Below are 54949 nucleotides of genomic sequence, written 5' to 3'. Positions count from 1 at the left end.
GTCCGGCCCCAGCGGCGGCAGCTCGCCGACCTTGTCCGGGTTGAGCTGGTTGAACACCCCGGTGACCCGCCCCTCGTGGACGGCGAACGAGGTGACGATCCGCATGGTCCGCCCGTCCCGGTAGGGGACCTCCGACTGCCAGCCCAGCGTGCCGTCCACCACCACCGGCCGGACCCGCATCGCGCCCCACTTGCGGGCCTGGTTGAACAGGCCGAGGAGCAGGCGACCGGCCGCCTCCGCGCCGACCACCGGCTGGCGGGCCGCCGGGAAGTGGCCGCCGGAGTCGCCGATCGCCACCACGCCGGGTGCGAGCACCCGGACCAACTGCTCCAGCTCGCCGGACTCCACGGCGGCGACGAACGCGGTGAGTACCCGTCGCTGCTCGGCGAGGTCGGCGCTGTGCTGCGGCGCGTCCGGCCGGTGCACCGCCCGCCGGGCCCGCGACGCGAGTTGACGCGCCGCCTCCGGCGTGACCGCCAGTACGTCCGCCACGTCGGAGAACGGCACCGCGAACACGTCGTGCAGCACGAACGCCACCCGCTGCTCCGGCGTCAGCCGTTCCAGCACCACCAGCAGCGCGGTGCCGATTTGGTCGGCGCGTACCGCCCGCTCGGCCGGGTCGGGCGCGAACCCGTCCGCCGTCGGCACGGTGGTCACCACCGGCTCGGGGAGCCACTGACCCGGGTACGCCTCCCGGCGCACCCGGGCGGAGCGGAGCACGTCCAGGCAGATCCGCGAGCAGGTGGTGATGAGCCAACCGCGCAGATCGCGTACGCGGGCGCGCTGCTCGGGGTCGCTCAACGCGCCGGAGAAGCGCAGCCAGGTCTCCTGGACGGCGTCCTCGGCCTCGCTGCGGCTGCCGAGCATCCGCCGCGCGACCGCCAGCAGATGCCCCCGCTCCGCTTCGAACTCCCCCGTAAGTTCATCCACCCACCCATTCTCCCGCCCCACCACCCGCCCCGGCACCCCGCCGCCCACCCTCGCCGATCTTGCGCTTGCCGCCCCGGCAAAAGCCGCTTTCCGGATGCACCAGAGGCCGCAACTGCAAGATCAGCGGGGTGGGGCGGGCGGGAAAGGGCTTCGGGGGTGAGGATCGGGGGATGAATGAGGTGGTGGGGCCCGAGGGCGGGTCGATGCGGGAACTGCTGCGGGTGGGGCCGGGGGCGGTGGATCTGGCGGCGATCGACCCCCGGTCGACGCCCGGGCTGCCGGCGGTGGCCGGGCGCGGGCCCGCGCGCAAGGAGTGGGCACGGGCCCAGGTCGAGCTGGTCGGCGCGGAACTGGGGCGGCAGCAGGAGATGCTGTACGCCTCGGCGCAGGGCGCCTCAGGTCCGGGCAGCGCCACGAGCGCGCCGTCCCAGGCGGGCGCGGGGCTCGGTGAGGGCCGGCCGCGCCGGCTGCTGCTGGTGCTCCAGGCGATGGACTGCGGCGGCAAGGACGGCACGGTGAAGCGGGTGGCGGGCGCGATGAACCCGCTCGGGCTGCACATCCGCTCGTTCGGGCCGCCCACCGAGGAGGAGTTGCGGCACGACTTCCTGTGGCGGGTACGCCGGGCGCTGCCGCCGCCCGGGTACGTGGGCGTGTTCAATCGCTCGCACTACGAGGACGTGCTGATCGCCCGGGTCGAAGGGCTTGTCGACGAGGCGACCTGGCAATCCCGGTACGCGATCATCAACGACTTCGAGCGGGAACTGGCCGAGCAGGCGGTGACCGTGATCAAAGTCATGCTGCACATCTCGTACGCCGAGCAGGGCGAGCGGCTGATGCAGCGGCTGACCGACCCGACGAAGTTCTGGAAGTACAACCCCAGTGACCTGGACACCCGGGCACGATGGGACGACTACCAGGCGGCGTACGCCGAGGCGATCGAGCGGTGCGGCGCCGACGACGCGCCCTGGTTCGTGGTCCCGGCGGACCGCAAGTGGTACCGGGACTGGGCGGTAGCCCACCTGCTGCGCGAGACGTTCGACGAGTTGCATCTGGGGTATCCGCCTGCCGATTTCGACGTTGAACGGGAGCGTGACCGGTTACGGAGCCAACTCGGCGGGTGATCAGGTGAACGGAAGGTGAACGAGCGGTGAATCGGGCTTGACCAGGGGTGGGCCGATCGAAAGCCGCCTGGACGCGATCCCTAGCATGCGCAATGCAGACGCCCGGGCGGCGACGGCCACCCTTCCACCGACACGACGAGGTCCGTGCTGTGAAGTTTTCCTTCCGTCCCACCGAGGGCGCCTTCTACGAGCTCTTCACCAGGGCCGCGCAGAACCTGGTCAAGGGGACCGACCTGCTCAACGAGCTGGGTCTGCCCGGCGCCGACGTGCAGTCGATCAGCGAGCGGCTGACCGACATCGAGCACGACAGCGACCAGATCACGCACGAGCTCTACAAGAAGATCAACTCCACGTTCATCACGCCGTTCGACCGGGAAGACATCTACCGGCTGGGCTCGCTGCTCGACGACGTGATGGACCACCTGGAGGCGGTCGGCAACCTGCTCTACCTGTACGGCCTGACCAAGCTCCCGTCCCTTCCGCGTGAGCTGCACGAGCTGGTCAACGTGCTCGACCTGCAGGCCAAGCTCACCGCCGAGGCGATGCCCCGGCTGAAGTCGATGAAGGATCTTGAGGACTACTGGATCGAGTGCAACCGGCTCGAGAACGACGGCGACCAGGCGTACCGGATGCTGCTGGTACGCCTCTTCTCCGGTGAGTACGACGCGCTCACGGTGCTGAAGATGAAGGAGGTGGCCGACGAGCTGGAGGCCGCCTGCGACGCCTTCGAGCACGTCGCCAACACCGTCGAGACCATCGCGGTCAAGGAGTCCTGATCCAGTGAGTCCCGAACTCATCGCCGTGCTGGCGGTGATCGCGGTCGCCATGGCGTTCGACTACACGAACGGCTTCCACGACGCGGCGAACGCGATCGCCACCAGCATCTCGACCCGGGCGCTGACCCCCCGGATCGCCCTGGCGCTGGCCGCCGTCGGCAACTTCGTCGGCGCGCATTTCGGCGCCGGCGTCGCCAAGACGGTCGGCGACGGCCTGGTCACGTTGCCGACCGGGGTGGAGAGCCTCGGCGTGGTCTTCGCCGGCGTGCTGGGCGCGATCATCTGGAACCTGATCACCTGGTACTTCGGCCTGCCGTCCTCTTCCTCGCACGCCCTCTTCGGCGGCCTGGTCGGCGCGACCCTGTTCGCCGCCGACGGCATCGTCCAGTGGGGCACCATCATCGAGAAGGTCCTCATCCCGATGGTGCTCTCGCCGGTGGTCGGCCTGGTGCTCGGCTTCCTGGTGATGCTGGCGATCATGTGGCTGTTCCGGAAGGGGCAGCCGGGCAAGCTCAGCCGCGGCTTCCGCTGGGCGCAGACCGCGTCCGCCGCCGCCATGTCGGTCGGCCACGGCATGCAGGACGCCGCCAAGACCATGGGCATCATCGTGCTGGCGCTCTACACCGGTGGCTTCCAGGAGAGCAAGACCCACATCCCGGGCTGGGTCTTCTGGACCTCCGCGGCGATGCTGGCCGCCGGCACGTACGCGGGTGGTTGGCGGATCATCCGGACGCTCGGCCGGAAGATCATCGACCTCGGCCCGGCGGAGGGCTTCGCGGCCGAGACCGTGGCCAGCGCGGTGCTCTACTTCAACGCGCTCGTGCTCAAGGCGCCGATCTCCACCACGCACACGATCACCTCGGCGATCATGGGTGTGGGCGCGACGAAACGGCTCTCCGCGGTGCGCTGGAACGTGGCCGGCAACATCGTGATCGCCTGGATCATCACGTTCCCGGCCGCCGCCGCGATCGCCTGCCTCGCGTACCTGCTGGTCCGCCCCCTGTTCTGAGCTCCCGCGCAACGACGTCGAGGGGTTCCCCGCCGTGGCGGGGAACCCCTCACGCGTAGGAGACGCCGATCCGGGCCTTGATGTCGTCGATCAGGCCCATCACCTCGAGCGTGGCGGCGTGCGGCACCAGCGGGCTCTCGGTCAGCCCGGCTGCCAGGCAGCGCTGCACCTCGATCGCCTCGTACTGGTAGCCGCCGCCGGTCAGGTCCGCCGGGATCGTCTCCGGCTCGGCGCCGGCCCGGTGCAGCACGGCGTGCGCGGGCCGGAAGAACAGCTCGGGCAGGTCGATCCGGCCGGTCGTGCCGGTGATCGACGCGGTGATCGCTGTCGCGCCGACCATGCCGCAGCTGAGCGTTGCCACCGCGCCGGAGTCCCAGCCGAGCACCATGCCGGTGTTCTCGTCCACCGCCTCCGGGGTCAGCTTCGCCCACGCCTGCACGTGCTGCGGCACGCCGAGCACCAGGTGGGCCAGGCTCAGCGGGTAGACGCCGAGGTCGAGCAGCGCGCCGCCGCCGAGTGTGCGGGCCCGCATCCGGTGCTCCGGCGGGAACGGGCCGGCCACGCCGAAATCCGCCCGTACGTGCGTCACCTCGCCGATCGCGCCGTCCCGGATCAGCTCCAGCACGCGCAGGATCAGCGGGTTGGTCCGCATCCACATGGCCTCCATGAGGAACAGGCCCCGGGCACGGGCCGTCTCCACCAGCTCGGTGGTGGTCGGCAGGTCCAGCGTGCAGGGCTTCTCCACCAGCACGGCCTTGCCGCCGGCCAGGCACGCCAGCGCCGCCTCGTGGTGCGCCGCGTGCGGGGTGGCCACATAGATCGCGTCCACGTCCGGGTCCGCGGCCAGTTCCGCCCACGAGGCGTACGCCCGCGGCACGTCGTGCCGGCGCGCGAACAGTTCGGCGCTCTCCCGGGTACGCGAGCCGACCGCGACCAGTTCGGCGTCCGGCACCAGCCGCAGGTCCTCGGCGAAGCGGGCGGCGATGTTTCCGGTGGCCAGGATTCCCCAACGCGTCATGCCCGGCACGCTATCCCTTCCCGCTGCGGGACCGGCAGGGTGATCCACCGGTCGGGACGGCTCAGCGGGGGATGTCGGCGACGGCCAGGGCGGCCAGTTCGATCGTCGCCCGCCGCGTCGCCAGCGTCGGCCGGTCGGGTTCCAGGTGCGCGTACGCGGCCCATGCCCCGGTCGAGCCGTCTAGCTGTTCCCGCAGGATGTCGGCGTGCCCGGCGTGCCGGTTGGTCTCGGCCAGCACGTGGACCATGACGTTGAACAGCTTGACGTGGGGGCGGGGCCACCACGGCACGTGGCCGGGCGCGTCGATGGGGAGGGCCTCGATGGTCGCGTCCGCGTGCTCCCACGCCCGTCGGTAGCGGCCGATCACCTCCTCGCGGGTCTCGTGCTCGGTCGCCCACATGTCGGCGCCGTCCGGATCCGGATCGTCCCACCGGGGCAGCGGTTCCGGGAACGGCCTGCCGAACACCTCGCCGAAGTACCGGGCCTCTGTGAACGCCAGGTGCTTGACCAGGCCGAGCAGGTTGGTGCCGGACGCGGTCAGGGGGCGGCGCACGTCGTACTCGGACAGCCCGTCGAGCTTCCACAACAGCACCTCGCGGATCTGACGCAGGTCGTTGTGCAGGTAGTCCTTGGCGAAATCGTCGATCACGGGTCACCACCCTGCCAGGCGCGGCCGGCGCACGCTGCCCCGTGCCTGCCGGTGGCTGCGCCGCGGTCCAGCGGCGCACGGCTGAGCGCACGCGCCGATGCTCCGGCTGCGCCCGCTTCCGGGCGGCTGAAGTCGCTCCATGGTGACCACGTAGCGTAAAGATTGCTGAGAGTGATGGCTTTCGTTCGCCTGATCACCGAGTCGGGCACCCAAAAGCGACCAGGCGGACATAAGGCAGCTCTCTTTCGGGCTGACCCAGTCGCCTCTCGCCGACTTTGCTCTGCAGCCGCATGCACACTGCTCACGGAAGGTCGCCGATGCGGATCTGGCTGCAGAGCAAAGTCGGCGGAGGAGTGACCCCTGGTCGGGCGAAAATACTACCCAGTGTGATCGGGTCGCCCGCTGGGGAGCGCGGGTCCCGCGTGCCCCGGCGAGCGCGACCGGACTGCCCACCGTGTCATGCCCGGCACGCCGCCCGTAGGAACGTCAGGCGTCTCCCGTGCCATCGCGCCCGGCCCTGGATGCCCCGGGCTGCGGCGTGGCCACCAACCGCTGGCTCGCCCGGGCCGGACGGCCGTTCATCGTCTCCACTGCGACTTCGCGGCTGGCGACGAGGTGGAAATCGCCAAAGAGATGGTCCAGCCAGTCGGTGGTGTGGTGTCGGCACACCGCCCCGTCGTCGGTCTCGAATATCCCGTAGGTGCCGTACTTGGCTGCGAACCGTTCGTACCGGGAACGGTTACGGTGATCCTCCTGCAGGCACAGGTCACTGACATAGATGAGCCCGCCCGGCCGTAGCACCCGATGCAACTCCGTCACCAGCTCCCGCTGTCCGGCGTCGTCGGGTATGCACGTCAACACCGCGAACAGCAGCACCAGGTCGACGCTGTCCGCCTGGTGGTCGAGCTGCGGAGGATTGGTGAGAACCGTGAATAGTGCTCCGGCCTGCTCGTTCTTCGCGCGGCTGACGAGACGGGGCGCGACATCCACCCCCTCGACATTCTCGAAGCCCTGCTGCACGAGCAGCCCCGCCAGCCGACCGTAACCGCACCCGTAGTCGAGAACGCGTGCCCGCCGATCGATGCCGTTCAGCCACGGAAGTGCGACCGGGTGGCCGAAAGTCTTCGCGGCACCCTTGGAGTTCCAATACCCCACCTGATTGTTGAGATCCGTCATCCGAGGAGTATCGGCGCAATCGGCGGAGGGCGGCGGCATCGGGCGGCGGGGCGGCGTCGCCCGTTACGGCACTAGGCTCGCCGCATGACGATCGACGGCTTCGCCGCACCCCCCGCCCTGGTGGAGCACGCCCGCCGGTTCCGGGCCGAGGGCGCCGTACCGGCCGTGCCCCGGGTCGCCGCCACCGTGCTGCTGCTCCGCCCGGCCGGCGACGGGTTCGAGGTCTACATGATCCGCCGGGTGGCGGCGATGACCTTCGGCGGCATGTACGCCTTCCCCGGCGGCGGCGTGGACCGCTCCGACTCGGAGGCGCACCTCGGCTGGGCCGGCCCGGACCCGGCGGCGTGGGGTGTGCGGCTCGGACTCGACCCGGCGGCCGCGCAGGCGGTGGTGTGCGCCGCCGCCCGCGAGGTCTTCGAGGAGGCGGGCGTGCTGCTCGCCGGGCCGGACCCCGACACGGTGCTCGGCGACGTGAGCGGCGACGACTGGGAGGCGGCCCGGCAGGACCTGGAGGGACGGCGGGTCGGCTTCGCGGACCTGCTGGCCGGGCGCGGCCTCACGCTCCGGTCCGACCTGCTGCTGCCGTGGAGCCGGTGGATCACCCCGGAGTTCGAGCCGCGCCGCTTCGACACGTACTTCTTCGTCGCCCTGCTGCCCGAGGGGCAGCGGACCCGGGACGTGTCCGGCGAGGCCGACCACACGCTGTGGCTGCGCCCGGCGGACGCGCTGGCCCGCGCGGAGGCCGGCGAGCTGACCATGCTGCCGCCGACCATGGTCACGCTCGCCGAGGTCGCCGCCGCGGGCGACCTCGGCGGCGTGGCGCGGGATGCGGCGGAGCGCGACCCGGGTACGCCGATCCTGCCGTACATCGAGGGGCTGGACGGCGCCGAGCCCAGCTTCCGCCTCAGCCGAAGCGGCCGGTGATGTAGTCCTCGGTCTTCTTCTGGCTCGGGTTGCTGAAGATCTTCTGCGTGTTGTCGTACTCGATCAGGCGGCCCGGGTCGCCGGTCTTCTCGATCGAGAAGAATGCGGTCCGGTCCGACACCCGCGCGGCCTGCTGCATGTTGTGCGTGACGATGATGATGGTGAACTTGTCCTTGAGCTGGAACATCAGGTCCTCGATGGCCAGCGTGGAGATCGGGTCCAGCGCCGAGCAGGGCTCGTCCATCAGCACCACCTGCGGCTCGACCGCGATGGTGCGGGCGATGCAGAGCCGCTGCTGCTGACCGCCGGACAGGCCCGCGCCGGGCTTGGCGAGGCGGTCCTTCACCTCGTCCCACAGGTTCGCCGAGCGGAGCGCCCGCTCGGCGGCCTCCTCCAGGATCGACTTGCGCCGTACGCCGTTGAGCCGCAGGCCCGCCACCACGTTCTCGAAGATGCTCATGGTGGGGAACGGGTTCGGCCGTTGGAAGACCATCCCGATCATCCGGCGGACCGCCGTGACGTCCACGTCGCGGTCGTAGATGTCCTGGTCGTCGATGGTGAGGCTGCCCTCGACCCGGGCGCCGGGCAGCACCTCGTGCATCCGGTTGATCGACCGCAGGAAGGTGGACTTGCCGCAGCCGGACGGGCCGATTAGGGCGGTCACCGTCTTCGGCTCGACGGTCAGGTTGATGTTCTCGATCGCCTTGAACCCGCCGTAGTAGGCGGTCACGTTCGTGGCTTCGATGCGCTTGGCCATGGTGGCGGTACCTCCGGGGTTCATCGGCCGAGCCGGTTGCGGCGGGACAGCAGCTTCGCCGCCACGGTGAGGACGAGGACGAGGGCGACCAGGGTCAGCGCGGCGGTCCACGCCCGTGCCGGCGAGTACCTCGACGCCTCACCGGCCTGCTGGTAGACGAAGAGGGCCAGCGACGACTGGTTGTTCTCGAACGGGTTGAAGTTGATCGCCGCGCCGCCGCCGGCGACGAGCAGCACCGGCGCGGTCTCACCGGCGGCCCGCGCGATGGCGAGCATGACGCCGGTGACGATGCCGGGCAGCGCGGTCGGCAGCACGACCCGCAGGATGGTCTTCCACTTCGGTACGCCCAGGGCGTACGCGCCCTCGCGCAGCGGCGCCGGCACCAGGCGGAGCATCTCCTCGGTGGAGCGGACCACTGTGGGCAGCATCAGCACGCTCAGCGCCAGCGCGGCGGCGAAGCCGGAGAAACCGGGCCGCCCGTCGTTGAACCACGGCGAGACGATCAGCACCCAGAAGGCCAGCACGAACAGGCCGGTGACGATCGACGGGATGCCGGTCATCACGTCCACGAAGAAGCGGATGGTGAACGCGAACCGGCCCCGGCCGTACTCGACGATGTAGATCGCGCAGAGCACGCCCAGCGGCACCGTGATCAGCGTGGCGATGCCCACCTGCTGCAGCGTGCCGACGATCGCGTGGTACGCGCCGCCGTTGGCGTCCCGCGACCCGATGTTGTTCATCGAGGTGCCGAAGAAGTTCGCGTCCAGCCGCTCGGAGCCCTTGCTGACCAGCGTCCAGACCACCGAGGCCAGCGGCAGCACGGCCAGCACGAAGGCGGAGTGGATCAGCGCGCTCCAGGTCCGGTTGCGGGCCGACCGGCGGCCCTCCACCGCGTTCGCCGCGACGAACAGACCGGCCAGGTAGAGCAGCGCGCCGACCACCACGACCAGGACCGGGCCGCCGATGCCGGCGCCGTACACGATGCCCGCCGCGAGCAGCAGCGCCGCGACGGCGATGGCCGGAGCGGCGTACGCGGGAAGTCGCCTCGCCCGCAGCGTGGCCGGCTGGGCCGGCGGGCGCGGGCGGCGGGAGGTGAGGGTGGTGGTCATGCGGCCGACTCCGTGAACTCGCGCCGCCGGTAGATGATCGCCCGGGCGGTGATGTTGACGATCAACGTGATCGCGAACAGCACCAGGCCGGAGGCGATGAGCGCGCCCCGGCCGGTGTCGTTCGCCTCGGCGAACCGGTTGGCGATGTTCGCGGCGATCGAGTTGCCGCCGCTGGCCAGGATGTTGAACGAGATGGCGTACGTGGAGCCGAGCGTGAGCGCCAGCGCGATGGTCTCGCCGAGCGCCCGGCCCAGGCCGAGCATCACCGCGGCGATGACGCCCGGGCGCCCGTACGGCAGGACGGCGGTGCGGATCATCTCCCAGCGGGTGGCGCCGAGCGCGAGCGCGGCTTCCTCGTTCGCGGTCGGGGTCTGCCGGAACACCTCGCGGGACAGCGAGGTGATGATCGGCAGCACCATGATCGCCAGCACCACGGAGCCGAGCAGGATCGAGTTCCCGTACGGGCCGTCGCCGAAGATGGGGATCCAGCCGAAGTACCTGTTCAGCCAGGCGGACAGGTCGGCGACCGGCTGGGCGAGGTAGTCCCGGCCCCAGAGGCCGAAGACGACGCTCGGCACGGCGGCCAGCAGGTCGATCAGGAAGCCCAGGGCGTTGCCGAGCCGCCGGGGCGCGTAGTGCGACAGGTACAGGGCGATGCCCAGCGCGACCGGCACCGCCATGAGCAGCGCCAGCAGCGAGCTCAGGACGGTGCCGAAGGCGAGCGCGCCGATGCCGAACTGCGGCGGGTTGTCGTTCGGGAACCAGCCCTCGAACGTCCAGAACGACTCGGTGTTCGCCCGCAACGCCGGGACGGCCTTGGCGACCAGGAAGATCGCGATGGCCGCGATGACCACCAGGACCGTGGTGCCGGCGGCCAGGGTCAGGCCGCGGAACGCCCGTTCCGCGCCGAAGGCGCGGGCCCGGGGGAGGGCGCCGCCGCCGCCGAGGCCACCGTCGGGGCGGCCCGGGTTACCGGGGCGCTCGGCCACACGCGCCGAGGCACCGGCGGGTCCCTCGTGGCTCGTGGCCACGGGAGTCCCGCCGGTGCCGGCGTGGGCCGAGCGCTGAGGGGTGTCACCCATCTGCTCGCTCGCTTCGCGTTGAGGAGGTGTCGGTCGGGAGCGTCAGGAGAGGCTCTTGACCGCGGCCTCGACCTTGGTGCGGACGGTCTCGGGCAGCGGGGCGTAGCCGAGCTCGACCAGCTCCTTCTGCCCCTCGGCGCTGGCGGCGTGGCCGAGCAGGCCCTTGACCAGCGGCAGCTTGTCGGCGGCGAGGCCCTTGCTGCAGACGATCTCGTAGGTCGCCAGGACGATCGGGTACGCCCCGGCCTCCTTGGTGTTGTAGTCGATCGACATCTTCAGGTCGTTGCCCTGACCCTCGAACTTGGCGCCGGCGATGGTCTTGCCGGCCGAGTCACCGGTCAGCTCGACGAACTCGCCGTTACCGTTCTTGACCTTCGCCATCTTCAGGTCGGAGTTCTCGGCGTACGACCACTCGACGTAGCTGATGGTGCCGTCGGTGCTCTTGACCTTGCTGGCCACGCCGTCGGACTTGGCCGCGCCGACGCCGCCCGGGGCCTTCCACGCCTTGGAGTTGCCGAGCGTCCAGTCCGCCTCGGCGGTCTTGGAGAGGTACTTGGTGAAGTTGTCGGTGGTGCCCGACTCGTCGGAGCGGTGCACCGCCTGGATCGCGGTCGACGGGAGCTTGGCGTCCGGGTTGTCGGCCTTGATCGCCGGGTCGTCCCACTTGGTCACCTTGCCGGCGAAGATCTTCGCCAGGGTGGCCGGGCTGAACTGGAGGTTGTCCGCGCCGCTGACGTTGTAGACCACGGCGACCGGGCCGATCACCATCGGCAGGTTGAGCGCCTGGCCGCCGACGCACTTGGCGTCGGCCTGCGGCTGCTCCTCCGGCTTGAGGGGGGAGTCCGAACCGGCGAAGTCTGCGGTACCGGCGATGAAGGCCTGGATGCCGGCGCCCGAGCCGCTCGGCTCGTAGTTGATCGTGGTGCCGGCGCACTTCTGCTGGTACGCCTTGATCCACTCGGCCATGGCGTTCTTCTGGGCCGAGGAGCCCTGCGCGTTCAGCGTGCCCGTCGCGCAGTCCACCGCGGCGGTGGAACCGGAGGCGCCGGCGGGCTCGTTGTTGTCCGAGCCGCAGGCGCTGAGACCGAGAACCGCGGTAAGAGCGAGACAGGCGATGGCGCCGTGCCGCTGGAGCTTCACTTCAGGGGTTTCCCTTCACGTCTTTGGTCAGGTCGCCCGGAGTGCCGGGGGCCGGCGCTGACCGGCTGACACGAAAGGTAGGAGGGCCAGGTGGACGGTTCGCCGGACGCAAGTGAACGCGCGGTGAACACGTTCAGCCGACGAGATGGCCGTACGCTGAGGAAGGGTTGTCCATTTCGTGAACTAGCAGCCTGGTATCGCCTTTATGGCGATTTTCCGGGGCCGCGGAACGCTCAGCCGCGCTGGTAGTTGACGTGCGCGGACCACATGGCGAAGCCCAGCCGCTCGTAGAGCGCGACCGCGGCGGTGTTGCTCTCGTCCACGTAGAGCATCACCCGGTCCAGCCCRCGCTCGTCGCGCAGGTGGGTCAGGCCGGCGGCGGTGAGCACCCGGCCCAGGCCGCCCCGGTGCGCGGACGGGTCGACGCCGAGCACGTAGACCTCGCCGATGCGGGCCGAGCCCGGCCGCTCGTGCACCTTGGTCCAGTGGAAGCCGAGCAGCCGCCCGGTCGTGGAGTCGACGGCGAGCAGGAAGCCGGCCGGATCGAACCACGGCTCGGCGATGCGTACGCGCAGGTCGTCGAGTGTCCACTTGCCCTGCTCGGGGTGCTGGGCGAAGGCCGCGTTGTTCACCGCCAGCCACGCCTCGTCGTCCTCGCCGGGGCGGAACGCGCGCAGCGTCACGCCGTCCGGCACCACCGGCTCGGGCAGTTCGGGGGTCAGCGGACGGCGCATCTGCCAGAGCACCCGCGCCCGGGCGAAGCCCAGGTCGACAGCGAGCGCGGCGGCCGACGGGTGGTCGCCGTGGGCCCAGGCGCGCAGCGGACCGGGCGCGGCGTCCACCACGCCCCGGGCCAGCGCCCGGCCGACGCCGCGCCGCCGGTACGCGGGATGCACGACCAGTTCGGCGCCGACGCCCTCGGCCGGGGCGGTGACGTCGAGATGCGCGTACCCGGTGAGTGTGCCGTCGGCGGTGCGGGCGGTGACGTGCACGGCGGGCGCCTCGGGGTCGCGCAGCCGCAGCAGCACGTGCTCGTCGAGCGGGTCGGCGCCGTCGGCGTCCCCGGCGGCGCGGGCCAGCGCCAGCACCTCCGTGACCTCGTCCGGCGTCAGCCGGTCCGCCCGGTCGATCCGGTCGGTCGCGGGGCCACTGGTCGGCTCGGGGCTCATCTGAGTCACGGTAGCCGCCGTCCGGCGGCGGTTCGCGCCGGACGAGTGCGGCGGTCGGTGGCGCTCGTCACTGCGGGCCGACGGGCAACGACTCCAGCTCGAACCGCGCCAGTATCTCGGGCAGGAGTTGCTGCAACGCCGCGACCGTGCCGGAACGGTCCCCGCCCGCGTCGTGCATGAGCACGATCGCCCCCGGTCCCATCTGTGTGCGGATCCTCGACTCGATGGTGAGCGCGCCCGGCGCCCTCCAGTCCGACGGGTCCACGCTCCAGTGCAGCGGGGTGAGGCCCAGGTCGGCGCAGGCCGAGATCACCGGGCGCGTCCAGGCCCCGCCCGGCTGGCGGTAGTACGCGATCCGCGCCCCCGGCGCGGCGGCCAGGATCGCGTCGTTCGTGCGCAGGATGTCGGCCCGGATCGTCGCCGGGGACCGCTTGCCCAGGTCGACGTCGTGCTCCCAGGAGTGGTTGCACAGGGTGTGCCCCTCGGCGACTATCGACCGGATCAGATCCGGATGGGCCTCGGCGTTCTCGCCGACGACGCAGAACGTCGCCTTCACGCCGTACTGGGCCAGCAGCGCGAGCACCTGCGGGGTCCAGCGCGGATCGGGGCCGTCGTCGAAGGTCAGCGCGACCCGGGACGAGCCGGTGACGACCAGGCTGCCGTACGGGCCGTCGCCGCCCGGTTCGACCGGGGCGGCGTCCGGCGCGGCGTCGGGGCTCGGCCCGGCGGTGGCCCGGCCGCCGGGGAAGTCCGTGCTGGGCGGCTGGTCGGCGTAGCGCGGTCCGTTGAGCGCCGTGGTGGCGCCGGCGTTCGACGGCGGGTGTTCCGGGACCAGGCTGCGGCCCAGCGCGAACGCCGAGCCGAGCAGGCCCGCGAGCACCACGGTCACGAGCCCGGTGGCGCGCAGCGTCGGGCCCCGCATCAGCGGCACCGGCCGTTCGTCGCCCCCGTGTTCACCGCACGCACCGCCGCCCCCTTTGCCCGGTAAATCCGGCAGTCAGGATATGTCTGACTGATCGGGCAAAAAGGGCGTTCTGCGGAAATGCCCCCTACCGGAGTGGGGCGTGGGCGGTCAGACCGGCAGCGGCGCGGGCTCCGACTCCGGCAGCGAACGCGACGGCGGGACGACGAACTTGTAGCCCACCTGGCGGACCGTGCCGATCATCGACTCGTACTCCGAGCCGAGCTTGGCGCGCAGGCGCCGCACGTGCACGTCGACCGTGCGGGTGCCGCCGAAGTAGTCGTAACCCCAGACCTCCCGCAGCAGCTGGTCCCGGGTGAACACCCGCCCCGGGTGCTGGGCCAGGAACTTCAACAGCTCGAACTCCTTGTACGTGAGGTCGAGCGGGCGGCCCTTCAGCTTGGCGGCGTAGGTGTCCGGGTCGATGTTCAGCTCACCGGCCCGGATCGAGCCGCCGGCGCCGGCGGTCGCGTTGCTCAGCCGGCCGACGGCGAGCCGCAGCCGGGCCTCCACCTCGGCCGGCCCGGCGCCGGCCAGGATCACGTCGTCGACACCCCAGTCCGCGTTGAGCGCGATCAGGCCCGCTTCGGTGACCACCGCGACGAGCGGTACGCCGAGCCCGGTGGCGTGCAGCATCCGGCACGTGGCGCGCGCCTCGCTCAGTTCGGAGCGGGCGTCCACCAGGACGGCGTCCGGCGTGGGGCCGGAGACCAGCGTGCGGACGTCGCGGGGTGCGGTGCGGACCGAGTGCGGCAGCAGGTCGAGTGCCGGCAACACCGCCGACGGCTCACCGGCCCGTGCGGTCACGAGCAGCAGGAGCTCCACGATCACCTCCGTCCCGGCGGCCCTTCGGCCGCGCGCGACCAGCGACACGCCCGGGTGAGGGCGGCGCTGTGAACTTGCGTGGGTCCCGGCGTCGCTGACGGGCGGGTAACGGCCTGAGCGTAACCGATGGACCCGCCGTCACCTCCGGGGTGCTTTCCCGTTTGCCCCTTCTGCCCTTGATCGCGGTGCAGGTTTTAACGTCACCGAAACCGGGACCTCCGCCGAGCCGCCCGGGTCTGGCACGATCGGGGCGTGTTTCCCTCCACCTCGCGCGACACCGGTCGTGAACCGTGGGCCGACGACCCGTCCGCCGGGCCCTCCGGCCCCGCCCGTGGCTACCCGCCCGCCCCGCGTACCGGCCCCGCCGACGAGGAGGGCGACCGGCCGGAGCGGAAGGGACCGCGTCGGCTACGGAAGGGCGGACCCGGCCGGCGCGCCGACGACGAGTCCGACGAGGCGCCCGAGGAGGAGATGCCACCGGTCCCGGTCCGCCGGCCGCTGGCGCTCACCGTCGCCGGCTTCGCCGCGCTGCTCGGCGTCGGCCTGGTGCTCGGCGCGCAGACCTCCGGCCCCGGGCACCGGCTGCCGTTCGCGGCCATCATCTTCGGCGTCCAGATGCTCTTCGTGCTCGCCTGGACGATGGCCATGCGACCGCCCGCCCTGCTGGTCGTCGCCCTGGTCAGCGCCGGCACGGCCGTGATCGCCGACGTCGCGGCGGTCCAGTCGGACATCGCCGGCCTGGCCCCGCTCGGCTACGCCGCGGCCGCCGGGCTGCTGCTCGCCGTGCTGGGGCAGCTCGTCCGGCGGGTGGACCGGGTCCGGGTGACCGACTCGCTCGGCGGCACCCTGCTCATCGTGGTGGGCGTGGTCGCCTTCGGCACGCTCGTCGTGCTCAGCCGGATTCCCAAGGGCACCCAGGCGATCACGGTCTGCCTCACCGCCGCCGGGGTGGCGTTGCTGGTGGCGCGGCTCACCGACGCGGTGGCGCCGTGGCCGCGGCTCGCCCCGCAGGTGCCGCGCGGCGCGGCCGGCGTGGTCGCGGGCGCGATGCTCGGCACCCTCACCAGCGCCCTGCTCGGCAGCTACCTGGTCGGTTTCACCCCGACCAGCGCCGCCCTGGTCGGCGTGGTCAGCGCCGCCACCGCCGTCCTGGCCGACCTCGCCGTGGGGTACGCCGAGGCGGGCCGCCTGATGGCCGGTGAACCGCCGACGATGTGGGTGGCCCGGCACATGCAGGGGCCGCTGGGCGGATTCGCGCTGGCCGCGCCGGCCGCGTACGCGATGTGCGTGCTGTTCCTCTGACGCGGTTGGGGAAGATTCGCCTCGGGTAAGTACGGTTGCGCCGCGAGACGCGGTGACGGCGGCGAGGACGGGAGGCGGCGTGGCAGAGGCGTATCCGGCGGAGGGCCGACCGCGGCGACGCGGCCGGAAGGTGCTGATCGGCTTCGTCGTCCTGCTGCTGGTGCTGGTCGGGCTGCTCGTCGTCGCCGACCGGGTCGCCGCCGGGGTCGCCGAGCGGGCGATCGCCGACCAGGTGCGGCAGGAGATCGCCAAGCAGGACGCGCAGTCCGCCGCGCCGCAGGTCGAGGTGGGTGGCTTCCCGTTCCTCACCCAGGTGCTCGACGGCCGGTACGAGCGCATCTCGATCCAGCTCACCGACGTGCGGGGCGCCGTCCAGGGTGACGCCGTGGAGGTGCCGAAGCTGGACGTGGACGCGCGCAACGTGACCGCGTCGCTGGACACGCTGCGCTCCGGCCGGGGCGACGTGGTGGCCGAGAGCGTGGACGGGCGGGGCACCGTCACCTACGAGAGCCTGGCCAAGCTGCTGGACCGTCCCGGGCTGACGCTCGGCGAGCGGAACGGCAAGCTCGCCGTCACCGCCCCGGTGGACATCCTCGGCGTCAAGCTCACCGTAAACGGCACCGCCGACGTCACGGTGGCCGGCGGCAAGGTGGCGCTGCGCTTCAACGACCTCACCGCCGACGGCCTGCCGAACGTGCCGCTGGCCCGGGCCGCGCTCACCCGGTACGCGCAGGGCATCTCGATCGACGTGCCGCTGCCGGAGCTGCCGTTCCAGCTCAACCTGCGCAAGGTGGAGCCGAAGCCGGAGGGCCTGGTGGTCACGGCGGACGCGGCGAACGTGCCGATCAACTCCGCCGGCTGAAAGCCGTACACGGCCGGTCCGGGGAGCGGGCCGGCCGTCCCGGATGCTGGTCGGTCTGGTGGCAGCTGTGGCGTGGGCTGGTAATCTCCCTGCCCATGGGGACCCACCTCACCAAACGGCGCGCGGTCGACCTGTGCCGCGTGGCCACCTGCCTGTGTCGCCCCGTCATCTGACGGCGGGGCTGTCTCCGGCCGCCTGAACGGCGGCCACCCAGGGTCCACGAACCTCTCCCGGTTCCCCTCAACGCCCGGCAGCGGCGCCGTCGCACGTACCCGTGATCCGTTCCTAGCTCTGGGTCCCGCGCGTGGTGCGACAACAATCGACATCGATCTCCGCGCGCAGGCTCACCAACCATCCTCACCAGGGAGTGATCTGATGAGTCGCGACACCGCACTCGTTTCGGCCGAGTGGGCCGAGAAGAACCTCGGCGCCCCGGGCGTCGTCTTCGTCGAGGTCGACGAGGACACCTCGGCCTACGACACCGGGCACATCGCCGGCGCCGTCAAGCTCGACTGGCGCACCGACCTGCAGGACCAGGTCCGCCGGGACTTCGTCAACAAGAGCCAGTTCGAGGCGCTGCTGTCCGACCGGGGCATCGCCAACGACGACACCGTGATCCTGTACGGCGGCAACAACAACTGGTTCGCCGCGTACGCGTACTGGTACTTCAAGCTCTACGGCCACGGCGACGTCAAGCTGCTCGACGGCGGCCGCAAGAAGTGGGAGCTGGACGCCCGTCCGCTCGTCACCGACGTGGTGGAGCGGCCGAAGACGCAGTACGTCGCGCAGGAGCCGGACACCTCGATCCGCGCGTTCCGCGACGAGGTGGTAGCCGCGATCGGCACCAAGAACCTGGTCGAYGTGCGCAGCCCCGACGAGTTCGCCGGCCGCCTGCTCGCCCCCGCCCACCTGCCGCAGGAGCAGGCGCAGCGGGCCGGCCACATCCCGACCGCGATCAGCGTGCCGTGGTCCAAGGCGGCGAACGAGGACGGCACGTTCAAGTCCGACGACGAGCTGCGCAAGATCTACGCCGACGCCGGGCTGGACGACAGCAAGGAGACGATCGCGTACTGCCGGATCGGCGAGCGCTCCTCGCACAGCTGGTTCGTGCTCCAGGAGCTGCTCGGGCACCGCAACGTGAAGAACTACGACGGTTCCTGGACCGAGTACGGCTCGCTCGTCGGCGTGCCGGTGGCGCTCGGTGACGAGCCGGGGGAGGCCTGATGACCGCCACCTCCGCCACCTCCGCCGCCTCGACGGCTGCCGCCGGCTGCGCCGCGCCGGACCAGGCCGCCCCCCTCCCGGCCAGCCTGGACCTGGAGAAGGAAACCGTCATCACCGGCCGTGTGCTGTCCGAGTCCGGCGAGGTCGTGCCGGGCGCGTATGTGCGGCTGCTCGACTCCACCGGTGAGTTCACCGCCGAGGTGGTGACGTCGCCGGCCGGGCAGTTCCGGTTCTTCGCCGCGCCGGGCTCGTGGACGCTGCGGGCGCTGTCCCGCCAGGGCAACGGCGACACCGCCGTCGCCGCGGCTCGCGGGATCAACGAGGTGACCGTCTCGGTCGCCGCCTGACCCACGCTCTGATCGTGGCCCGCCACCCCAGCCGGGTGGCGGGCCACGAGCCGTTCCGGTGACTGTGCGGCTTGCCCGTGGCTGGCAGGCTGGACGGCGGCGCGCCCCGGACGCGCCGGAGGGGGATCAGGTGCCCGACGACGCCGCCGCCCACGCAGTTCGCTATCTGATCGACTTCATCGACGGCAATCGGGGTGAGGAGATCGCCCGCGAACTCCAGCGCACCGCCGGGTCCGGCCGCGCGCGCCCGTTCGACGTCTCGGTCGCCAGCCTCGACACGGACCTGTCGTTCCTCACGAAGCGGGCCACGCTCGTCACCGGCAAGCTGGTCCTCTCCCAGCCCGGCGGCAAGCACTGCTACCTGGCCAACCGGGAGACCTGCAAGAGGTGCGGCAAGGATCCGGATCACTGCGACCCGCGCTGCCGGTACGAGGACATCCGGATCGACCAGCTCTACGCCGAATGCGACGACCTGGACCGCCTCGGCGCGTACCTGCGGGACTGCGCGCCGCTGCTGGAGCTGGGGCAGCTCGTCTACTTCCCGCAGACCTTCCGCCGCACCCACCTGGAGTCGCGCGCGCCGGACTCCCAGTCGACCTCCTCGCCGTTCGACACGATGGGCCGGATCGAGCTGGGCGACAACCCGGACCGCACACTCGACCTGATCGTCAAGGGGCACCGGGTCGTCGACGTGCCGAGCGGGGATCCGGTGAAGGCGCGGCTGGTGACCCCACTGCTCCAGCTCGACCTGCCGATGCTGGAGGGCACCTCGCTCCGGGACTACTGCGCCATCCTGACCCAGGAGAGCGACGCGCTCGCCGCGACCCAGGCGTACCTGCGCGGCCGGATGCTGGACGTCGACACGGATCCGGACAAGGCGCTGGTGCAGCTCGCGAAGCTCGACGCGGAGATCCAGGAGGGGGTGCGGGCGGCTCGCTCCGAGGTCGCCCGGGTGGCCCGGCGCTCGGCGGTGCAGGCCGCGGGCGCCGCGGTGGCGACCGTCGCCGCGACGCTGGTGGCGGTCGAGGGCACCCACCTGGCGCCGGTGCTCGGCATGCTGGGCGCGGGCGGGTTCTTCTCCGCGGTGCTCGCCGCCGACCAGTACGCCGACCGTCTCGGCGAGCTGCGGCAGCGCCCCTTCTACCTGCTGTGGCTGCTGTCCCGCCGGTCCGTCCCGGCCTGACCGGGCGTGCCGAGGCGCGGCCGGGTGCCTCGCCGGCACGTGACACCATTGCCGGGTGACTGCCGTCGAGACGGGCTACGCCCCGCCCAACCCTGGAGATCAGCCGGGCGCCGGCCGGCGTCGGCTGCGCTGGCTGACGGCCGCCACTGTGGCGTGGGCCGTGCTGCTGGCCGGGCTGACCTGGTGGTCGGTGCGGACCGACCCGCCGACGGTCAAGGAGCAGCGCTCACTGGACCAGGCCGGTCCGGTGGTGGACCGGGCGATCGGCGAGCTGACCGGCGCGGTCGGCGCCGACGGCGTACCCGCGCTCGTACCGGACCGCCTGGAACGCGGCTGCCGGATCACGCCGATGGACTCCGGCGCGACGCTCGAGCGCGGCGTCGAGGTGGCGATCGGCGGCGACGACGTACGCGAAGTGCTGCGACGCGTCGCCGACCGGCTGCCGCAGGCGTGGCGGGCGGGCGTGTCGACGTTCGACGGCGAGCCGCTGCTGCGCGCCGACGCGGGCGACTTCGTCGCGGTCGAGGGCCGGGCCGACGGCCCGGGCCGGATCCTTCTGACCGCCGCGACCGGCTGCCGGCCGCTGGGTTCCGGCTACCGCGCGCCGACCGCCGACGCCGCTGCCGAAGCCGCCGCGCTGGCGTCGGCGCTGGGCCGGTGGGGCGGCGCGACCGGCGCGGTCCAGGTCCTGACCGCGCCCTGCCCCGGTGGGGGCGCGGCCCGCACCGCCCGGGGTGAGGCCGCCGCGCCGGCGGATCAGCCGCTCGCCGCCGCGTTCGGCGGCGGCGTCGCGCCGGTGGTGGACTCCGCCGACCGGTACGCGCGCCCCGGCGAGCCGGCCGTGCTGGCCGAGCGGGCCGACGAGCGGGTGCGCGTGGCGGTGACCACGCCCTGCCCGGCCTGACTCACCGGCCGGGCAGTCCGAGCGGCGGCGGCGCCGGTTCCTCGTGCGGTTCCCGGCTGCGGCCCAGCGCGTCCACCCGGCCCCAGCGGCCCGGGATGTCGAGCAGTTCCACCCGGCCCATCCCCGGCGGTACGGCCGGGTCGATGATCAGGTGCTCGCCCTGCGGCTCCAGTCCCAGGATCACCCGTAGCAGCAGCAGAGGCGTACCGGCGGACCACGCCTGCGGGCTGCACGCGGTGGGGTACTCCACCGGGTAGTCGGTGAGGCCACGTTCGTAGCCGGCGAACACCTCGGGCAGCCGCCCGTCGAAGAAGTGCGACGCGCTGAGCAGCGCGTCGCAGATCCGGCCGGCCTCCTGCCGGAAGCCGTACCGCCACAGACCCCAGGCGATGATCGAGTTGTCGAACGGCCACACCGTGCCGACGTGGTATCCGACCGGGTTGTACCGGCCCTGGTCGTCGGCGAGCGTGCGTACCCCCCAGCCGGAGAACAGGCGCGGGCCGAGCAGATGGGCGGCGACCGCGGGGGCCCGGGACTCGTCCACGATGCCGCTCCACAGCAGGTGGCCGATGTTCGAGGAGAGCGCGTCCACCTGCCGCCCGCGCGGATCGAGCGCCAGCGCGTAGTACTCCCGGTCGGCGATCCAGAAGTCGCGGTTGAACCGTTCCTTCAGCGCCGCCGCCTCCTGCTCCAGCCGGTCCGCGTACGCCGGGTCCTGCCAGTAGGTGCGGGCCAGGCGGGCGGCGCGCATCTTCGCGTCGTACGCGTACCCCTGCAGCTCGCAGGTGGCCCGGGGGAACTCCGGCATCCGCCCGTCGGCGTAGGAGATGGCTTCCGGTGAGTCCTTCCAGCACTGGTTCGGCAGCCCCGTCTCCGGGTTGCGGGACATGTACCAGACGTAGCCGGTGCCGAGCAGGTCCCCGTACGTGTCGAGCCAGGTCAGCGCCGCCCGGGTCTCGTACTCCAGCTTGCGTACCAGATCGGCGTCCCCGGTCCACCGCTCGTACTCGTCGAGCAGGATCACGAACAGCGCCGTCGTGTCGGCCGCGCCGTAGTACGGCGAGTGCGGCTGTTCCTCGAATCCGGCGCTCTCGCCGTAGCGCAGCTCGTGCAGGATCTTGCCCGGCTCCTCGTCGCGGAAGTCGTCGACCCGGCTGCCCTGAAGACCGGCCAGCATGATGATCGTCGGTTTGACCAGGTCGGGGAGGAACGGCAGCACCTGGAGCGAGGTGAAGATGCTGTCGCGGCCGAACAGCGTCATGAACCAGGGCAGGCCGGCCGCGAGCAGCCGGACGCCGAGCGTGATCGACTCGTACCGGAGCGCGGCCAGGTCGTTGAGGCTGCGCCGGTACGCGCTGGCCAGCGGCTCGCAGTCGCAGCCCAGCTTCGGCGCACGGCTGATCAGGGCGCTCTGCTCGGCCTCGATCTCGGCCGCGGTGCGCTGGCCGCCCAGCGGCAGGATGGCCCGGATGTCCTCACCACGCGCGCCGTAGATGATGGTGCTGACGTGCAGCCGGGTGGTCCACTCGCCGTGCGGGCTGATCCGGACCCGGAAGGTCATCCCGTCCGCGTCGACCTCGACCGGCGCGCTGCTGGTCACCAGCGTCTCGCGGCGGAACGCCTCCCGGCGGTAGGTGAGCCGCAGGCCGTTCGGTTCCACCGTCGGCGTGGTGAGTCCCTTCTTGTCGCGCCGGTTCTTGATCTCCAGGAGGTCGGCGAAGTCGGAGCCGATGTCCAGCCGGAGGTGGAACTCCTGTTCCTGTTCGGAGTGGTTGAGCACGGTCAGTTCCTCGTCGAGGCTGCCGCCGATGGCGCGGCTGCGGATCACCGAGACGTTGGCGTCCAGGTAGTGCGTCGGCTCGCCGGGGACCAGGAAGAACCGCGTCTTGTACGACAGCGAGTCGTCGATCGAGAGCGCGTGCAGACGTTGCCCGTCGATGGTGAGGAACCAGGTGGACAGGAACCGGGTGTCGAAGGAGAACAGCCCGGTGGGGAAGTCGTACGACGGTTCGATGTTGCCGCGATCGTCGCTGACCAGGAACGTGTTGCCGTCGAGGATGCTGACCCGGTCCTTCACACCAGCCGCCGGACGTGCTCGCGGGCGGCGTCCCGGGGGTCCCGCACGTCGGGCCGTTGCGGCAGGAATCGGCGGAACGCCAGGAACAGCACGACGTGGCCGCTGAACGTGGCCTCGTTGCGCAGCACCGCCGCCATGCCGGCCGCCCGCCCGGTGACGAGCTTCTCGAACAGCTCGGTGGACAGCGTCAGCACGCCGTCCGCCGGCCGTAGCTCCTCCCGGCTCACCTGTGCCGTGCCGGGCGCCAGCGTCACGTACCAGTGCTCGGTGCGGTTGCCGTCGGCCAGGTCGATCTGGAGTGTCCCGCCGATCGGGCTGTTCAGAACGGCTGCGGCACGCGCCGGCAGCGACGCGAAGAACTCCTGGATGGCCTGACTCACATTCGCATGGTAGGCAGCATCCGGACATGCCGGGTCAGGATCGGCGCACTGGGCAGAATGGACAACCCGGGCCGGTTGTCAGTAGACCAGCGCCTGTGCGCCCTCGGTCATCGCTTCCTCGACGAACACGGCTGCGCCCGCGATGCGTACGCCGGGGATGACGTCGCCGGTGCCGATGTCCCGCCGGGCCGCGCACTGGGTGCAGGCGGTCACCCGGCCGGTGGCCAGGACGACGTGCAGCAGCTCGCCCAGTGGCGCGGAATGCGGCAGCTCGAACGACTCGGCCCGGCCGGGGAGCGCGAACCAGGTCGATTCGCCGGTGAGCCAGAGCGAGACGTCCACCCCGGCCGCGGCGGCGGTGGCGGCGACTGTGAACGCCTGGGCGCAGCGTTCCGGGGAGTCCGCACCGGCGGTGGCCTTGACGACGAGAGAGCGCGCCATGCCACCCAGCATAGGATGGTCCGGATGGTTACCGAGATCGGGTTCGTCAGCCTGCTGGTCGCCGGCCTGGGCGCGCTCGCCGGTGGCCTGGCCTATCTCGCGGTCCGCATAGCTAGAGGTAAGTGGTGAATCTGTGAGTGAGAATCCGCTTCAGCCGCCGTGGTTGAACGCGCCGCCGGTCGAGGAGTACCCGTACGAGGAGAGCCACGACCTGCGCGTCGGCCCGAAGCTGCACCCGAGCCTGGACGGCCTGCTGCCGTACATCGGGGTGTGGCGCGGCCGGGGCCGGGGTGGGTTCCCGACGATCGAGGACTTCGACTACGCGCAGGAGATCCGGATCAGCCACGACGGCCGGCCGTTCCTGTTCTACGAGTCGCGGGCCTGGATCCTGGACGAGCAGAGCCGCCCGGTCCGGCCGGCCGGCCGCGAGGTGGGCTGGTGGCGTCCGGTGCTCGACGGTGAGCGGGTCACCGACGAGCTGGAGGCGTTGATGACCACGCCGACCGGCGTGATGGAGCTGCACATCGGCAAGCGCAAGGGCACCCAGATCGAGTTCGCCACCGACGCGGTCGTGCGTACCGCGACGGCGAAGGAGGTCACCGCCGGCGCCCGGCTGTTCGGCATCGTCGAGGGCGCTCTGCTGTACGCGCAGGAGATGGCCGCCGTGGGTCAGCCTTTGAGCCCGCACCTCTCCGCCCGCCTCACCCGGGTGGCCGGCTGACCCGTCCCGCTTCCCCGGTCGATCATGAAGTTGACGGCGTCGGCTGCCCGATTTGTCACCGCCAACTTCATGATCAACGGGGGGAGGGCCGGGGGAAGTTCAGGAGGGCCTGGATGCGGGGGGTCAGGGGGGAACTCGGGCGGGGGGTTCCGTTCAGGGTCGTGACCTCCGTGGGGCCGCGTAGGGAGCTGGTCAGCCAGATCGCCTCGGCGGCGTGCAGGTCGGGCACCGTGGGCAGGTGCTCGGCCGCCGCGAGGCCCAGCTCTGCGGCGCGTTCCAGCAGGTGGTGGGCGGTCACGCCGGGCAGGATGCCGGTCTGCGCCGCCGGCACCGTGCAGAGCGTCCCGCCACGCAGCCACACCACGTTCGCGGTGGGTCCCTCCAGCACGTAGCCGTCGGTCGAGACCCAGAGCACGTCGTCCACGCCCGTCCGCTGCGCCCAGCGCCGGGCGGCGGTGCTGAGCGCGTACGAGGTGGACTTCACGCCGTTCGGCAGCCACCCCAGCTCGGGGCGGGACCGGGCGGCCACCCCGAGCGGCAGCGTGGCCACCGTCACCCCGGTACGCCGAGCCAGCCGGGCCGACGCCGGCACCTCGCCCAGCGTCGCGTACACCGTGGCCGGCCCGCCGCCCTCCGGCCCCCGGGTGCAGACCAGCCGCAACGCGCCCTCGGTCTCCGGCGGCCAGCCGGCGCGGACCGCGTCCAGCAGCTCGACAAGCGCGTCGTCCGGGGGCAGCGGCAGGTCGATCGCCGCCGCGCCCGCGCGCAGCCGGGCCAGGTGCGGCTCCAGCAGCCAGGGAAGCCCGTCGCGCAGGTGCAGCGTCTCGAACAGGCCGTCGCCGTGCAGCACACCCCGGTCGTCGCCGCGCACCACCGGCTCACCGGCCGGTACGAGCCCCCGGCCGAGCACCGCCACCCGCGTCGCCTCCACGGGCGCAGCGTAGTGGCGTACCCCGGCGGCGGACGGACCGGCGCGGCGGCCGAACTATGATCGAAGGGTGTCCGAATCCTCCCTCGCGGAAATGCTCCGCGCGCGCGGGCTGCGGCTGACGGCGCAGCGGCAGCTGGTGCTCCAGGCCGTCCTCGACCTCGGGCACGCCACCCCGGAGCAGGTACACACGGCGGTCCGCGAGGTGGCGGCCGGCGTCAACATCACCACCATCTACCGCACCCTGGAACTGCTGGAGCGGCTCGGTCTGGTCACGCACACGCACCTCTCGCACGGCGCGCCCACCTACCACGCGGCCGGCGAGCACCAGCACGTGCACCTGGTGTGCCGGGAGTGCGGGGCGATCGACGAGATCTCACCCGAGATGCTCCGCCCGCTCGCCGACCAGCTGGCCGAGCAGCGCGGATTCCAGGTCGACATCGGGCACGTCGCGCTCTTCGGAGTCTGCGGCCGCTGCACACTGAACGGGGAACACGCATGATCGACATCGCCGGAGCGGTGACCACCGAGAGCATCGACGAGCAGACCAGGGACCAGCCCGAGCCGGCCCACCGGGCGGCCGGTGTCGCGCCGGTGGCCGCGCACTACGGCGACCCGATGCGCGAGCAGCGGCTCCTGGCCACCGGCGTGGGCCTGGTCGACCGGTCGCACCGGGGCGTGGTCGCGGTTCCCGGCGAGGAACGGATCAGCTGGCTGCACACGCTCACCAGCCAGCACCTGGCCGCGCTGGCCCCCTGGCAGGGCACCGAACTGCTGGTGCTCTCCCCGCACGGGCACGTCGAGCAGCACGCGATGGTCGCCGACGACGGCGAGACCACCTGGCTGGACACCGAGCCGGGCATGACCGGCGGCCTGCTGTCGTACCTGGAGAAGATGCGGTTCTTTAGCAAGGTCGACCCGCGCGACGCCACCGCCGAGTTCGCGCTGCTGTCGCTGGTCGGGCCGGAGGCGCCCGGCGCGCTCGGCGTGACCGGGCTGGCGGCTCCCGACGTAGCGGCGGTGCCGGGTCCGAAGTTCCGTTCCGGCGAGCTGCCCGCGCGGCCCTCCGTGGTGTACGACGTCAAGCCGCTGCCGGTCGGCGGCTGGGCCCGCCGGGTGGCGCTCGGCGTCGACCTGCTCGTGCCCCGCGCCGCCATGGACGGGGTGGTCGCCGAACTGCGCGGCGCCGGGGTGCCGGTCGCCGGGCTGTGGGCGTACGAGGCGGTCCGGGTCGCCGCCAAGCAGGWACGGGCCGGGGTGGACACCGACCACCGGACGATCCCGGCCGAGGTGGACCTGATCGCCCCGGCCGTGCACCTGGACAAGGGTTGCTACCGGGGGCAGGAGACGGTGGCCCGGGTGCACAACCTGGGCAAGCCGCCCCGCCGGCTGGTCCTGCTGCATCTGGACGGCGTGGCGAGCGACCAGCCGCCGGTGGCCGGTACGCCGGTGACGCTCGACGGCCGGACGGTCGGCTTCGTGGGCACCGCCGTGCAGCACTTCGAGCTGGGTCAGGTGGCGCTCGCCGTGCTGAAGCGCAACACGCCCGACGATGCCCGCCTGCTCGTGGGCGAGAGCGCCGCCGCCATCGACGTGTAAGGAAGGGCCCCCTATTAACGCCTCCGGTAGAGGAAGGGTCCCTTCTTAACGCCGCCCGCACCGGAAATCCTCCGGTCGACCCGACGTCGGGCACCGGTCTAGGATCCGGGGCATGACGACAGGGACGTTGATCACGGTTGCCCCCACCGGCGCGGAGTCGGCGAAGGCTGAGGTGCCGGCGCTGCCGGTGACGCTCGACGAGCTGCTGCTGACCGCCAAGGAGTGCGAGGCGCTCGGCGCCGCCGTGATCCACGTCCACATCCGCGACGACGAGGCGCGGCCCACGCTCGACCAGGGGCGGCTGCGCGACACCGTGGCGGCGCTGCGGGAGAGCACCGACCTGATCGTGCAGCTCTCCTCCGGGGGTGCGGTGACCGACCCGGAGTCCGCCCGGCTCGCGGTGCTCGACGCCGCGCCGGACATGGCCTCCTGCACCATGGGCACCGTCAACTTCGGCGACGACGTGTTCCTCAACCGGTGGGAGTTCATCGTCGACCTGCACACCCGGATGCAGGAACGCGGCGTCGTCCCCGAGTACGAGATCTTCGACCTGGGCCACCTCACCGCCCTGCAGCGGCTGCTCGGCAAGTACGGCCTGCCGCACGGCGGGCACGTGCACGTCGACTTCGTGATGGGCGTACCGGGTGGCATGCCGGGCACCACGGCGACCCTGGTGGCGGCCCAGCAGATGCTGCGTGACCTGCCCGAGGGCACCACGTTCGCGGCCACCGGCATCGGGCGCAGCACCATCCCGGTGATGCTGGCCTCGCTGTCGGCCGGCGGTCACCTGCGGGTCGGCATGGAGGACACGGTCACGTACGCCAAGGGGCGCCCGGTGGAGTCCAACATGCAGCTCGTCGCGCGGGCGGTCGGCTTCGCCCAGCTCGCCCAGCGGCCTCCGCTGACCACCGCCGAGGCCCGTACGCTGCTCGGTCTTCCGGCCACCGGCCGGTAAGCGGCGTACCGGCCGCCGGCCCTGTACGGCCCCGGGCGACGCCGCAGGTCACCCCGCCGTCGGCCGGGCCCGCCCCATCGGTACGGTCCATTACGTGGGAAAGACGTACGAGGGCGGCGCGCCGCTCGCCGAGGTGGTCCGGTCCGGTTTCGTGGAGGGCTTCCACCGGGGTTCCGTGGTGGTGCTCGACGCCGCCGGAGCGCCTGTCGCCGGGGCCGGAGACGTGACCTCGCCGATCTTCCCCCGCTCGTCCAACAAGCCGATGCAGGCGATCGGGATGCTGCGGGCCGGGCTGCCGCTCACCGACCCGGCCGACCTGGCGCTCGTCTCGGCCAGCCACGCCGGTGAGGAGTTCCACATCGAGCGGGTCACCGCGTTGCTGCGCGGCGGCGGCCTCACCGGGGACGCGCTGCACTGCCCGCCGGACCTGCCGGTCGGCGAAGCCGCCCGGGAGGCGGTGCTGCGGGCCGGCGGCGGTCCCGCCCGGGTGCTGATGAACTGCTCCGGCAAGCACGCCGGCATGCTGCGCACCTGCCTGGCCGCCGGCTGGCCGCTGGACGGCTACTGGCGGCCCGAGCACCCGCTCCAGCAGCGCCTGACCGCCACGATCGAGGAGTTCACCGGGGAGCGGGCGGCGGCGGTCGGGGTGGACGGCTGCGGCGCGCCGGTGCTCGCCGTCTCGCTCACCGGGCTGGCGCGGGCGTTCCTGCGGCTGGTCGACGCCGAGCCGGGCACCGTCGAGCGGACCGTGGCGGACGCGATGCGCACGTACCCGGAGCTGGTCGGCGGCACCCAGGCCGAGGACACGCGGCTGATGCGCGGCGTACCCGGTCTGCTCGCCAAGATCGGCGCGGAGGGTGTGATCGCGGCGGCGGTCCCGGGGGTCGGCGCGGTCGCGCTGAAGATCGACGACGGCGCGGCCAGGGCCCGCATGCCGGTCCTCGTCTCGGCGCTGTCGCGGCTGGGCGTCGACGCGCCGATCCTCACCGAGTACGCCGAGACTCCCGTGCTCGGCGGCGGCCTCCCCGTAGGCGCAACCCGCCCCATCTGGTAACCCCACCCCGCCCTCCATCCCCGTCGATCTTGCACTTGCTGCCCCAGGCGAAACGCGCATTCCAGGCGCACCGAGGGCCACAAGTGCAAGATCAACACGGCGAAGGGAGGGAGGGGGCGGTCAGGGGAGGAACGGCAGGAGGGCGGTGTTGGTTTCGGTGGGGCGCTCCAGGGGGAGCAGGTGGGCCGCGTCGGGGACGTCCGGCATGCGTATGCCCCGGGGGGCCTCGTCGGCGATGCGGTCGGCCAGGCGGCGGATGTCGGCCAGGTCGTCGGCGCCGGTGCCGACAAGCACCGGTACGCGCAGCTCGCCCAGCCGGTCGATCGCCGGCGGGTCCAGCTCGTCGACGTCGACCGCGCTCAGCGCCTGCTCGGCGGCGAGCGCCCGGCGGTCCATCTCCTCGGCGAACCGGATCAGCTCCGGGTCGACGTCCTCCGGGCGGCGGGTCGGGCCGACCACCCAGAACCGCACCTCCCCGGCGGCGGTGGCGGCGAAGTCCTCCGGGTCCACGTCGCCGACCAGGTCCTCCCAGAGCTGCTCGGTCTCCTCGGACCACTCGTTGCCGGAGACGGGCGCGCCGAAGAGCGCCAGCGCCGAGACCCGCTGCGGGTGGGCGAGCGCGGTGTCCACCGCGACCCGGCCGCCGAACGAGCAGCCGACGAGCGCGGCCTGCTCGATGCCCAGCGCGTCGAGCAGCCCGATCACGTCGTCGTGGTGGGCGAACGGCGCGGGCGGCAATTCCGACTCTCCGTAGCCGCGCAGGTCCAGCGCGATCACCCGATGCCGCTGGGCGAGTGCCGGGATCTGCCCGCGCCACATCCGCCGGTCGGCGATGCCGGCGTGCAGCAGCACCACGGCGGTGCCGGTGCCGCTCTCGTCGTACGCGAGCTGGGCACCGTTGATATCGATCTTGGTCACGGGGGAGAACCGTACGGAACGGACATGGGCTCCGCAACCCGCCATCGGTGACCCTGCTAACTCTGGCTAGCGTTTTGCTTGCAGCAGTTAGCGGACCGAGCTAGCGTTGAGTCATGGCCACCAGCAAGGACCTTCCCGATGTCGGCGGGTTCATTCGCGACCTGCGGCGCAACGCGAAGATCTCACTGCGCCAGCTCGCCGAGCAGGCGGGTGTCAGCAATCCCTACCTGAGCCAGATCGAGCGAGGGCTGCGCAAGCCGAGCGCCGAGGTGCTCCAGCAGCTCGCGAGCGCGCTGCGCGTCTCCACCCCGGCGATGTACCTGCGGGCCGGGCTGCTGGACGACAAGGAGGGGCAGGGCGTGCTCGCGGCGATCGCCGTCGACCCCGAGCTGACCATGGCCCAGAAGCAGTCGCTCACCCAGATCTACGAGACGTTCCGGCGCGAGAACGCCCGCCTGGCCGAGGCGACCGAGGCCGCCGGGACGGCGGAGACGGCCGAGAAGGCCGCCGCGACCGAGCCGGCCACCGCGCCGGAGGCCCCGGCGACAGTGGCGGCGGCCGCTACCGGTCCGGTCACGCCGGAGGGCACGCCGACCGAGGCGGTCCTCGAATCGGTAGCCGTCACCGAAGCGGGTGCCGCGCCCGCCCCAACCACCGCGCCCGCCCCGACCACCGCCGCCCCTGAGCAAGCGGCCGCCCGCCGGGCGGCCCGGAAGGCCGCCGGTGCGGCCGAAGAGGAGCAGTCATGACCACCCAGCCGAAGACCAACCGCATCCCCGCACCCCTCTACGCCGCYGCCGGCGCCGGTGAGCTGGCCCTGGAGCAGCTGCGCAAGCTGCCCACCGTGGTCAGCGGCCTCGGCACCCGGGTCGTGACCGACCTCGGCGGCAAGGCCGTCGTCACCGGTTTCGAGCTGCGCCAGAAGGCCACCGAGACGCTGAAGACCGCCAACCAGACCGCGACCGGGCTGCGCGAGCGCGCCGTCGCCACCGACCTCGACCAGCTCCGCGAGGCCGCCAACCTGGAGAAGCTGCGCGAGGCGGCGAACCTGGAGAAGCTGCGCGAGGCCGCCAACCTGGACAAGCTCCGCGAGGCCGCCACCCGCAACGCCGCCGTCGTGGTGGCCGGCGCGCACGCCGCGCAGGAGCGCGCGCTGGCCGCGTACGCCGAACTGGTCGCCCGTGGTGAGCGTGTCGTCGGCGCCGGCGTGCTGGAGGCCGCCGACACGGTGAACGCCGACATCCAGGCCACCGAGGCCACCGGCACCGACGTGGCCCCGAAGGCCGATGTCACCCCGAAGGTCGCGGTCGCGACGAAGACCGAGGTGGCCGCGAAGCCGGACACCGCCGCCGCGACGACCGATGTGCCCAGCCCGGCCGAGGTGGCCGAGGCGGTGGCCGCCAAGCCGGCCGCGGTGAAGCGCACCCGCGCCACCAAGGCGACCGCCACCAAGGCCGTCGCCAAGACGACCGCCACCAAGGCCACCAAGCCGGCCACCCCGTCGGCGAAGCTGCCGAAGGCCACGAAGCGGACCCGCCCGGCCGCCGAGTGACCTGATGCTCCACCGGACCCCGGACAACGTCTTGTCGGACGTTTCCGGGGTCTCGGCATAAGCTTGCCCCCATGGCCATCGCCGCGCCGATCTTCGCGTTCGCAGTCCAAGACGTGATCCAGCTGATCCTGCTCGTCTTCGCCCTGGTCGTACAGGGAGTGGCGCTGGTGCACGCGGTCACCCAGCGCGGCGACGGTTTCGCCGCGCTCGGCACGCTGCCCAAGGGCGGCTGGGTCGCCATCCTGGCGGTCTGCCTGCTGCTGACCCTGCTCGGCTTCGGCCCGATCAGCCTGTTCGGACTGATCGGCATCGCCGCCGGTCTGATCTACCTGCTCGACGTGCGGCCCGGCCTGCGGGACCTGCACGACGGCCGAGGGTCCTGGTGAGAGGTTTCCGCTGGCCTCCGCCGCCGGACGGCGGTCCCCGCACCTGGGGGCCCGGCCCCGGCGCGCCCCGAACCGGGCGTCCCGCGCTGCCCGAGCCGGAGACGGAGCTGGTCGCCACCCCGCACGGGGTGAGCCTGGAACGGCTGGTCACCGGCACCGGTGACCCAGTCACCGTGTTCGCGCACGGGCTGGGCAGTGGCATCGCCACCACCCGCCCGTTCGGCAGCGGCGTCGCCGGGCGGCGCGTCTTCTTCCAGTTCCGCGGGCACGGTCGCTCCGACTCCCCGCCCGGCCCGTGGACCTACCTGGACCTGGCCCGTGACCTGCGCGCGATGGCGGACCTGAGCGGCGCGACCCGGGCGTTCGGCGCGAGCCTCGGCGCGGGCGCGCTCTGCCGGCTGCTCGCGGAGAGCCCGGAACGCTTCGAGAGACTCGTCTTCTTCCTGCCCGCCGTGCTGGACACACCGCGCGGCGAGGTGGCCCGCGCCCGGCTCACCGGCCTGCTCGACGCGGTGGCCGAGGGCGACGCCTCGGCGCTGGCCGACGTGGTGTCGCTGGAGTTGCCGCCGTCGGTGCGCAACACCCCGGCCGGCTGGGCCTACCTGCGGCAGCGGCTCGACCAGTTGTTGCGCGACGGGCTCGCGCCGGGGCTGGCCGACCTGCCAGCCCAGGCCCCGCTCGACGACGCCGGGTCGCTCGCCGCGGTCACCGCGCCGGCGCTGGTCATCGCCGCCGCCGACGACGACCTGCACCCGGTCGCCGTCGCCGAACGGCTCGCCGCCGCGCTCCCGAACGCCACACTGCACGTGTACGACAGGCCCGGCGTGCTCTGGACCGAACGCGCCGACCTGCGGGGGCGCGTCTCGGAGTTCCTGAACGGGTAACGTCGCCGTCCATGGGCGTCACACACCACGGCCGTACGCACCGGCTCGACCTCGCCGACCCGACCCTGCGCGAGTGGACCTGCCGGGTGCTGGCGGCCGATCCCGAGCAGGGCATCGTGCTGGACCGGTCCGCGTTCTACCCGGGTGGTGGCGGGCAGCCGCCGGATCACGGGGTGCTGCTGTGGCAGGGCGTACAGACCCGGATCGTCGGCACCCGCAAGGGCGACGACCTGTGGCTGATCCCGGCCGAGGGCGACCCGGTGCCGCCGGTCGGCAGCGAGGTGGTCGGCGCGGTGGAGGACGCCCGCCGGACCATGCTGATGCGTACCCACTCCGGGCTGCACGTGCTCTGCGGCGTGGTGTTCCGTGACTTCGGCGCGCTCGTCACCGGCGGCAACATGGAGCCGGGCGAGGCGAGGATGGACTTCAACCTGCCCGAGGTGCCGCCGGACTTCAAGGCCCGCATCGAGGAGCTGGTGAACGCCGAGGTGGCCGCCGACCGGTCGGTGGCGGTGCGGGTGCTGCCGCGCGCCGAGGCGCTCGCGCTGCCGGACATCATCCGTACCCAGTCGAACCTGATCCCGCCGGAGGAGCAGGAGGTGCGGATCGTCGACATCGTCGGGCTGGACGTGCAGGCCGACGGCGGCACGCACGTCGCCTCCACCGCCCAGATCGGCAAGGTCCAGGTGGTCAAGGTGGAGAGCAAGGGGCGGGCCAACCGCCGGGTACGCGTACGCCTGGCGGACTGACCCGCTCAGCGCGGCAGGTACGCCGCCCGGACGGCGAGCAGCCAGCGTTCCACCGTCTCCTCGTCCGGGCGCTCCGGCAGCGGTGAGCGGATCCGGTCGAACTCCGCCTCGGCGTCCGCCACCAGCGCCTGCGCCTCCTCCAGCGCGCCGCCGGAAACCCGTTCGCCGAACGCGCGGAACCACTCCGGGTCGGCGAGGCGGATCTCCAGTACGCCTGTCGCGTACAGCACCCGGCCCTGGTGCAGCAGCCGGGCCAGGTGCCGGGCGTGCTTCGCCGAGCGCAGCCGCCCACCGGCGTCGGCGGGCCGGCCGGCGAGTTTGCGGAACTGCTGCGCGGCGTACCCGAGGTAGGCGTCACGGACGCGCGGCGCGCTGAGGAACGCCGACCGGATCGCGATCAGCTCCTCACCGAACCCGGTACGGGTCTCGTAGCAGTCGTCGGGCAGCCACATCAGCTCGGTGGCGGTGGGGTTGCCGCTCAGCGCCAGCAGCGCGTACTTGCGGGCCTCGTGCAGCGTGACGTCCGGGTCGGTGGTGACCACCGACTCGCGGGGCGGGCGCAGGCCGTGGAACGCGACTATGGGCGCGGCGAACACGCCGAGCCGGTCGGTGTCCGAGCCGGGTCCGGCCAGCCCGTACGCGACCGAGCCGACGATCCCGGACAGCAGCAGGTGCATACCGGTGATGATCGCCCATCCGGTTCGTTCGGGAAACCGGACTTCCGTTGTCAGGTATCGCTGACACGGTGATCCCATGAACTCACCACTGACCGGAACTGTCGCGCTCGTCGCAGGCGCTACCCGGGGCGCCGGCCGGCAGATCGCCGTGCAGCTCGGCGCCGCCGGGGCCACCGTCTACGCCACCGGCCGCACCACCCGCGAGCGCCGCTCCGAGATGGACCGGCCGGAGACCATCGAGGAGACCGCCGAGCTGGTCACCGCCGCCGGGGGCACCGGAATCGCCGTCGCTGTCGACCACCTCGACCCCGAGCAGGTACGCGCCCTGGTCGAGCGGATCGACGCCGAGCAGGGCCGCCTCGACGTGCTGGTGAACGACGTCTGGGGCGCCGACCCGCTGATCACCTGGGAGAAGCCGGTCTGGGAGCAGCCGCTCGACGCCGGTTTCCGTACGCTGCGGCTGGCTGTCGACACGCACATCATCACCAGCCACTTCGCGCTGCCGCTGCTGATCCGCAACCCGGGCGGCCTGGTCGTCGAGGTCGGCGACGGCACCAAGGAGCACAACGACAGCGAGTACCGCCTGTCGGTCTTCTACGACCTGGCGAAGGTGTCGGTGAACCGGCTCGGCTTCAGCCAGGCGCACGAGCTGGCCCCGCACGGCTGCACCGCCGTCGCGCTCACGCCGGGCTGGCTGCGCTCGGAGGCGATGCTCGAACACTACGGCGTCACCGAGGCGAACTGGCGTGACGGCGCGAAGACCGAGCCCCACTTCGTCATGTCGGAGACGCCGGCGTTCGTCGGGCGCGCGGTGGCGGCCCTGGCCGCCGACCCGGACCGGGCCCGCTGGAACGGCAAGTCGCTGGACAGCGGCGGTCTGGCCCAGGTGTACGGCTTCACCGACGTCGACGGCAGCCGCCCGCACTGGGCCCGCTACTACGAGGAGGTGGTCAAGCCGGGTAAGCCGGCCGACCCGGACGGCTACCGCTGACCGTCGGCCGGCGGATCGGTGTAGAGCGCCGCCGCGCGGCGGGCCGCCTCGGCGAAGCGCGCCCGCAGCCGCGGCGGCGCCAGCACCTCCACCTCCGGGCCGAGCGCCAGCAACTGGGTGTACGCGACGTCCACCGACTCGACGGGCAGCCGCAGCACCAGCCGGCCCTGCTCGTCCGGCGGCCCGGCCGCGTCGACCGCCTCGGTGTAGACGAACGGCGCGTCCACCAGGTGCCGCAGCGCCCGCAACCCGGCCGGGCCGAGCCGCACGGTGACCCGCTCGCGTAACAGCTCGCGCAGGAACGCGCCGGCCTGTTCCCGCCAGTACGCCCCGAGGTCGAAGTCCTCGTCCCGGTCGAAGCCGTCGGCGCTCACCTCGGCCGAGACAACCCGGTCCACCCGGTACGTCCGCCAGCCGTCACCGACCCGGCCGACCAGGTACCAGACCCCGTTCTTCAGCACCAGCCCGTACGGCGCCAGCGTGCGGGTCACCTCGCGGTCCCCGCGCCGGTAGCGCAGCTCCACCATCAGGTCCCGCCAGACGGCCCGGGCCAGCTCGGCGAGGGCGGGCGGGGGCGCGGTCTCCCGGAACCAGCCGGGGACGTCCAGGTGGAACCGCTGCCCGGTACGGGCGGGCGCGTCCCGCAGGCTCGGCGGCAGCGCGGCGAGCACCTTCAGCTCGGCGGCGGCCACCGAGTCGGCCAGTCCCATGTCCCCTGCCGGTCCGGGCAGCCCGGCCAGGAACAGCGCCTCGGCCTCGTCCCGGCTCAACCCGGTCAGCCGGGTCCGGTAGCCGCCCAGCAGCCGGTAGCCGCCGGCCCGGCCCCGGTCCGCGTACACCGGGACACCGGCGGCGGAGAGCGCCAGCACGTCCCGGTAGACGGTCCGCTCGGACACCTCCAGCTCGCGGGCCAGCTCGGCAGCGGTCATCGTCTCCCGCGACTGGAGCAGCAGCACAAGCGAGATCAGCCGGGACGCACGCACCGGCCCATTGTGGTGCACCGGCAGATTAGGCTGTGCCGTCGTGAACGCCTCCCGTACGATCGCGCCGGTCACCGGCGCGGCCACCCGCTTCCTCGGCGGCGCCGGGCTGCTGCTGCGCGGCTTCGGCATGTACGTCCGCAGCCCGAAGCTGATGCTGCTCGGCGTGATCCCGGCGCTGATCACCGGCGCGCTCTACGTGGCGTTGTTCGCCACGCTGCTCTACTTCGTCGGCGACCTGGCGGGCTGGCTCACCCCGTTCGCCGACGACTGGTCGTCGCCCTGGCGCAATCTGCTGCGGGTCGCCGCCGGGCTGGCGGTGGTCGGCGTCGCCGGGCTGGTCGGGGTGCTCACGTTCACCGCCGTCACGCTCGTCATCGGCGACCCGTTCTACGAGGCGATCTCGGAGCGGGTCGAGGACCGGCTCGGCGGCACCCCCGGCGCCGTGGACGTGCCGTTCTGGTCCTCGCTGCGACGCAGCCTCGCCGACTCGTTGCGCCTGGTGGCGCTGTCCGCGCTGATCGGCGTACCCCTGTTCGCGGCCGGTTTCATCCCGGTGGTGGGACAGACGGTGGTCCCGGTGGTCGGCGCCCTGGTGGGTGGCTGGTTCCTGGCGCTGGAGCTGGTCGGCGCGCCGTTCTACCGGCGCGGGATGCGGCTGCCGGACCGGCGGGCGCGGCTGCGGGCCGACCGGCCGACGGCGCTCGGCTTCGGGGTGGCGGTCTTCCTGTGCTTCCTGATCCCGCTCGGCGCGGTGCTGGTCATGCCGGCCGCCGTGGCCGGGGCCGCGCTGCTGGCCCGCCGGTCGCTGGGCCAGCCGATCGAGGAGAGCTGAGATGGACACCGTCCTGATCGAGGGGGACATCACCGCGCAGCAGGTCGACGCGATAGTCAACGCCGCCAACTCGTCGCTGCTCGGCGGCGGGGGCGTGGACGGCGCGATCCACCGGCGCGGCGGCCCGGCGATCCTGGAGGAGTGCCGGGCGCTGCGCGCCTCCCGCTACGGGCGCGGGCTGCCCACCGGCCAGGCCGTCGCCACCACCGCCGGCAACCTGCCCGCCCGCTGGGTGGTGCACACGGTCGGGCCGGTCTTCTCGCCGGGCGAGGACCGCTCGGCGCTGCTGCGCGACTGCTACGCCAACAGCCTGCGGGTCGCCGACGGGCTGGGCGCCACCCGGATCGCGTTCCCGCTGATCTCCGCCGGGATCTACGGCTGGCCGGTCGAGGACGCGGTGGCGCAGGCGCTCACCGTGCTGCACGCGGCCACCCCGGAGCACGTCACCGAGGCGCGGCTGGTGCTGTTCGGCGCCGATACGTACGCCACTGCGGTGCGGGTGGCCGCCGGGCTCAGCTGAGCGTGCGCCGGCACGACCACTGGCTGTCCACCGGCCGGTAGCCGAGCCGCTCGTTGACCGCCAGCATCGGCGCGTTCACCTCGTGGTTCGAGGTGTACGCGGTGCGAGCCCCGCGCGCCGCCGCACGGTGAAGCGCGGCCTGCTTGGCCAGCCGGGCCAGCCCCCGCCCCCGGTACGCGGGCAGCGTGCCGGTGAAGTCCGACCACATCCGCTCGCCGTCCCGCTGGACCAGGGTCAGCGCGACCAGTTCCCCGTCCACCTCGGCGAGCGTGCTCGCCTCCCGGTCCAGCCCCGGGTTGTCCCAGCACTCGTACCGCCACAGGTCGAAGCCGAGCGAGTCCGTCGGCACGTCCCCCGGCTCGTCCCGGGACGCCTCGGCGTCGACCCGGTGCACCAGACGCGGGTCGAGCCCGGCGGCGGACACCAGCCGTACGCCCGGCGGCGGCTGCGGCATCGGCGGGGGCGTGCTCAGGTCCAGCGCCGAGTAGCGCACCTCCCGGCTGGGCGTGAAGCCGTGCCGCTGCGCGAACGGCAGCGACTCGGTATGCGCGTAGGTGAGCACCTCGGTGGACCCGAGCGTCAGCAGGTGCCCGAGCGCGGTGTCGAACAGCGCCGCGCCGGTGCCGTGGCGGCGATGCGCCGGGTGTACGTGCAGCAGGGAGATCATCCCCACGCCGGGCGTCGAGGTCTGCGTGTTGCGGTACGCCGACGCCCAGCCGACGACCTCGCCGTCCGTCTCGGCGACCCAGGCCGCCCAGTCCTCGCCGGGCGGCGGTTCGGCGATCATGCGGCGGGTCGACTCGACGCCGCGCACCAGATAGGGGAAGACGAGCGCGCGCAACGCCACCACGGCGGGCGCGTCGTCGGGGCGGGCGGGACGGATCTCGGCTGCGTTCATCCGGCGGACCCTAGACCCGCCGCCACCCGCGCCGCGACCGGTTAACGCGGGGCGGGCTGTTAAGAAGGGCCCCCTCCTCTACCGGAGGCGTTAAGAGGGGGCCCTTCCTTACGCGGACTCGCGCAGCACCAGCTCGGTGGGCAGCACCAGCGCCTGCTCGACCGTCTCGCCCGCCGCGATGCGCAGCAACTGCCGGGTCATCGACCGGCCCAGCTCCACTATCGGCTGCCGCACGGTGCTCAGCGGCGGCTCGGTGTACGCGGCGGTCTCGATGTCGTCGAACCCGATCACCGCCACGTCCTCGGGCACCCGCCGCCCGGCCTCCCGCAGCGTCCGCAGGGCGGCGTGCGCCATCAGGTCGGAGGCGGCGAACACGGCGTCCAGTTCCGGGTCGGCGGCGAGCAGCTCGCGCATCGCGGCGGTGCCCGACTCCCGGGTGAAGTCGCCGTACGCGACCAGCTCCGGCAGCCCGGCCTCGGTGATCGCGCTGCGGTAGCCGATCAGCCGCTCGATTCCGGCGACCATGTCCTGCGGCCCGGCGATGGTGGCGATCCGACGGCGTCCGCTCGCGATCAGGTGCTGGACCGCCGTGCTCACGCCGCCTTCGTGGTCGACGTCCACGTACGGCACGTCGGCGCCGTCGAGCGGCCGTCCGCTGCACACCACCGGGATGCCGAGGCGGGCCAGCCGGCCGGGCAGCGGGTCCTCGCCGTGCAGCGAGGCGAACAGCACCCCGTCGACGTGCCGCCCGGTGGTGTACCGCTCGACCCGTTCGTGTCCGGCCGGTGAGCCGGCGAGCATCAGCACGAGCTGCTTGTCCGCCGCCTCCAGCTCCTGCGCCGCGCCCCTGATGATGCCCGGGAACACCTGGTCGTCGGAGAAGACCCGGGTGGCCGCCTCGGGCAGCACCAGCGCCACCGAGTCGGTCCGCTGGGTGACCAGGCTGCGGGCGGCGAGGTTCGGGACGTACCCGAGTTCCTCGACCGCCCGGCGTACCGCCTGCCGGATCGGCTCGGCCACAGTGGTCGAGCCGTTCACCACCCGGGAGACGGTGGCCCGGGACACGCCGGCCAGCCGGGCCACCGCCTCCAGGGTCGGTCGCTGTGCCGTCGTCATCCCCGTAACCACCACCTCGTCACAGCCCGTTCCGGGCGATCACCTCCTGGTACCAGCGGGCGCTGTGCTTTGGTGTGCGCCGCTGGGTCAGGTAGTCGACGTGGACGATCCCGAATCGCTTCCGGTAACCCTCGGCCCATTCGAAGTTGTCCAGCACCGACCATACGAGATAACCGCGCAGGTCCACGCCGCGGGCGATGGCTTCGTGCGCGGCGCGCAGGTGCCCGTCGAGGTAGGCGACCCGGTCGGTGTCCGCCACCCCGCCCTGCTCGTCGAGGTCGGTGTCCGGAAACGCCCCGCCGTTCTCGGTGATCATCAGGGGCAGCCCGGGGTGGTCGGCGGCCACCCGTTCCAGCAGCCGGGTCAGCCCGGCCGGCTCGATCGACCAGCCCATGTCGGTGAGCGGCCCGGCCGGCGGCAGGAACTCGACGGTCCCGGCCGTGCCCGGGTACGCGTCCCCGCCCGCGCCGCCCGCCCGCCCGGCCACGTAGGTGGGCGCGTAGTAGTTCAGGCCGAGCAGGTCCAGCGGCGCGGCGATCAGCTTCTCGTCCCCGTCCCTGATGAAGTCCGGCGCGACGATCCGGCTGACGTGGGCCAGCACGTCCGCCGGGTAGCCACCGCCGGTGAGCGGGTCCAGGAAGATCCGGTTGTGCAGGCCGTCGACCAGCCGTACCGCCTCGGCGTCAGCGGCGCTCGCGGCGTCCGCCGGCTGCACGTCGGCCAGGTTGAGCGTGATCCCCAGCGTCTCCACGCCGGCCGCGCGCAGCGCCCGCGCCGCCAGGCCGTGGCCGACCAGCAGATGGTGTACGGCCCGGAACGCGTCACCGGCGTTCCGCCGCCCCGGCGCGTGCACCCCGGAGCCGTACCCGAGGTAGGCCGAGCACCACGGCTCGTTGAGCGTGGTCCAGGTGCGGACCCGGTCGCCGAGGCGGCCGTGCACGGCGAGCGCGTACTCGGCGAAGTGCTCGGCGGTCTCCCGGACGGTCCAGCCGCCCCGGTCCTCCAGCGCCTGCGGCAGGTCCCAGTGGTAGAGCGTGACGATCGGGTCGAGGCCGGCGTCGAGCAGCGCGTCGGTCAGCCGGTCGTAGAAGTCGAGCCCGCGCGGCTCGACCGGGCCGGTGCCGTCCGGCCGCACTCGGGGCCAGGACACCGAGAACCGGTACGCCCGCAGCCCCAGCTCGGCCATCAGCGCGACGTCCTCGGCGTACCGGTGGTAGTGGTCGCAGGCCACGTCGCCGGTGTGGCCGGCGAACACCGCGCCCGGCGTACGGCTGAAGGTGTCCCAGATCGACGGACCGCGACCGTCCTCGCGGGCGGCGCCCTCGATCTGGTACGCGGCGGTGGCTCCGCCCCAGACGAAGCCCTCCGGGAATCGGACGTTGCTCATGCCTTGACCGCACCTTCCATGATGCCGCCGATGATCTGGCGGCCGAAGACGATGAACACCAGCAGCAGCGGCAGCGTGGCGATGGCCGTGCCGGTGAACACCTGCGACATGTCCTGGTAGTACCCGTCGGAGAGGGCCCGCAGCGACAGCTGCACCGTCGGGTTCTCCGGGTCGTTCAGCACCGCGTACGGCCACAGGAAGTCGTTCCAGGTGGTCATGAACGTGAGCAGGCCGAGCACGGCGGCGGCCGGGCGCAGCGCGGGCAGCACCACGTTCCAGTAGATCCGGGCGGTGTTGCAGCCGTCCATCCGGGCCGCCTCGATCAGTTCGGTGCTGACCGCCTGGCCCGCGTACTGGCGCATCATGAACACGCCGAAGCCGGTGACCAGCGCCGGCACGATCACGGCGGGCAGCCGGTCGTTCCAGTTCAGCTTCGTCATGAGCAGGTAGAGCGGGATCACGCCGAGCTGCGTCGGGACCATCATGGTGGCGACGATGACCAGCAGCAGCGCGTTGCGCCCCCGGAAGCGCAGCTTGGCGAACGCGAACCCGGCCAGCGTGGAGAAGAACACCACCGAGATCGTGACGGTGGTGGCCACGATCGCCGAGTTGATCAGGCCGGTCAGGAAGTACGCGTCGGTGTTGTCGAACAGCCGGGCGATGTTGGCGCCGAGGTTGCCGCCGGGGGTGAGCGGCGGCGGCACCTGGCCCATCGTGTCGCTGGTGCGGCTGGCCACCACGAACATCCAGTAGATCGGGAAGATCGACAGGACGGCCGAGAGCGTCAGCGCCAGGTAGGTGAGCCGGCTTGCCGACCAGAGGCGGGTCATCGGGAGACCTCCTTGCGGGAGCCGCCGCCGAGCCGGCGCAGGAGCAGGACGTTTATCGCCGCGACCACGGCGATGAGCGCGAACAGCAGCCAGGCGACCGCCGACCCGTAGCCGAAGTTGTAGTGCGGCGCGAAGGCGTTCTCGAACATGTACATGGTCACCGTCTGCGACTCCCGCAGCGGTCCGCCGCGGATCGCGTTGGTGCCGGAGTTGAACATCCGCGGCTCGGTGAAGAGCTGGAGGCCGCCGATGGTGGAGATGATGACCGCGAAGATGATCGTGGGCTTGAGCAGCGGCACCGTGATTGACCAGAACTGGCGGGCCCGGCCGGCCCCGTCGATCGCTGCCGACTCGTACAGGTCGCGGGGGATGGCCTGCATGGCGGCCAGGAAGATCAGCGCGTTGTAGCCGGTCCAGCGCCAGTCGACCATCGTGGAGATGGCGACCCAGGCGGCGAACCGGTTCGCCTTCCAGTCGATCGCGCTGATCCCGACGTGGTCGAGCACCCAGTTGATCATGCCGAACTCGCGGCCGAACAGGACTGCGAACACGATCGCCACGGCGGCGGTCGAGGTGACGTTCGGGATCAGCACCGCCATCCGCCAGGTGGTACGGGCGCGCAACTGCCGGTTGAGCAGGTTGGCCAGCCAGAGCGCGGCGAGCAGCTGCGGGACCGTGGAGATCACGAAGATGCCCAGCGTGTTGACCACCGAGTGCCAGAAGTCCGAGTCGGCGAGCAGCTGGGTGTAGTTGTCGAAGCCGATGTACGGGTGTTCGGCGCCGAGCAGGTCCCAGTCGTGCAGCGAGACCCAGAACGTGTACGCCAGCGGGTACGCCCCGAAGACGCCGAACAGCAGGAAGAACGGGGCGATGAACAGGTACGGCGAGTACTTCGTGTCGAGTCGGCTGAGCCGGTTGCCCAGGCCGGGACGGGTGGGGCGGGGTGCCGGTGCGACCGGCGGGCGGGCGTCGAGCTGGACGGCCATGACCCGGGACTCCTTTCCGCCGTGCGGGCGGCCCCCGTGGCCGGGTGGCCGCCCGCACGCGCTGCTCGGGTTACTTGGCGGCGGCCTTCTCGGCGTTGGCGACCGCGTCGGTCCAGCCCTGTTCCGGGGAGCGTTTGCCCAGCTCGACGCTGCGGACGGCGTTCTCGACCTCGGTGCGTACGGCCTGGTTCTTCGGTCCCATGTAGACCGGCTTCAGGCTCTTGGCGCCCTCGGCGAAGATCTTCCCGACCGGCGCCTCGGAGAAGTAGGCGTTCTTCGAGTCGATGATCGCCGGGTCCTCCAGCGCCTGCGGCGAAGAGGGCAGGGGACCCTTCGCCTTGAACGCGCCGATCTGACCCTTGGCGCTGGTCAGGAACTTGGCCAGCTCGATCGCCTCGGCCTGGTGCTTGCTCTGCTTCGGCACCGCGAGGAACGAGCCGCCCCAGTTGCCGCCGTTGCCGGGGATCTGGGCGATGTCCCACTTGCCCTTGGCGGCCGCGCCCGCGTTGCCCTCGATCACGCCGGTCATCCAGGCCGGGCAGGCGATGGTGGCGAACTTCGACTGCTTGAACGCCGACACCCACTCCTCGGACCACGAGCCGTACTTGCCGGACAGCCCCGAGTCGATGATGTCCATCGTGGTGTCGTACGCCTGCTTCACCGCCGGGTTGCTGCCCACGACCAGGTTGTTGCTGGTGTCGTAGTAGCTGTAGCCGCTGCTGTTGCCGGCGGTCTGGAGCAGGATCGTGTTGAAGGTGTTGGTCGCGGCGTCCAGGAACGACGCGCCCGTCTTCTTCGCGGTGAACTGCTCGCCGACCTTGATGTAGTCCTGCCAGGTGGGCCAGAGCTTGGACACGGCCTCCCGGTCGGTGGGCAGGCCGGCCTTGGCGAACAGGTCGGTGCGGTAGCACATCGCCATGCCGCCGACGTCAGTGCCGAGGCCGATGAGCTGCTTGCCGTCGGCGGTGAGGCCCTGGTTCCACTTCCAGTCGAGGAAGTTGCCCTTCAGGTCGGCCGCGCCGTGGTCGAGCAGGTTGACGAAGTTCTGCGGGTTGGCCTTGTACTCGACGAGCAGGCCCTCCTCGATGGCGACCACGTCACCGGCGCCCTTGCCCGCGGCGAGCCACTGGGTGAGCTTCGGGGAGTACTCGTCGAGGTTGCCGCCGGTGCCGCGCTCGACGATCTTCACGCCGGGGTGGCTGGCCATGTACTCCTGGTAGAGATCGGCGTAACCGAACTGGCCGAAGACGTCGACGGTGAGCGTTATCGGCCCGTCGGCGGCGGCATCGTCGCCGCCGCCGCAGGCGGTGGTGCCGAGCAGCGCGGTGGCGGCGACCACTGCAACCGCCGCCAGGCGGCGGCGCGTGAAGGTGAGCATGCTGTCCTGACCTCTCGGGTCGTCGAAACGGGTGGTGGAAGGCGGTTCCGGAACTTAGAGAGCGCTCTCACGACAGCGTGGTGGAGGGTCACGGACCTTGTCAAGAGAGCGCTCTCAGAGCTGTCCGAAAAGAAACGGAGAGGGGCGCCCGCCGCCCCTCTCCGTCCGGTGCCCGTCGTCAGCCGACCCGCAGGCCCCCCAGCAGGGCCGGGTCGCCCGCCACGTCCAGCGCGTCGAAGCTGATCCGGCCCATCAGCGCCAGCAGCAGATCGCTCGCCGTGCCGGCCACCTGTGCCCGGGCCCGGTGGTCGTCGTGGTCCAGGATCGTCGCGGTGTCCAGCAGCGCGACCCCCTCACCCCGCAACCGCAGGTACCACTCCTGGGCCGCGTCGGTCGCGGTCAGCTGCACCACGCCGCGCCACTGCCCGGGCTGCACCCGCCGGCCCGCCGGCAGCCAGGTGTCCAGCACCTCGCTCACCCCGTCGGCCGCGAGCTTCGCCTCGATGGGATCACCCGCACCGATCGCGAGCTGGGCGTCCCAGCGGTGCACGGCCGTCTCGTGCGCCATCCGGCGCGGCCAGAAGGCCGCCTTCTTCGGCTGCGGCGCGAAGTTCCAGGCCGGCGCCTCCGGATCCGCCGCCTCCAGCAGCGCGGTGATCCGCTCGTACTCCCGCACGTACCACTGGGCCGGCGTCAGGTCCGCCGGCGGCTCCGGGTCGTGCCGCTCCGGGCGGGTGGTGCCACCGGCGGTCAGCACGGTGCCCGCCCAGATGTACACGCGAGTCAGGTGATGGGCGAGATCGGTGACCGTCCAGCCGGGACAGGACAGCACGGGTGTCTCGGGCGGCGCCTCCGAAACCGCCGCGGCGAAGGCGGGACCCTCCGTGCGCAGCGCGCCGATCCAGAAGTCCTTCGTGTGGTGCAGTCTGCTCATCGCCATCCTCCCGGGGGTGACCGGGCCACCAGTGGGTGCGCCGGCTACCCCTCAGCCTAGGGTGAAAGGCGTGTCAGACGTCTACGCCGAACCGGCTACTGCCGGTGAACCGACCGATCCGGCCACCCTGGCGCGCTACACCACGCTCCGGCTCGGCGGACCCGCCGGGCGGCTGGAGATCGCTGAGGACGCCGCCCAGATCGTGCGAAAAGTGCAGGAAGCGGAGGCCCGCGAGCAGGCCGTGCTGGTGCTGGCGGGCGGCAGCAACGTCGTGATCGGCGATCAGGGCTTCCCCGGCACCGTCGTGCTCGTCCGCTCGCGCGGGTTCCAGGCCGTGGCCGAGGAGGGCGACACCGTCACGGTACGTGTCGAAGCCGGCGAGCCGTGGGACGACTTCGTCGCCGCCACCGTCGACCGCGGCTGGTCCGGGCTGGAGTGCCTCTCCGGCATCCCCGGCTCGGCCGGCGCGACACCGATCCAGAACGTCGGCGCGTACGGCCAGGAGGTCGCCGAGACCATCGTCGCCGTCGAGGCGTACGACCGGACCGAACGCCGGGTGGCGCGGATCGCGGCGGCCGACTGCGGGTTCGTCTACCGGGGCAGCATCTTCAAGTACAGCGACCGCTGGGTGGTGCTCTCGGTCGACTTCCGGCTCACCCGGTCCCCGCGCTCCGGCCCGGTCCGCTACGCCGAACTGGCCCGGGCGCTCGGCGTCGAGGTCGGCGACCGGGTGCCGCTGGCCGAAGCCCGGGCCACCGTGCGGAAGCTGCGCGCCGGCAAGGGTATGGTGCTGGACGCGGCCGACCCGGACACCTGGTCGGTCGGCTCGTTCTTCACCAACCCGGTGCTGCCGGGCGAGGTGTTCGAGCAGGTACGGGAACGCGCCGCCGAGGTGSGTGAGCCGCCGCACTGGCCGGGCGCCGACGGCACGGTGAAGGTCAGCGCCGCCTGGCTGATCGACAAGGCGGGCTTCGGCAAGGGGTACGCGGGCCCGGAGGGCGTCGCCATCTCCAGCAAGCACACGCTCGCGCTCACCAACCACTCCGGCAGCGCCAGCACGGCCGCGCTGGTGGCGCTGGCCCGCGAGATCCGAGACGGCGTCCAGTCCCGCTTCGGCGTAACCCTCCACCCCGAACCAGTCCTCGTCAACTGCACCATCTGACCCCCGCCCCCGGCGATCTTGCGCTTCCGGCCCTCGGTCCGAGCGGTTTGACCCGTATTGCCGGGGCAGCAAGTGCAAGATCAACACTTGCCTCGAAGGGTTCCGCCGAGGGTTCCAGGGGAGGGGCGACGTCTCCCTTGATCTTGGAGTTGTGGTGGCTCGTGAACTGGGCCAAACGAGGCAAGGTGGGCGCCACAAGTCCAAGATCGGCGGGGCGGTGGGCGGTGGGCGGTGGGCGGGGGCGGGGGTCAGCGGGGGGAGATGGCGGGCCAGGGGAGCGTGAGGTTGCCGTGGCGCCACGTACGAGGGCTGTCCTGGATCGGCCAGCCGGACTCCTTCACCGCCTCTACCGTCCGCAGCCAGCGCTGCCGGGGGCCGAACGGGGCGTAGCCGGCGGCCGCGCGCCACGCCTGCTCCAGCGCCTCGATCAGGTCGTGGATGCGTTCACCCGGCACGTTGCGGTGGATCAGCGCCTTCGGCAGCCGCTCGGCGAGCGTGGCCGGGCTCTCCAGCGTGGTCAGCTTCGCCGACAACGTGAGCGTGAGAGGGCCGGTGGCGTCCAGCAGCACCCAGGAGCCGAGCCGCCCCAGCTCGTCGCAGGTGCCCTCGACCAGCAGCCCGCCCGGCGCGAGCCGCCCGGTGACTGTGTGCCAGGCGTCGGCCACCTCGCTCTCGTCGTACTGGCGGAGCACGTTGAACGCCCGCACCAGCGCGGGACGCAGTCCGGCCAGCTCGAAGCCGCCCCTGGCGAACGTCAGCCCGGGCGGGTCGGCGGCGGGCAGGGCGGCGGCGACGCGTACCGGATCGATCTCCAGGCCGACCACCCGCACGTCGGCGCGGACCCCGGCCGCGAGACGGGCCCGCAGCTCGACCGGGGTGACCGGGGTGGCGCCGTAGCCGAGGTCGACCACGAGCGGGTCGGCGGCGGCACGCAGCGCGTCGCCGCAGGTCTCGACGATCCAGTTGTCCACCCGCCGGAGCCGGTTGGGGTTGGTGGTGCCCCGGGTGGCCACGCCGAGCGGACGCTCCATCAGGACTCCCGGTGCACCTTGTGCTGTGCGGCCTGGGCCAGCGGGCGGACCACGAGCCGGTCGATGTTGACGTGGTGCGGGCGGGTCGCGCACCAGGCCACGCAGTCGGCCACGTCGTCGGCCACCAGCGGTTCGGCGACACCGGCGTATACCGCCTCGGCCCGGTCGGCGTCACCGCCGAAGCGGACCAGGCCGAACTCCTCGGTCTTCACCATGCCGGGGTCGATCTCGATCACCCGGACCGGGCGGCCGCACAGTTCGAGCCGCAGCGTGCCGGCGACCGCGGTCTGCGCGTGCTTCGCGGCCGTGTAGCCGCCGCCGCCCTCGTAGACGACGTGCCCGGCGGTGGAGCTGACGATCACGATCGTGCCGGCGCCGGAGCGCTCCAGCGCCGGGAGCAGCGCCTTGGTGACGCGCAGCGTGCCGAGCACGTTGACGTCGTACATCCATTGCCAGTCGCCCACGTCGGCCGTCTCGACCGGGTCCAGGCCGCGCGCGCCGCCGGCGTTGTTCACCAGCAGCGTGACCGGCCCGGGGGCGGCCTCGGCCGCGGCGGCCAGCCCGGCGACCGACTCGTCCGAGGTCACGTCGCAGGCCACCGCGCTCGCCGCGCCGCCGGCCGCCTCGATCTCGGCGACCAGCGCGGCGAGCCGGTCGGTACGCCGGGCGGCGGCGAGCACGTGGAATCCCTCGGCGGCGAGCCGGCGGGCGGTGGCCGCGCCGATCCCGCTGGACGCCCCGGTGACGATGGCGACTGAAGTCATCCGGACATTGTCCACCGCCGCCCGGCCGCGCGCGGTGATGAGGTCCGTCACGCCGGGGACCCGGCGAAGGGCATTTCCGAACCCCGATGGGGAAGATGAGATCCGGCACACGGGTTGACCGAGAAGCGCCGGTCGTGCGGGACGGCATCAACCGTGACAGAGGGAGCGGACGTGGCGGATTTGCACACCGGTGTCGGTCGTCAGCGAGGTGCCCTGCCGTGGCCGCGGCCGCGCCGTATCGCCACGCTCTCGGTGCACACGTCGCCGCTGCACCAGCCCGGCACCGGTGACGCGGGCGGCATGAACGTCTACATCCTGGAGGTGGCCCGGCGGCTGGCCGAGGCCGACGTCGAGGTGGAGATCTTCACCCGGGCCACCGCCGGTGACCTGCCCCCGGTGGTCGAGGTGGCGCCCGGCGTGTCCGTCCGGCACGTCACCGCCGGGCCGCTGGAGGGGCTGACCAAGGAGGAGCTGCCGGGCCAGCTCTGCGCCTTCACGGCCGGGGTGCTGCGCGCCGAGGCGGCCCGCCCGCCGGGCCACTACGACCTGATCCACTCGCACTACTGGCTCTCCGGTCAGGTCGGCTGGCTGGCCAAGGAGCGCTGGGGCGTACCGCTGGTGCACACCGCGCACACGCTGGCGAAGGTCAAGAACGCCCGCCTCGCCGCCGGGGACCGCCCCGAGCCGAAGGCCCGCGTGATCGGCGAGGAGCAGGTGGTCACCGAGGCGGACCGGCTGGTCGCCAACACCCGGGTCGAGGCCCGTGACCTGCTCGACCGGTACGCGGCCGACCCGGACCGGGTGGCGATCGTGGAACCCGGCGTCGACCTGGAGCGGTTCCGTCCCGCCGTCGGTGACCGGGACGCCGCGACCCGGGCCGCACGCCGCCGGCTCGGCCTGCCGGCCGACGGGTACGTGGTCGCGTTCGTCGGCCGCATCCAGCCGCTCAAGGCGCCGGACGTGCTGGTCCGTGCCGCCGCCGCGCTGCGTGAACGGGATCCGGCGCTGGCCGACGAGCTGACCGTGGTGATCTGCGGCGGGCCCAGCGGCAGTGGCCTGGACCGGCCCACCGCCCTGATCGAGCTGGCGCACGCGCTCGGCATCGCCGACCGGGTGCGTTTCCTGCCGCCGCAGACCGGCGCGGACCTGCCCGCTCTCTACCGCGCCGCCGACCTGGTCGCGGTGCCGTCGCACAACGAGTCGTTCGGCCTCGTGGCGCTGGAGGCCCAGGCGTGCGGCACGCCGGTGCTGGCCGCCGCCGTGGGCGGCCTGGTCACCGCGGTACGCGACGGCGTCAGCGGCATGCTCATCGACGGCCACGACCCGGTCGACTGGGCCCGGGCGCTGGCGCGCCTGCTGCCCGATCCGGTACGCCGTGCCGCGCTGGGCCGGGGCGCCGAGCGGCACGCCCGGGACTTCTCCTGGCACCGCACCGCCTCAGGCCTGCTCGCCGTCTACGGGGAGGCGATCACCGAGCACCGGGCCCGGCTGGCGCGGCGGCTCGGCGACCCGGCGATGCTGTGCTCCTGGTGATCACCCGTCCGGCGGCCCCGGTCGACCGGTCGTAGAGTGGGTGCGATGAGCCGCAGGAGTGAGGTCGCCGCGCTGATCGAGTCCGTCTGCGCCGAGCGCGAGCTGGAGTGGGAGTCGACCGGCGAGGCGTCGTACGCGGTGACCCTGCCGGGCACGCACAAGCTCAAGACGATCTGCAACCTGATCGTGGGCGAGCACGCGCTGCGGGTCGAGGCGTTCGTGATGCGCCAGCCCGACGAGCGCCGCGAGGAGTTGTGGGCCTGGCTGCTGCAGCGCAACGCCCGCATGTACGGCGTCTCGTTCTCCATCGACGCGGTCGGCGACGTCTACCTGACCGGTCGGGTCAACCTGGCCGGGGTCGACGCCGACGAGCTGGACCGGCTGCTGGGCTCCGTGCTGACGTACGCCGACGAGTCGTTCGACAGCATGCTGGAGATCGGCTTCGGCACGGCCATCCGCCGGGAGTGGGAGTGGCGGGTCAAGCGCGGCGAGTCGACTGCCAACCTGGCCGCGTTCGCGCACCTCTTCGAGCCGTCCGCCACTGCCGGATCGCCCGCCGGAGGTTCGGAGCCCTCCTGACGGGTATGCCGCCCCGCGCGGTGCGGAGCATTGGGACCCACCGCGGGCCGAGGACGGACTGTCGAGGAGCGTGTCCCATGGCTCAGCGCAACAGCTCAGGTCGCGGCACGACTGCGACCCGGACCAAGCGGCAACCCGGCAACCAGACGCCGAACACCCCGAGGGTGTCGGAGTCGGCGATATCCCGGATGAAGGTGGACGACATCCGCAGCCAGCTCAAGCGGCGCGGGGTCTCCGGGATCTCCGCGCTGCGGAAGCCGGAACTCGTGAAGACCCTGGCGCGGACGATGCGCGGGGAGGGCGGCGCCGCGCGGCGCAGCTCCGGACCGGCCGGGCGGCCGGCCGCGACCCGCAAGAGCACCGCCGCGAAGAAGACCACTGCCCGCCGGGCCACGTCGCCGGCCAAGTCCGCGCCGGCCGCGCGGGCCACCGGTGCCAGGGCCAAGGCGACGGGTACGCGCAAGGCGGCCCCGCCCCGCGCCAAGGCCACCTCGTCGCGGGCGACCGCGACGCGCGCGAAGGCGGCTCCGTCCCGCGCGAAGGCCGCGCCCGCCCGGGCGAAGAAGGCGGCTCCGTCGAGGGCGAAGACCGCTCCTTCGCGCGCCAAGGCGGCACCGGCCCGGAAGGCGACGTCGGCTCGGGCGCAGAGCGCGCCGACCCGTGGGCCGGCGTCCAGCCGGTCGATCGGATCGTCGCAGCTCATCACGTCGCTCGCGGACCGGCCGGAGCGTCCGGGCCGCAGCCTGGTCACCCGTAACCACGAGGTGATCCAGCGCTGGGCGCGGGCGCGGGGCGCGAAGCCGGCCACCATCGCCGGCACCGAGCGTGCGGGCCGGCCCGGGGTGCTGACGTTCAACATCCCCGGCTACCGGGAGAGCAGCCGGATCCGGGAGATCACCTGGGACGACTGGTTCCGGACGTTCGACCTGCGGCGGCTGAACCTGATCTACCAGGAGCAGATGCGGGACGGGCGGCAGAGCAACTTCTTCCGGACCGAGAACCCGAATCGCGAGGACGGCTGAGGTTTACGGGAATGGACCCCGGGAATCCGGTGTTTGCCATCCCAGGGACCGCAGCACGGACAGCCGGATTCCCGACACGGACGCTGTGACGGGCAAGACAGCGATCTGGGTTGAATCCGGAATCTGGGCGAACTAACTTTATTGCACCGCGTCACGCTTGTTTCCGTTCGGGGGAGCGGTGGATCGATCAGATCCGCGCAGGCGAGATGCGAAGATCGGGTGGAGCACGCCGTTGGGGGACGGTGCCACCCGTGGAACCGGCGGCGCGAGCGGGCGACGCTTACGGGGGTGAGTGTCGCCCGCCGCCGCCGGGCGTACGGTCAGAGCGCCCATCTCGACGGGGGTCGGGATGGGCGCTCTGCCGTTGTCGGCGTTCAGCGGGCAGACGAGACCGGTTCCACGGCTGCCGCCCGCAGCGCGGCGACCCGGCGCTCCCGGGGCGGCCCGGCGAGCAGGTGCCCGGCGGCGGCCAGCAGCCCGAGCGCGCCGACCACCAGCCAGTGCCGCTCGCCCAGATGTTCCAGGCTGAGCCCGCCCAGCGCTGGCGCGACGAACGACGCGGCCGGGAACGTCAGGTAGAACACCGACTGGTAGCGGGCCCGCAGTTCGGGTGGGGCGAGGTCGGCGTTGATCTGCGCGTTCGGCGGTGCGGCGAGCATCTGCCCGGCCGTCCAGACCACCGCCGCGCCGAGGTAGAGCGGCAGCCCGTCGGCGACTGTCAGCGTGCCGAACCCGAGCGCCATCAGAGCGGTGGAGGCGGCCAGCACCGTCGACTTGCGGTACGGCTCGATGAGCCGGGGCACGAACAGCTGCCCGACCACGATGAGCGCCCCGCCGAGCGCCACCACCAGCCCGTACGCCGACGGGCGCAGGCCGTCCGCGCGCATCGCCAGCGGCATGATCGTCGAGGTCTGCATGGTCAGCACGGCCAGCAGGAACGTCAGCCCGACGAACACCAGGAACGTGCGGTCGGTGAGCGCGGTGTGCAGCCCTGGACGGCGTCCCATCACCGCCCGTGGCGTGAGCGCCGGCCGCCGGGTGAGCGTCTCCGGCACCTTCAGCACGATCACCACCGCCGCCGCCAGCGTGGCTGCGGCGTCGACCAGGAACAGCGCGGTGAAGCTGGCCTCGGCGAGGATTCCGGCCAGCAGCGAGGCCACCGCCATGCCCAGGTTGAACGCCCAGAACTGCAGGTTGAACGCGCGGGAGCGGCGCGCCTCGGGTACCACGTCCACGATGGCCGCCACGAACGCCGGGCTGGGCATCGAGTGCGCCACCCCGACCAGCGTGGCGAGTACGGCGATCACCGCCAGGTGCGTGGTGAACGCCAGCGCCGCCATCAGCCCGGCGGCGACCAGGTGGGCGGCGAGCAGCGTGGCCCGCCGTCCCCAGCGGTCCGCCAGCACACCGCCGAGCAGCGTGCCGGCCGCGCCGCCGATCCCGTACGCGCCGACCACCAGCCCGGCCAGCGACGGCGGGGCGCCCCGCGCGACGGTCAGGTACAGCGACAGGAACAGCAGCGCGAACGCGCCGGCCCGGTTGATCAGCAGGCCGGACCAGAGGTACCAGAACGTGGCGGGGAGCCCGCCGGCCGTGTCGTCCCACCAGCGCCGCAGGCCGTGCACCAGTCCTCCAGGAAGGTTTCCTTACCGATTCCGTCCCGTACGGTATCCACCCGCCTCGGGGCGGTCGCGTCGGGGCGTACTCAGGAACCGGCCCGGACCGGCGCGGCGGGTGCGGTGGCCGCGGCCTCGGCCGCCTCGGGCGCCGGGGAGGCGGTGGCGGTGACCGGCGCGACCGGCGTGCCCACTGCGCGCAGCGCGAGCGCGCGGCGCTCCCGGGCCGGGCCGGAGATCAGGTGGGCGACGGCCGCCACGACGCCGATGCCCGCGCAGCCGAGCCAGAGCGTGCTGTTGCCGGCTTGCTCGCGGACCAGGCCGCCGAGGATCGGCGCGGCGGCGCCGGCGAGCTGCCAGGACAGCGAGAAGACGCCCTGGTAGCGGCCGCGCAGCGCGGCCGGCGACAGCTCCGCGATCAGGGTGGCGTTGGACGGCGAGTTGAGCATCTCGCCGACGGTCCAGATCAGCACGGTCAGGCCGTAGAGCCAGACCGTGTCGGCGAACGCGGTGAGCCCGAACCCGGCGCCCATCACCAGCGACGCGAGCGCCAGCACGTGGGAGCGGCTGCGGCCCTTGATGAGCCGGGGTACGAAGAGCTGGCCGACCACGATGAGCACGCCGTTGAGCGCGATCACCGAGCCGTACGTGGCGGGGCTGAGCCCGGAGTCGCCCATGGCGATCGGCAGCATCGAGATGTGCTGGAGGAACACCAGCGCGGCGAGCAGGTTGAGCGCGACGAAGCCGAGGAACACCCGGTCGGCGAGGATGGTGCGCAGCGCGCCGGCCTGCGCCGGCATCCCCTTCGCCGGCAGTACGGTGACCGGGCCGCGGGTCTCGCCGACCTTGGCGAAGATGATCAGCGCGGTCACGAGTGTGGTGGTCGCGTTCACCAGGAACAGCAGCAGGTAGCTGCCCTGGGCGGCGAAGCCGGCGAGCACGGCGGCGCAGGCGAAACCGAGGTTGATGGCCCAGTAGTTCAGCGAGAAGGCGCGCAGCCGGTCCTTGTCCGGCACCACGTCGACCATCATCGCGCCGAAGGCCGGGCGGGCCGCCTCGGCGAACGCGCCGAGCAGCAGCGCGCCCACGGCGACCGCCCAGAGCGGCCGGGCGAGGCCCAGCGCGATCATCATGCCCGCCGCGCCGACGTGCGCGACGAGCAGCGTGGGCCGCCGTCCCCAGCGGTCGGTCAGGGTGCCGCCGATGGTGGTGCCGACCGCGCCGCCGGCGCCCCAGAGACCGATCACCAGACCGGCCTGGGCGGCGGAGAAGCCGCGTTCCTGGGTCAGGTAGATGGCCAGGAAGATCAGGACGAACGAGCCGAGCCGGTTGATCAGCGTGCCGGCCCAGAGGTACCAGAACGTCCGTGGCAGGCCACCCGCCGTGTCCTGGAACCAGCCTCGTACCGTCCGCATCCCGACGCCCCCGTGTGGTAATGACCGATCTGTTTAGAACGCCTTACAACCTAGTGCCGGGCCGGAGCCGTGGTCATCAGGTTTTCCACGTGGTGGTCGTCACGACCGGTCGGCGCGTGTCCGGTCGCGCCGGTACGGCAGGATGATCGGCATGACTGCGAGCGAGGGGCCCACCGTCGGGACGCTGGTCCTGCTGCGGCACGGCGAGAGCGACTGGAACGCCAAGAACCTCTTCACCGGCTGGGTCGACGTCGACCTGACCGCCAAGGGAGAGACCGAGGCGCGGCGCGGCGGCGAGCTGCTCCGCGAGCACGACCTGCTGCCGGACGTGGTGCACACGAGCCTGCTGCGCCGGGCCATCCGCACCGCCGAGCTGGCGCTGAACGCCGCCGACCGGCACTGGATCGCGGTGCGCCGGTCGTGGCGGCTCAACGAGCGCCACTACGGCGCCCTGCAGGGCAAGAACAAGAAGCAGACCCTCGACGAGTACGGCGAGGAGCAGTTCATGCTCTGGCGCCGGTCGTACGACACGCCGCCGCCGCCGATCGACGACGCGGACGAGTGGTCGCAGGTCGGCGACCCCCGGTACGCGCTGCTGCCGACCGAGCTGATGCCGCGCACCGAGTGCCTGAAGGACGTCGTCGACCGGATGCTGCCCTACTGGTACGACTCGATCGTGCCGGACATCCTGGCCGGCCGGACGGTGCTGGTGGCCGCGCACGGCAACTCGCTGCGCGCCCTGGTCAAGCACCTCGACCAGATCTCCGACGAGGCGATCGCCAAGCTGAACATCCCCACCGGCATCCCGCTGCGCTACGACCTGGACGCCGACCTGCGTCCCCAGGTGCTCGGCGGCACGTACCTGGACCCGGACGCGGCTAAGGACGCCGCCGCCGCGGTAGCCAACCAGGGCCGCTGAGCTTGGTGTAAGGAAGGGCCCCTTTTTAACGTCTGCGGTAGAGGAAGGGCCCCTTATTAACGCTCGCTGTTAATAAGGGGCCCTTCCTTGCGCGCGGGCCGGGGTCAGGCGGACGTCGAACCGGTGATCAGGTAGACCACGTGCTCGCCCGCGTTCACCGCGTGGTCGGCGAAACGCTCGTAGAAGCGGCCCAGCAGCGTCGCGTCGATCGCCGTCTCCACCCCGTACGGCCAGTCGTCGCCGAGCAGCACACCGAACAGGCTC

60 protein-coding genes (2 of these 60 cut by a window edge) are annotated in these 54949 nt (G+C 72.5%); 30 read left to right on the top strand and 30 right to left on the bottom strand.

All coding sequences use genetic code 11. The features are described 5' to 3' along the window. Positions 1 to 930 carry the 5' portion of an RNA polymerase sigma factor SigJ gene (gene sigJ, locus A8711_RS07495; protein WP_069087811.1) on the bottom strand. The gene continues 24 nt to the left of window position 1, outside the view, so 930 of the gene's 954 nt are visible here — the first part of the coding sequence; it begins with the start codon at positions 928 to 930; the stop codon falls past the left edge of the window. Positions 931 to 1100: 170 nt separating this feature from the next. Between sigJ and A8711_RS07490 the strand changes: the two genes are divergently transcribed. The 3 genes from A8711_RS07490 (at position 1101) to A8711_RS07480 (ending at position 3836) form a co-directional block, all read left to right on the top strand. After that, positions 1101 to 2051: a PPK2 family polyphosphate kinase gene (locus tag A8711_RS07490; protein WP_069087810.1), complete on the top strand. Its 951-nt coding sequence runs from the start codon at positions 1101 to 1103 to the stop codon at positions 2049 to 2051. 149 nt (positions 2052 to 2200) lie between these two features. Then, the gene (locus A8711_RS07485; protein ID WP_030504473.1) at positions 2201 to 2827 is read left to right on the top strand and encodes a DUF47 domain-containing protein; all 627 of its coding nucleotides are present in this window, start codon (positions 2201 to 2203) and stop codon (positions 2825 to 2827) included. A gap of 4 nt (positions 2828 to 2831) precedes the next feature. After that, the gene (locus A8711_RS07480) at positions 2832 to 3836 is read left to right on the top strand and encodes an inorganic phosphate transporter (protein ID WP_030504472.1); all 1005 of its coding nucleotides are present in this window, start codon (positions 2832 to 2834) and stop codon (positions 3834 to 3836) included. 49 nt (positions 3837 to 3885) lie between these two features. Here A8711_RS07480 and A8711_RS07475 read toward each other — a convergent pair whose 3' ends face one another. The 3 genes from A8711_RS07475 to A8711_RS07465 all read right to left on the bottom strand — a co-directional run bounded on the left by A8711_RS07475 (position 3886) and on the right by A8711_RS07465 (position 6679). Continuing rightward, complete coding sequence (locus A8711_RS07475; protein WP_043330895.1) at positions 3886 to 4854, bottom strand: Gfo/Idh/MocA family protein; 969 nt, start codon at positions 4852 to 4854, stop codon at positions 3886 to 3888. Positions 4855 to 4915: 61 nt separating this feature from the next. Then, on the bottom strand, positions 4916 to 5503 hold the full coding sequence (locus A8711_RS07470; RefSeq protein WP_069087809.1) for a DinB family protein: 588 nt from the start codon (positions 5501 to 5503) through the stop codon (positions 4916 to 4918). Positions 5504 to 5989: 486 nt separating this feature from the next. Next, a complete protein-coding gene (locus A8711_RS07465) occupies positions 5990 to 6679 on the bottom strand; it encodes a bifunctional 2-polyprenyl-6-hydroxyphenol methylase/3-demethylubiquinol 3-O-methyltransferase UbiG (RefSeq protein WP_069087808.1) in 690 nt (229 codons plus the stop codon). Positions 6680 to 6763: 84 nt separating this feature from the next. Here A8711_RS07465 and A8711_RS07460 point away from each other — a divergent pair, with 84 nt between their 5' ends. Then, the gene (locus A8711_RS07460) at positions 6764 to 7603 is read left to right on the top strand and encodes an NUDIX domain-containing protein (protein WP_069087807.1); all 840 of its coding nucleotides are present in this window, start codon (positions 6764 to 6766) and stop codon (positions 7601 to 7603) included. On the opposite strand, the gene pstB is transcribed toward A8711_RS07460, so the two are convergent. The 7 genes from pstB to A8711_RS07425 form a co-directional block, all read right to left on the bottom strand. Continuing rightward, positions 7584 to 8360: a phosphate ABC transporter ATP-binding protein PstB gene (gene pstB / locus A8711_RS07455; RefSeq protein WP_013288829.1), complete on the bottom strand. Its 777-nt coding sequence runs from the start codon at positions 8358 to 8360 to the stop codon at positions 7584 to 7586. The two genes, A8711_RS07460 and pstB, sit on opposite strands and share 20 nt — an antisense overlap. Before the next feature lie 20 nt (positions 8361 to 8380). Further along, positions 8381 to 9469: a phosphate ABC transporter permease PstA gene (gene pstA, locus A8711_RS07450; protein WP_043328005.1), complete on the bottom strand. Its 1089-nt coding sequence runs from the start codon at positions 9467 to 9469 to the stop codon at positions 8381 to 8383. After that, positions 9466 to 10551: a phosphate ABC transporter permease subunit PstC gene (gene pstC, locus A8711_RS07445; RefSeq protein WP_069087806.1), complete on the bottom strand. Its 1086-nt coding sequence runs from the start codon at positions 10549 to 10551 to the stop codon at positions 9466 to 9468. Before pstC ends, pstA begins: the two co-directional genes overlap by 4 nt. A gap of 42 nt (positions 10552 to 10593) precedes the next feature. Further along, on the bottom strand, positions 10594 to 11691 hold the full coding sequence (pstS, locus tag A8711_RS07440) for a phosphate ABC transporter substrate-binding protein PstS (RefSeq protein WP_043328009.1): 1098 nt from the start codon (positions 11689 to 11691) through the stop codon (positions 10594 to 10596). 233 nt (positions 11692 to 11924) lie between these two features. Next, positions 11925 to 12860: a mycothiol synthase gene (mshD, locus tag A8711_RS07435; protein WP_069087805.1), complete on the bottom strand. Its 936-nt coding sequence runs from the start codon at positions 12858 to 12860 to the stop codon at positions 11925 to 11927. Positions 12861 to 12927: 67 nt separating this feature from the next. Then, the gene (locus A8711_RS07430) at positions 12928 to 13782 is read right to left on the bottom strand and encodes a polysaccharide deacetylase family protein (protein WP_043330897.1); all 855 of its coding nucleotides are present in this window, start codon (positions 13780 to 13782) and stop codon (positions 12928 to 12930) included. A 150-nt stretch (positions 13783 to 13932) separates the two neighbouring features. Beyond that, positions 13933 to 14652: a response regulator transcription factor gene (locus A8711_RS07425; protein ID WP_176722767.1), complete on the bottom strand. Its 720-nt coding sequence runs from the start codon at positions 14650 to 14652 to the stop codon at positions 13933 to 13935. Between the two features lie 246 nt (positions 14653 to 14898). On the opposite strand from A8711_RS07425, the gene A8711_RS07420 reads away from it, so the two are divergent. From A8711_RS07420 to A8711_RS07395, 7 genes are all read left to right on the top strand, one after another. After that, positions 14899 to 15948: a hypothetical protein gene (locus A8711_RS07420; RefSeq protein WP_064446713.1), complete on the top strand. Its 1050-nt coding sequence runs from the start codon at positions 14899 to 14901 to the stop codon at positions 15946 to 15948. A gap of 79 nt (positions 15949 to 16027) precedes the next feature. After that, on the top strand, positions 16028 to 16810 hold the full coding sequence (locus A8711_RS07415) for a DUF2993 domain-containing protein (protein WP_030504460.1): 783 nt from the start codon (positions 16028 to 16030) through the stop codon (positions 16808 to 16810). A 95-nt stretch (positions 16811 to 16905) separates the two neighbouring features. Next, a complete protein-coding gene (locus A8711_RS33120; protein ID WP_310503780.1) occupies positions 16906 to 16983 on the top strand; it encodes an Ms5788A family Cys-rich leader peptide in 78 nt (25 codons plus the stop codon). Between the two features lie 202 nt (positions 16984 to 17185). Next, complete coding sequence (locus A8711_RS07410) at positions 17186 to 18034, top strand: sulfurtransferase (RefSeq protein WP_030504459.1); 849 nt, start codon at positions 17186 to 17188, stop codon at positions 18032 to 18034. After that, a complete protein-coding gene (locus A8711_RS07405) occupies positions 18034 to 18381 on the top strand; it encodes a DUF1416 domain-containing protein (protein ID WP_043328014.1) in 348 nt (115 codons plus the stop codon). The genes A8711_RS07410 and A8711_RS07405 overlap by 1 nt, the downstream gene beginning before the upstream one ends. 130 nt (positions 18382 to 18511) lie before the next feature. Beyond that, on the top strand, positions 18512 to 19564 hold the full coding sequence (locus tag A8711_RS07400) for a hypothetical protein (RefSeq protein WP_069087804.1): 1053 nt from the start codon (positions 18512 to 18514) through the stop codon (positions 19562 to 19564). A gap of 55 nt (positions 19565 to 19619) precedes the next feature. Beyond that, on the top strand, positions 19620 to 20468 hold the full coding sequence (locus tag A8711_RS07395; protein ID WP_069087803.1) for a hypothetical protein: 849 nt from the start codon (positions 19620 to 19622) through the stop codon (positions 20466 to 20468). Position 20469: 1 nt separating this feature from the next. On the opposite strand, the gene A8711_RS07390 is transcribed toward A8711_RS07395, so the two are convergent. The 3 genes from A8711_RS07390 to A8711_RS07380 form a co-directional block, all read right to left on the bottom strand. Further along, a complete protein-coding gene (locus A8711_RS07390) occupies positions 20470 to 22545 on the bottom strand; it encodes a glycogen debranching N-terminal domain-containing protein (RefSeq protein ID WP_064446709.1) in 2076 nt (691 codons plus the stop codon). Further along, on the bottom strand, positions 22542 to 22925 hold the full coding sequence (locus A8711_RS07385) for an SCP2 sterol-binding domain-containing protein (protein ID WP_043328019.1): 384 nt from the start codon (positions 22923 to 22925) through the stop codon (positions 22542 to 22544). The genes A8711_RS07390 and A8711_RS07385 overlap by 4 nt, the downstream gene beginning before the upstream one ends. A gap of 78 nt (positions 22926 to 23003) precedes the next feature. Continuing rightward, positions 23004 to 23378 carry a DsrE family protein gene (locus tag A8711_RS07380; RefSeq protein WP_043328020.1) on the bottom strand — a complete coding sequence of 125 codons (375 nt, stop codon included), beginning with the start codon at positions 23376 to 23378 and terminating at the stop codon, positions 23004 to 23006. 12 nt (positions 23379 to 23390) lie between these two features. Here A8711_RS07380 and mtfM point away from each other — a divergent pair, with 12 nt between their 5' ends. After that, a complete protein-coding gene (gene mtfM / locus A8711_RS33055; RefSeq protein WP_043330899.1) occupies positions 23391 to 23495 on the top strand; it encodes a small membrane protein MtfM in 105 nt (34 codons plus the stop codon). A 4-nt stretch (positions 23496 to 23499) separates the two neighbouring features. Continuing rightward, positions 23500 to 24087, top strand: coding sequence for an FABP family protein (locus tag A8711_RS07375; RefSeq protein WP_030504451.1), 588 nt, complete (start codon positions 23500 to 23502; stop codon positions 24085 to 24087). A 73-nt stretch (positions 24088 to 24160) separates the two neighbouring features. Here A8711_RS07375 and A8711_RS07370 read toward each other — a convergent pair whose 3' ends face one another. Further along, entirely contained in the window at positions 24161 to 25018 is an 858-nt protein-coding gene (locus A8711_RS07370) for an aminotransferase class IV (protein WP_069087802.1), read from the bottom strand. Between the two features lie 91 nt (positions 25019 to 25109). Here A8711_RS07370 and A8711_RS07365 point away from each other — a divergent pair, with 91 nt between their 5' ends. The 4 genes from A8711_RS07365 (at position 25110) to A8711_RS07350 (ending at position 28623) form a co-directional block, all read left to right on the top strand. Then, on the top strand, positions 25110 to 25517 hold the full coding sequence (locus A8711_RS07365) for a Fur family transcriptional regulator (protein WP_083296943.1): 408 nt from the start codon (positions 25110 to 25112) through the stop codon (positions 25515 to 25517). Next, the gene (locus A8711_RS07360) at positions 25514 to 26614 is read left to right on the top strand and encodes a folate-binding protein YgfZ (protein WP_069087800.1); all 1101 of its coding nucleotides are present in this window, start codon (positions 25514 to 25516) and stop codon (positions 26612 to 26614) included. The genes A8711_RS07365 and A8711_RS07360 overlap by 4 nt, the downstream gene beginning before the upstream one ends. Positions 26615 to 26726: 112 nt before the next feature. Further along, positions 26727 to 27569, top strand: coding sequence for a 3-keto-5-aminohexanoate cleavage protein (locus A8711_RS07355; RefSeq protein WP_069087799.1), 843 nt, complete (start codon positions 26727 to 26729; stop codon positions 27567 to 27569). Positions 27570 to 27663: 94 nt separating this feature from the next. Beyond that, positions 27664 to 28623, top strand: a complete 960-nt coding sequence (locus A8711_RS07350) for an asparaginase (RefSeq protein ID WP_064446704.1) — start codon at positions 27664 to 27666, stop codon at positions 28621 to 28623. A 120-nt stretch (positions 28624 to 28743) separates the two neighbouring features. Here A8711_RS07350 and A8711_RS07345 read toward each other — a convergent pair whose 3' ends face one another. After that, entirely contained in the window at positions 28744 to 29541 is a 798-nt protein-coding gene (locus A8711_RS07345) for an alpha/beta fold hydrolase (protein ID WP_233607832.1), read from the bottom strand. A gap of 113 nt (positions 29542 to 29654) precedes the next feature. Here A8711_RS07345 and A8711_RS07340 point away from each other — a divergent pair, with 113 nt between their 5' ends. From A8711_RS07340 to A8711_RS07320, 5 genes are all read left to right on the top strand, one after another. Beyond that, positions 29655 to 30290, top strand: coding sequence for a helix-turn-helix domain-containing protein (locus tag A8711_RS07340; protein WP_069087797.1), 636 nt, complete (start codon positions 29655 to 29657; stop codon positions 30288 to 30290). After that, positions 30287 to 31093 carry a hypothetical protein gene (locus tag A8711_RS07335; protein WP_069087796.1) on the top strand — a complete coding sequence of 269 codons (807 nt, stop codon included), beginning with the start codon at positions 30287 to 30289 and terminating at the stop codon, positions 31091 to 31093. Before A8711_RS07340 ends, A8711_RS07335 begins: the two co-directional genes overlap by 4 nt. 71 nt (positions 31094 to 31164) lie before the next feature. Further along, the gene (locus A8711_RS07330; RefSeq protein ID WP_013288803.1) at positions 31165 to 31479 is read left to right on the top strand and encodes a DUF2516 family protein; all 315 of its coding nucleotides are present in this window, start codon (positions 31165 to 31167) and stop codon (positions 31477 to 31479) included. Continuing rightward, entirely contained in the window at positions 31476 to 32363 is an 888-nt protein-coding gene (locus A8711_RS07325; RefSeq protein WP_043328034.1) for an alpha/beta fold hydrolase, read from the top strand. Before A8711_RS07330 ends, A8711_RS07325 begins: the two co-directional genes overlap by 4 nt. An 11-nt stretch (positions 32364 to 32374) precedes the next feature. Further along, positions 32375 to 33112, top strand: a complete 738-nt coding sequence (locus tag A8711_RS07320; protein ID WP_043328035.1) for an alanyl-tRNA editing protein — start codon at positions 32375 to 32377, stop codon at positions 33110 to 33112. 5 nt (positions 33113 to 33117) lie between these two features. Here the strand turns inward: A8711_RS07320 and A8711_RS07315 are convergent, their stop codons facing one another. Continuing rightward, positions 33118 to 33789 carry a DNA polymerase beta superfamily protein gene (locus tag A8711_RS07315; protein WP_069087795.1) on the bottom strand — a complete coding sequence of 224 codons (672 nt, stop codon included), beginning with the start codon at positions 33787 to 33789 and terminating at the stop codon, positions 33118 to 33120. 76 nt (positions 33790 to 33865) lie between these two features. Here A8711_RS07315 and A8711_RS07310 point away from each other — a divergent pair, with 76 nt between their 5' ends. After that, positions 33866 to 34780, top strand: coding sequence for an SDR family oxidoreductase (locus A8711_RS07310; RefSeq protein WP_064446698.1), 915 nt, complete (start codon positions 33866 to 33868; stop codon positions 34778 to 34780). Here A8711_RS07310 and A8711_RS07305 read toward each other — a convergent pair. Beyond that, the gene (locus A8711_RS07305; protein WP_069087823.1) at positions 34771 to 35763 is read right to left on the bottom strand and encodes a YafY family protein; all 993 of its coding nucleotides are present in this window, start codon (positions 35761 to 35763) and stop codon (positions 34771 to 34773) included. The genes A8711_RS07310 and A8711_RS07305 overlap by 10 nt on opposite strands. A gap of 40 nt (positions 35764 to 35803) precedes the next feature. Here A8711_RS07305 and A8711_RS07300 point away from each other — a divergent pair, with 40 nt between their 5' ends. Together A8711_RS07300 and A8711_RS07295 are read left to right on the top strand one after the other, a co-directional pair. Further along, positions 35804 to 36595 (top strand): EI24 domain-containing protein, encoded by a 792-nt coding sequence (locus A8711_RS07300; protein WP_043328041.1) that lies wholly within the window; start codon positions 35804 to 35806, stop codon positions 36593 to 36595. Position 36596: 1 nt separating this feature from the next. Beyond that, positions 36597 to 37115, top strand: a complete 519-nt coding sequence (locus A8711_RS07295) for an O-acetyl-ADP-ribose deacetylase (protein WP_069087794.1) — start codon at positions 36597 to 36599, stop codon at positions 37113 to 37115. Here the strand turns inward: A8711_RS07295 and A8711_RS07290 are convergent. The 7 genes from A8711_RS07290 to A8711_RS07260 all read right to left on the bottom strand — a co-directional run bounded on the left by A8711_RS07290 (position 37108) and on the right by A8711_RS07260 (position 44644). Continuing rightward, positions 37108 to 38013 (bottom strand): GNAT family N-acetyltransferase, encoded by a 906-nt coding sequence (locus A8711_RS07290; RefSeq protein WP_069087793.1) that lies wholly within the window; start codon positions 38011 to 38013, stop codon positions 37108 to 37110. The genes A8711_RS07295 and A8711_RS07290 overlap by 8 nt on opposite strands. A gap of 108 nt (positions 38014 to 38121) precedes the next feature. Beyond that, the gene (locus A8711_RS07285; protein WP_043328047.1) at positions 38122 to 39129 is read right to left on the bottom strand and encodes a LacI family DNA-binding transcriptional regulator; all 1008 of its coding nucleotides are present in this window, start codon (positions 39127 to 39129) and stop codon (positions 38122 to 38124) included. A 19-nt stretch (positions 39130 to 39148) separates the two neighbouring features. Further along, positions 39149 to 40516: a GH1 family beta-glucosidase gene (locus A8711_RS07280; RefSeq protein WP_069087792.1), complete on the bottom strand. Its 1368-nt coding sequence runs from the start codon at positions 40514 to 40516 to the stop codon at positions 39149 to 39151. Beyond that, positions 40513 to 41346, bottom strand: a complete 834-nt coding sequence (locus tag A8711_RS07275; protein ID WP_030504579.1) for a carbohydrate ABC transporter permease — start codon at positions 41344 to 41346, stop codon at positions 40513 to 40515. Before A8711_RS07275 ends, A8711_RS07280 begins: the two co-directional genes overlap by 4 nt. Then, positions 41343 to 42332 carry a carbohydrate ABC transporter permease gene (locus A8711_RS07270; RefSeq protein WP_064446692.1) on the bottom strand — a complete coding sequence of 330 codons (990 nt, stop codon included), beginning with the start codon at positions 42330 to 42332 and terminating at the stop codon, positions 41343 to 41345. Before A8711_RS07270 ends, A8711_RS07275 begins: the two co-directional genes overlap by 4 nt. Before the next feature lie 70 nt (positions 42333 to 42402). After that, complete coding sequence (locus A8711_RS07265) at positions 42403 to 43710, bottom strand: ABC transporter substrate-binding protein (RefSeq protein WP_069087791.1); 1308 nt, start codon at positions 43708 to 43710, stop codon at positions 42403 to 42405. A gap of 178 nt (positions 43711 to 43888) precedes the next feature. Next, positions 43889 to 44644, bottom strand: a complete 756-nt coding sequence (locus A8711_RS07260; protein ID WP_069087790.1) for a maleylpyruvate isomerase family mycothiol-dependent enzyme — start codon at positions 44642 to 44644, stop codon at positions 43889 to 43891. 70 nt (positions 44645 to 44714) lie between these two features. Between A8711_RS07260 and A8711_RS07255 the strand changes: the two genes are divergently transcribed. Continuing rightward, complete coding sequence (locus tag A8711_RS07255) at positions 44715 to 45806, top strand: UDP-N-acetylmuramate dehydrogenase (RefSeq protein WP_069087789.1); 1092 nt, start codon at positions 44715 to 44717, stop codon at positions 45804 to 45806. Between the two features lie 248 nt (positions 45807 to 46054). Here the strand turns inward: A8711_RS07255 and A8711_RS07250 are convergent, their stop codons facing one another. Both A8711_RS07250 and A8711_RS07245 read right to left on the bottom strand, forming a co-directional pair. Further along, the gene (locus A8711_RS07250; RefSeq protein ID WP_069087788.1) at positions 46055 to 46837 is read right to left on the bottom strand and encodes a methylase; all 783 of its coding nucleotides are present in this window, start codon (positions 46835 to 46837) and stop codon (positions 46055 to 46057) included. Next, positions 46837 to 47601 (bottom strand): SDR family NAD(P)-dependent oxidoreductase, encoded by a 765-nt coding sequence (locus tag A8711_RS07245; protein ID WP_064446850.1) that lies wholly within the window; start codon positions 47599 to 47601, stop codon positions 46837 to 46839. Before A8711_RS07245 ends, A8711_RS07250 begins: the two co-directional genes overlap by 1 nt. A gap of 171 nt (positions 47602 to 47772) precedes the next feature. Here A8711_RS07245 and mshA point away from each other — a divergent pair, with 171 nt between their 5' ends. The 3 genes from mshA to A8711_RS07230 all read left to right on the top strand — a co-directional run bounded on the left by mshA (position 47773) and on the right by A8711_RS07230 (position 50735). After that, positions 47773 to 49134 (top strand): D-inositol-3-phosphate glycosyltransferase, encoded by a 1362-nt coding sequence (gene mshA, locus A8711_RS07240; RefSeq protein WP_043328056.1) that lies wholly within the window; start codon positions 47773 to 47775, stop codon positions 49132 to 49134. 45 nt (positions 49135 to 49179) lie between these two features. Beyond that, positions 49180 to 49713: a YbjN domain-containing protein gene (locus A8711_RS07235; RefSeq protein WP_043328058.1), complete on the top strand. Its 534-nt coding sequence runs from the start codon at positions 49180 to 49182 to the stop codon at positions 49711 to 49713. Between the two features lie 77 nt (positions 49714 to 49790). Further along, a complete protein-coding gene (locus A8711_RS07230) occupies positions 49791 to 50735 on the top strand; it encodes a hypothetical protein (protein ID WP_064446689.1) in 945 nt (314 codons plus the stop codon). 374 nt (positions 50736 to 51109) lie between these two features. Here A8711_RS07230 and A8711_RS07225 read toward each other — a convergent pair whose 3' ends face one another. Continuing rightward, positions 51110 to 52360 (bottom strand): MFS transporter, encoded by a 1251-nt coding sequence (locus A8711_RS07225; RefSeq protein WP_069087787.1) that lies wholly within the window; start codon positions 52358 to 52360, stop codon positions 51110 to 51112. Positions 52361 to 52440: 80 nt separating this feature from the next. Further along, positions 52441 to 53766, bottom strand: a complete 1326-nt coding sequence (locus A8711_RS07220) for an MFS transporter (protein ID WP_069087786.1) — start codon at positions 53764 to 53766, stop codon at positions 52441 to 52443. 151 nt (positions 53767 to 53917) lie between these two features. On the opposite strand from A8711_RS07220, the gene A8711_RS07215 reads away from it, so the two are divergent. Further along, complete coding sequence (locus tag A8711_RS07215) at positions 53918 to 54685, top strand: phosphoglyceromutase (protein WP_043328063.1); 768 nt, start codon at positions 53918 to 53920, stop codon at positions 54683 to 54685. Between the two features lie 104 nt (positions 54686 to 54789). On the opposite strand, the gene phoU is transcribed toward A8711_RS07215, so the two are convergent. Next, on the bottom strand, positions 54790 to 54949 hold the 3' portion of the coding sequence (phoU, locus tag A8711_RS07210; RefSeq protein WP_064446849.1) for a phosphate signaling complex protein PhoU. It continues 485 nt past the right edge of the window; the window shows 160 of its 645 coding nt (coding positions 486-645); its start codon lies off the right edge, out of view — the gene reads right to left on this strand; its stop codon occupies positions 54790 to 54792.

The organism is Micromonospora sp. II (genome assembly GCF_001709195.1).
In the GTDB taxonomy this organism is placed as follows: domain Bacteria; phylum Actinomycetota; class Actinomycetes; order Mycobacteriales; family Micromonosporaceae; genus Micromonospora; species Micromonospora chalcea.
This window is presented reverse-complemented; position numbering and strand designations above follow the sequence as displayed.

Excerpts from the sequence above, each read along its gene's own strand:
- A8711_RS07490 (WP_069087810.1), top strand. The coding sequence starts at position 1,101 with ATGAATGAGGTGGTGGGGCCCGAGGGCGGGTCGATGCGGGAACTGCTG.
- A8711_RS07475 (WP_043330895.1), bottom strand. The coding sequence starts at position 4,854 with ATGACGCGTTGGGGAATCCTGGCCACCGGAAACATCGCCGCCCGCTTC.
- A8711_RS07465 (WP_069087808.1), bottom strand. The coding sequence starts at position 6,679 with ATGACGGATCTCAACAATCAGGTGGGGTATTGGAACTCCAAGGGTGCC.
- A8711_RS07460 (WP_069087807.1), top strand. The coding sequence starts at position 6,764 with ATGACGATCGACGGCTTCGCCGCACCCCCCGCCCTGGTGGAGCACGCC.
- pstB (WP_013288829.1), bottom strand. The coding sequence starts at position 8,360 with ATGGCCAAGCGCATCGAAGCCACGAACGTGACCGCCTACTACGGCGGG.
- pstA (WP_043328005.1), bottom strand. The coding sequence starts at position 9,469 with ATGACCACCACCCTCACCTCCCGCCGCCCGCGCCCGCCGGCCCAGCCG.
- pstC (WP_069087806.1), bottom strand. The coding sequence starts at position 10,551 with ATGGGTGACACCCCTCAGCGCTCGGCCCACGCCGGCACCGGCGGGACT.
- A8711_RS07430 (WP_043330897.1), bottom strand. The coding sequence starts at position 13,782 with ATGCGGGGCCCGACGCTGCGCGCCACCGGGCTCGTGACCGTGGTGCTC.
- A8711_RS33120 (WP_310503780.1), top strand. The coding sequence starts at position 16,906 with ATGGGGACCCACCTCACCAAACGGCGCGCGGTCGACCTGTGCCGCGTG.
- A8711_RS07405 (WP_043328014.1), top strand. The coding sequence starts at position 18,034 with ATGACCGCCACCTCCGCCACCTCCGCCGCCTCGACGGCTGCCGCCGGC.
- A8711_RS07380 (WP_043328020.1), bottom strand. The coding sequence starts at position 23,378 with ATGCTGGGTGGCATGGCGCGCTCTCTCGTCGTCAAGGCCACCGCCGGT.
- mtfM (WP_043330899.1), top strand. The coding sequence starts at position 23,391 with ATGGTTACCGAGATCGGGTTCGTCAGCCTGCTGGTCGCCGGCCTGGGC.
- A8711_RS07365 (WP_083296943.1), top strand. The coding sequence starts at position 25,110 with ATGCTCCGCGCGCGCGGGCTGCGGCTGACGGCGCAGCGGCAGCTGGTG.
- A8711_RS07355 (WP_069087799.1), top strand. The coding sequence starts at position 26,727 with ATGACGACAGGGACGTTGATCACGGTTGCCCCCACCGGCGCGGAGTCG.
- A8711_RS07340 (WP_069087797.1), top strand. The coding sequence starts at position 29,655 with ATGGCCACCAGCAAGGACCTTCCCGATGTCGGCGGGTTCATTCGCGAC.
- A8711_RS07330 (WP_013288803.1), top strand. The coding sequence starts at position 31,165 with ATGGCCATCGCCGCGCCGATCTTCGCGTTCGCAGTCCAAGACGTGATC.
- A8711_RS07320 (WP_043328035.1), top strand. The coding sequence starts at position 32,375 with ATGGGCGTCACACACCACGGCCGTACGCACCGGCTCGACCTCGCCGAC.
- A8711_RS07315 (WP_069087795.1), bottom strand. The coding sequence starts at position 33,789 with ATGCACCTGCTGCTGTCCGGGATCGTCGGCTCGGTCGCGTACGGGCTG.
- A8711_RS07310 (WP_064446698.1), top strand. The coding sequence starts at position 33,866 with ATGAACTCACCACTGACCGGAACTGTCGCGCTCGTCGCAGGCGCTACC.
- A8711_RS07295 (WP_069087794.1), top strand. The coding sequence starts at position 36,597 with ATGGACACCGTCCTGATCGAGGGGGACATCACCGCGCAGCAGGTCGAC.
- A8711_RS07290 (WP_069087793.1), bottom strand. The coding sequence starts at position 38,013 with ATGAACGCAGCCGAGATCCGTCCCGCCCGCCCCGACGACGCGCCCGCC.
- A8711_RS07285 (WP_043328047.1), bottom strand. The coding sequence starts at position 39,129 with ATGACGACGGCACAGCGACCGACCCTGGAGGCGGTGGCCCGGCTGGCC.
- A8711_RS07280 (WP_069087792.1), bottom strand. The coding sequence starts at position 40,516 with ATGAGCAACGTCCGATTCCCGGAGGGCTTCGTCTGGGGCGGAGCCACC.
- A8711_RS07275 (WP_030504579.1), bottom strand. The coding sequence starts at position 41,346 with ATGACCCGCCTCTGGTCGGCAAGCCGGCTCACCTACCTGGCGCTGACG.
- A8711_RS07270 (WP_064446692.1), bottom strand. The coding sequence starts at position 42,332 with ATGGCCGTCCAGCTCGACGCCCGCCCGCCGGTCGCACCGGCACCCCGC.
- A8711_RS07265 (WP_069087791.1), bottom strand. The coding sequence starts at position 43,710 with ATGCTCACCTTCACGCGCCGCCGCCTGGCGGCGGTTGCAGTGGTCGCC.
- A8711_RS07260 (WP_069087790.1), bottom strand. The coding sequence starts at position 44,644 with ATGAGCAGACTGCACCACACGAAGGACTTCTGGATCGGCGCGCTGCGC.
- A8711_RS07250 (WP_069087788.1), bottom strand. The coding sequence starts at position 46,837 with ATGGAGCGTCCGCTCGGCGTGGCCACCCGGGGCACCACCAACCCCAAC.
- A8711_RS07245 (WP_064446850.1), bottom strand. The coding sequence starts at position 47,601 with ATGACTTCAGTCGCCATCGTCACCGGGGCGTCCAGCGGGATCGGCGCG.
- A8711_RS07235 (WP_043328058.1), top strand. The coding sequence starts at position 49,180 with ATGAGCCGCAGGAGTGAGGTCGCCGCGCTGATCGAGTCCGTCTGCGCC.
- A8711_RS07230 (WP_064446689.1), top strand. The coding sequence starts at position 49,791 with ATGGCTCAGCGCAACAGCTCAGGTCGCGGCACGACTGCGACCCGGACC.
- A8711_RS07220 (WP_069087786.1), bottom strand. The coding sequence starts at position 53,766 with ATGCGGACGGTACGAGGCTGGTTCCAGGACACGGCGGGTGGCCTGCCA.
- A8711_RS07215 (WP_043328063.1), top strand. The coding sequence starts at position 53,918 with ATGACTGCGAGCGAGGGGCCCACCGTCGGGACGCTGGTCCTGCTGCGG.